Raw genomic sequence first — 55,074 nt, forward strand, 5'->3', positions numbered from 1 at the left:
CCGGCGGGCTCGGCGGTGGCCACCCTTTGCCCGGCCGGAACCTACTGCCCCGTGGCGTCGGCCGTGCCGCAGACGACGCCAGCGGGCGCCTACTCCCTGGTGGGCGCGAGCCGGCCGACTGCCTGCGCCGCCGACACCACCTCGTACGGCGGCGCCTCGGCCTGCCGTGGGTTGGTGGCGGGGGCGGGCGTCGGCCCCAGTGCGCTGATTCGCTCCGAGCTGGACTTCGGCAGCGTCGACACCGGTGCCAGTTCGACGCTGCGTTTGCAGTTGGCGAACGATGCGCAGCGCACGGCCGTGGGCGCTCAGCTGTTCGATCTGTCGGTGTTGACGCTCGCGCTGGGCGGTGCTCCGGGCTTCCAGCTGGCGTCGCCCTGGCAGCCCACGGTGCTGGGCGCCGGTCAGTCCTTGTGGCTGGACGTGGTGTACACCGGGGGCGCGACGGGTGCGCAGTTGGGCTGGCTGAGCTTGCAGACCGACCAGGGTGCGGGCTTTGGCGCCGCGGGCCAAGTGTTTCAGGTGGCCCTGAAGGCGATGACGCCGGCCGTGGCACGGGTGCCGGAACCCACTGGCTTGGTGGGGTTGGCCCTGGTGCTGGCCTGCGGGGCCTCGCTCCGGGCCCGTCGCCAGCGCCGCTGAGGCGCTGGGGCCCTTTTGCTGGGGGCGGCGTTCAGCGTCTGCCCCGGCCCTCAACGGGCCGGGTTGAGCCGGCGCGCCTGGCGCGTCACATGCTGCGGCGGTACTGCCCGCCCACCTCGAACAGCGCGCCGGTGATCTGGCCGAGCGAGCACACGCGCACCGCGTCCATCAGCACCTCGAACACGTTCTTGTTCTCGATGACCGCCTGTTGAAGCTTGGCCAGCATGGCGGGCGCCTGGGCGGCGTGGCGGGTGTGGAAGTCGGCCAGGCGGGTGAGCTGGCTTTGCTTTTCCTCGTCGGTCGAGCGGGCCAGTTCGATGTGCTCCGGCACCGGGTCGCCCTTGGGGTTGCGGAAGGTGTTGACGCCGATGATGGGGTACTCGCCGGTGTGCTTGAGCATCTCGTAGTGCATCGACTCTTCCTGGATGCGGCCGCGCTGGTAGCCGGTCTCCATGGCGCCGAGCACGCCGCCGCGCTCGCTGATGCGTTCGAACTCACGCAGCACCGCTTCTTCCACCAGCTCGGTTAGCTCGTCGATGATGAACGCGCCCTGGCTCGGGTTCTCGTTCTTGGCCAGGCCCCACTCGCGGTTGATGATGAGCTGGATGGCCATCGCGCGGCGCACGCTGTCTTCGGTGGGCGTCGTGATCGCCTCGTCGAACGCGTTGGTGTGCAGCGAGTTGCAGTTGTCGTAGATCGCGATCAGCGCCTGCAGCGTGGTGCGGATGTCGTTGAACGCGATCTCTTGCGCGTGCAGGCTGCGGCCCGAGGTCTGCACGTGGTACTTCAGCTTCTGGGAGCGCTCGTTGGCGCCGTAGCGGTCACGCATGGCCACGGCCCAGATGCGGCGGGCCACGCGGCCGAGCACGGTGTACTCCGGGTCCATGCCGTTGCTGAAGAAGAACGACAGGTTGGGCGCGAAGTCGTCGATGTGCATGCCGCGCGCCAGGTACGCCTCCACGAAGGTGAAGCCGTTGGAGAGCGTCAGCGCCAGCTGGCTGATCGGGTTGGCACCGGCTTCGGCGATGTGATAGCCGCTGATGGACACCGAGTAGAAGTTGCGCACGTTGTGGTGCACGAAGTACTCGGCGATGTCGCCCATCACCTTCAGGCTGAACTCGGTCGAAAAGATGCAGGTGTTCTGGCCCTGGTCTTCCTTCAGGATGTCCGCCTGCACGGTGCCGCGCACATTGGCCAGCACCCAGTCCTTGATCTTGGCGGCTTCGTCGGCGGTCGGCTCACGGCCGTTGTCGGCCTTGAACTTGGCCAGGTTCTGATCGATGGCCGTGTTCATGAACATGGCCAGGATGCTGGGCGCCGGGCCATTGATGGTCATCGACACGCTGGTGCTGGGGTTGCACAGGTCGAAGCCGTCGTACAGCACCTTCATGTCGTCCAGCGTGGCGATGCTCACGCCGCTGTTGCCCACCTTGCCGTAGATGTCGGGCCGCGGGGCGGGGTCGGCGCCGTAGAGCGTGACCGAGTCGAACGCGGTGGACAGGCGCTTGGCGGGCATGCCTTCGCTGACGAGCTTGAAGCGGCGGTTGGTGCGGAAGGCATCGCCTTCGCCGGCGAACATGCGGGTCGGGTCTTCACCCTCGCGCTTGAACGCGAACACGCCGGCCGCGTACGGGAAGCTGCCGGGCACGTTCTCCAGCATCAGCCACTTCAGCAGCTCGCCGTGGCATTCGTAGGTGGGCAGCACGACCTTGCGGATCTTGGTGCCCGACAGGCTTTGCGTGACCAGCGCGGTGCGGATCTCCTTGTCGCGGATCTTCACCACGTACTCGTCGCCCGCGTAGGCCTTGACCATGTCGGGCCACTGCTGCAGCAGCTGGCGGGCGTCGCCGTCGAGTTTGGCGCGGCGCTGCTCGGCCAGGTCGGCCAGCGCGGTGCGGGCGCCGTTCTTCTCGGGGTTGGCGGCCAGCAGCATGTCGCGGCTGGCTTCGAGTTGCTGGATCTCGCGGGCCAGCGCGGCCTGGCGGCGGGCACGGCCCTTGTAGCTGCGCACGGTCTCGCTGATGTCGGCCAGGTAGCGCACGCGGTTGGGCGGCACGATGGGCGTTTGGTGCGTGCTGTGGCGGGTGTCCACGCGCGGCAGGCGGCCTTCGGCCAGCGGCAGGCCCAGGGCGCCCAGGCGCACCTTCAAGGCCTGGTACAGCGCGGTCACGCCGTCGTCGTTGAAGCGGCTGGCCATGGTGCCGAACACCGGCATGGTGTCGGGCATCACGGTGAAGGCTTCGCGGTTGCGCTGCACCTGCTTGGCCACGTCGCGCAGGGCGTCGAGCGAGCCCTTGCGGTCGAACTTGTTGATGGCCACGAACTCGGCGAAGTCCAGCATGTCGATCTTCTCGAGCTGGCTGGCGGCGCCGAACTCCGGCGTCATCACGTACATGGGCACATCCACCAGCGGCACGATGGCCGCGTCGCCCTGGCCGATGCCGGAGGTCTCGACGATGACGAGGTCAAAGCCCGCCACCTTGGCGGCGGCGATGACGTCGGGCAGCGCGGGCGAAATCTCGGAGCCGAAGTCGCGCGTGGCGAGGGAGCGCATGAACACGCGGGCGCCGTTGCTCCACGGGCTGATCGCGTTCATGCGGATGCGGTCGCCCAGCAGCGCGCCACCGCTCTTGCGGCGCGACGGGTCGATGGAGATGAGCGCGACGCGGAGCTGGTCGCCCTGGTCCAGCCGCAGGCGGCGGATGAGTTCGTCGGTCAGGCTGGACTTGCCGGCGCCACCGGTGCCGGTGATGCCGAGCACGGGGGTCTTGATGTCTTTGGCTTGCGCGCGCAGCGCGTCGACGATGGCGCTGTCGGCCTTGCCGTTTTCGAGCGCGGTGAGCAGTTGAGCGAGCGAACGCCACGCGGCTTCCGTGTGGCCGGTGATGGCCGACAGCGCCTTGGGCGCGTGGACGCTGAAGTCCTGGTCGGCCTTCATGACCATCTCGCCGATCATCCCTTGCAGGCCCATGCGCTGGCCGTCCTCGGGGCTGAAGATGCGCACGCCATGTTCGGCCAGTTCGCGGATCTCGGCCGGCACGATGACGCCGCCGCCGCCGCCGAACACCTGGATGTGCTCGCCGCCCCGTTCCTTCAGCAGCTGCACCATGTACTTGAAGTACTCGACGTGCCCGCCCTGGTAGGAGCTGATGGCAATGCCTTGGGCGTCTTCTTGCAGCGCGGCCGTGACGACCTCGTCCACCGAGCGGTTGTGCCCGAGGTGAATCACCTCGGCGCCCATGTTTTGCAGGATGCGCCGCATGATGTTGATGGCGGCGTCATGCCCGTCGAACAGGCTGGCGGCGGTGACGAAACGGACCTTGTGGGTCGGGCGGTACTCGGCGAGCGCTTTGTGGTCGGCGGCGAGATCGGTCATGGTGTGTCTCCTTGCTCGGCGCGAATTCTAGGCGGCCAATTGACGTTAACGTCAATTAAACCCCGAGGCAGCCGTTCAGGGTTATCCGGCCCCGGCGGCGGCGCCTGCTGCCGCGATGATGCGCGCCTCGCCCATCCGGCGTTTGAACCCTTCCAGCATGAGCACCTCATCGCCCTCCGCCACGCCCGAACTGGGCACCGAACTGACCCTGCGCGGCATTGCGCTGGGCATCCTGATCACCTTGGTCTTCACGGCCGCCAACGTGTACTTCGGCCTCAAGGCGGGGTTGACGTTTGCGACGTCCATCCCGGCGGCCGTCATCGCCATGGCGCTGTTGCGCAAGGCGGCCGGCAACTCGATCGGCGAGACCAACATCGTGCAGACCATCGCCTCGTCGGCGGGCACGCTGTCGTCCATCATCTTTGTGCTGCCGGGCCTGGTGATGATCGGCTGGTGGACGGGTTTCCCGTACTGGATGTCGGTCACGCTGTGCGCGCTGGGCGGCGTGCTGGGCGTCATGTATTCCATCCCGCTGCGCCGTGCGCTGGTGACCAACTCGCCGCTGCCGTACCCGGAAGGCGTGGCCTGCGCCGAGGTGTTGAAGGTGGGGCACGCCAGCGACGGTGGCGAGAGCAACCGCCAGGGCATGGCTGCCATCGTGACCGGGGCGGTGGTGTCGGCGGGCTTCAGCATCGTGGTGGCCACGCAGGTGTTTGCGGCCAATCTGGCGCAGTACTTCCGGCTGCCGGGCGGCGAGAAGAGTGGCACCACGGGCTATGACCTGAACTTCAGCTTCGCATTGCTGGCCGTGGGCCACCTGGTGGGCCTGTGGGTGGGCATCGCCATCCTGGTGGGCGCCTGCATTGCGTGGCTGGGCGGCGTGCCGTGGTTGACCTCCGGTGTGGAGGGCGTGCCCGAGGCGGTGGCGCTGTTCGCCTGGAGCAAGAAGGTGCGCTTCATCGGCGCGGGCACCATCGCCGTGGCCGCACTGTGGACGCTGGTGAAGCTGGCCAAGCCGGTGGTGGCGGGCCTGCATGCGGCGGCCATGTCGTCGCGCGTGCGCAAGGCCGGCAAGGCCGACACGCTGCCGCGCAACGAGCGCGACATCCCCATCGGCACCGTCGGCCTCATCACGCTGGCCTGCATGCTGCCCATCGGCTTCATGCTCTCCCGCTTTGCCACCAGCGCCGGCCTGGGCGACCAGCTCGGCCTGCTGGTGGTGGGCGGCGTGGTTTATGTGGTGCTGATGAGCTTCTTCGTGGCCGCGGTGTGCGGCTACATGGCGGGGCTGATCGGCTCGTCCAACAGCCCGCTGTCGGGCGTGGGTATCTTGGTGGTGATCGGCGTGTCGCTGCTGCTGGCGTTGGTGGTGAAACCGCTGCTGCCGCCCACCACGGGCCAGGCGCTGGTGGCGTTCGCGCTGTTCGTCACGGCGGTGGTGTTCGCCGTGGCCACCATCTCCAACGACAACCTGCAAGACCTGAAGACCGGCCAGCTCGTGGACGCCACGCCCTGGCGTCAGCAGGTGGCGCTCATCATCGGCGTGCTGGCCGGTGCGGTGGTCATTCCGCCGGTGCTGGACCTGCTGAACCAGGCCTACGGCTTTGCCGGTGCGCCGGGCGCCGACGCCAAGACTGCGCTGGCCGCGCCGCAAGCCGCGCTGATCTCGGCGCTGGCCAAGGGCGTGATCCAGGGCGACCTGAACTGGAACCTGATCGGCATCGGCGCGGCCATCGGCGGCGCGTGCATCGTGGTGGACGAGGTGCTCAAGCGCAGCACCGGTGGCAAGGCCCACCTGGCCCCGCTGGCCGTGGGCCTGGGCATTTACTTGCCCATGAACAGCACCTTGACCATCGTGGTCGGCGCGGTGGCCGGCTGTCTGTTCGACCGTGCAGCCGAGCGCCGTCGTGACCCGGAAGCCACCAAACAGCTGGGCGTGCTGATGGCCTCGGGCCTCATCGTGGGCGAGAGCCTGCTGGGCGTGATCCTGGCGGCCGTGGTGGTGTTCTCGGGCAACGGCGCACCGCTGGCGCTGGTGGGCGAGAGCTTCATGACGGCCAGCCAGCTGCTGGGCCTGCTGGCCTTCGGCGGCATCGGCTTCGGCCTGTACCGCTGGCTGCTGCAACGCGGCCGCTGATCGGTCAGGCCCAGCCCAGCAGGGCGGCGCCGGCCTGCCAGCCCAGCGCCAGAAAGGTGGCCGAGCTGGCCAGGGCGCCAGCGGCCACGCCCACGGCGCCCAGCATCAGCACGCCGTCACGAGCCAGCAAGGCCACACCTGCCAGCATCAGCGACACCGCCGGCAGCAGGTTGCCGAACGGAATCGGCAGAAAGATCAGCACGGCCATCGCCAGGGTCAGCGGGGCCAGCCACCAGCGGGCGGTGCGGCCGGCCAGCGGCGTCCAGCGCGAACGCGTCATGGGCTGCAGGCGGTCGTAGAAACGGGCCAGCAGGTCCAGGCTGCGAGCCGCGCCCTCGCGGGGCAGGTGCACCCGCGCCAGCCGGGGCGGCAGCGCCTCGTGCGGCCACAGCCACAGCATGGCCGCCAGCAGGGCCAAGCCCAGGCTCAGCACGCTGCCCACGCCTGGGATGGGCAACAGGCACGGGGCCGACAGCAACACCAACAAGCTGGCCTGCCAGGCGCCGCCGTGCGCCTCCGCCAGCGCGGCCAGCGGCACCGGCCCCGGCGGCAGCGCCCCGGCCGCATCACGCAGCCGGTTGGCGAGGTGGTTCATGTGCATGGCCGGCGATGCGTGACGGTCGAGGCTTTGGGCTTGCTCGGGCTCAGTCGTCCGAACCCATCACACCGAACAACTGCAGCAGGCTGGTGAACAGGTTGAAGATGGACACGAACAAGCCCACGGTGGCCAGCACGTAGTTCGTCTCGCCGCCGTCCACGATCTGCTTGGTCTCAAACAGGATCAGGCCCGCCGACAGCAGCGCCACCACGGCCGAGACCGTCAGCGCCAGCGCCGGGATCTGGAAGAACACCGCCGCCAGGCCGGCCAGCACGGCCACCACCATGCCGGCGAACAGGAAGCCGCCCATCCACGACAGGTCACGCTTGGTGGTGGTGGCGTAGGCCGACAGGGCCAGGAAGATGGCGCCGGTGGCACCCAGCGCCAGCATCACGGTTTGGGCGCCCGAGGGCAGGGCCAGGGTGCGGGTTAGCAAGGGGCCCAGCGTCCAGCCCATGAAGCCGGTCAAGGCGAACACCAGCCCCACGGCGGCACCGCTGTTCTTCAGCTTGTGGATGCCGAACAGCAGGCCGAAATACACCACCAACGTCAGGATCAGGCCCGGCGCGGGCAGGCTGAACGCCACGGCAGCCGCGGCCACGGCGGCGCTGAACAGCAGCGTCAGCGACAGCAGCGCGTGGGTGTTGCGCAGCACGCGGTGCGCGGCGTCGCGGCTCAACGGGGCGTTGTGCGGCAGGGTGATCACGGTGGGATGGGTTTGCATGGCAGACCTCCAGAGAAGACAGGAACGCCGCCAGCGTAAGCAGGCGTGGCCGCATAAAAAAGCAGAGAATCGCGAACATTGGGTTCGAAATTTCTTGTGGAGTCGTCATGAGCATGAGCTTCAGTTACCGCCACCTTTACTACTTCTGGGCCGTGGCCAAGGAAGGCGGGCTCACGCGGGCGGCTGAGCGGCTGGGGCTGTCGGTGCAAACCGTGTCGGCCCAGGTGCGCGAGCTGGAGCAGACGCTGGGTGCGGCGCTGCTCAAGCCTGCCGGGCGCGGCCTGGTGCTGACCGATGCCGGCCACGCTGCGCTGGAGGTGGCCGAGCAGGTGTTTGCGCTGGGCGAGACCCTGCCCGAGCGCGTGCGCGACGCCTCCACTGCGCCCGCCGTGCGCCTGGCCGTGGGCATTTCCGACGGGCTGCCCAAGCTGGTGGTGCAGCGGTTGCTGCAGCCCATCATCGACACGCCGCACCTGCGGCTGCTGTGCCACGAAGACGAGTTCGACGACCTGCTGGGCGACCTGGCCCTGCACCGGCTGGACGTGGTGCTGGCCGACCGCCCCGCGCCGCCCAACCCCAACCTGCGGGTCTACAGCCATGCGCTGGGCAGCTCGCCCATGGCCTGGTTTGCTGCGCCGCGTTGGGCGGGGGAGGCGCGGCGCAACTTCCCGGCGTCACTGGCCGATGTGCCGCTGCTGCTGCCCACCGACCACGCCGCCGTGCGGGTGCGGCTGGACCAGTGGCTGGAGCGGCACGGCATTCGCGCCCGGGTGGCGGGGGAGTTCGAGGACAGCGCGCTGCTGGCCACCTTTGGCGCCGCGGGCATGGGCGTGTTCCCGGCGGCCGCGCTGATGACCGACAAGCTGGTGGAGCGCGACGGGCTGGTGCACGTGGGCGACTGCACGGGCGTGGAAGAAGCCTTCTACGCCGTGGGCACTGACAAGAAGATCGCCCACCCGCTGGTGCGCCGCCTGTTGCCCCAACCGGCCGACGCGAAAGGTTGAGTTGCTACAGTTGACGTTTACGTCAATTAAACCGCCCTGACGCATCCGGCCTGCCACAAGCGGCCCCCGGCGCGGGCGCACTGGAGACCTTCGACATGAACCTGCCCGGCCTCAATTTCCAGCTCGGTGAAGACATCGACGCCCTGCGCGACGCGGTGCGCGCCTTTGCGGACGAAGAGATCGCCCCCCGCGCGGCCGAGATCGACCGCAACGACCAGTTCCCCATGGACCTGTGGCGCAAGATGGGCGAGCTGGGCGTGTTGGGCATCACCGTGCCCGAGCAGTACGGCGGCGCCAACATGGGCTACCTGGCCCACATGGTGGCCATGGAGGAAATCAGTCGCGCCAGCGCCTCGGTGGGCCTCTCCTACGGCGCGCACAGCAACCTGTGCGTGAACCAGATCAAGCGCAACGGCACCGACGCCCAGCGCGCCAAGTACCTGCCCAAGCTCATCAGCGGTGAGCACGTGGGCGCGCTGGCCATGAGCGAGCCGGGCGCCGGCTCCGACGTCATCAGCATGAAGCTGCGCGCTGAAGACAAGGGCGGCTTCTACGTGCTCAACGGCAGCAAGATGTGGATCACCAACGGCCCGGACGCCGACACCCTGGTGGTGTACGCCAAGACCGAGCCCGAGCTGGGCGCGCGCGGCGTGACGGCCTTCCTCATCGAGAAGGGCATGAAGGGCTTCAGCATTGCGCAAAAGCTCGACAAGCTGGGCATGCGCGGCAGCCACACCGGCGAGCTGGTGTTCCAGAACGTGGAAGTGCCGGCCGAGAACGTGCTGGGCGGCGTGAACAACGGCGCCAAGGTGCTGATGTCGGGCCTGGACTACGAGCGCGCCGTGCTGACCGGCGGGCCGCTGGGCATCATGCAGTCGGTCATGGACAACGTCATCCCGTACATCCACGACCGCAAGCAGTTCGGCCAGAGCATCGGTGAGTTCCAGCTCATCCAGGGCAAGGTGGCGGACATGTACACCGTGCTGCAGGCCGCTCGAAGCTTTGCTTACACCGTGGCCAAGAACCTCGACCTGCTGGGCGCCGAGCACGTGCGCCAGGTGCGCAAGGACTGCGCCTCGGTCATTCTGTGGACGGCCGAGAAGGCCACCTGGATGGCAGGCGAAGGCGTGCAGATCTTCGGCGGCAACGGCTACATCAACGAGTACCCGCTGGGCCGCCTGTGGCGCGATGCCAAGCTGTACGAAATTGGCGCCGGCACCAGTGAGATCCGCCGCATGCTGATCGGCCGCGAGCTTTTTGCGGAGACGATGTAACTCCGGGCTGGAACAATCGCGGCATGACCACGTCGACACACGAGCTGCAGGACCTGCTCGATAACAACAAGCGCTGGGCCGCCGAGACCGAAGCCCAGGAGCCGGGCTTCTTCTCGCGCCTGCTTCAGCAACAGACGCCGCAGTACCTGTGGATCGGCTGCGCCGACAGCCGGGTGCCCGCCAACGAGTTGGTGGACCTGCTGCCGGGTGACCTGTTCGTGCACCGCAACGTGGCCAACGTGGTGGTGCACTCCGACCTGAACTGCCTGTCCGTCATGCAGTTCGCGGTGGACCACCTCAAGGTGCGCCACATCATCGTGGTGGGCCACAGCAACTGCGGCGGCGTGAAGGCGGCGCTGCTGGACATGCGCGTGGGCCTGGTGGAGAACTGGATTCGCCACGTGCAGGACGTGCGCCACATGCACAGCGACTGGCTCGCCACCGTGGCGGAGTCCCGCCGCGTGGACGCGCTGTGCGAGCTCAACGTGCTGGAGCAGGCCCGCAACGCCTGCCACACCACGGTGGTGCAAGACGCCTGGGCCCGCGGCCAGGAAGTGGTGGTGCACGGCTGGGTGTACGGCCTGCACAACGGCCTGCTGGAAGACCTGTCCATCACGGCCGGCAGCGCCGCCGAGGTGGACCCGGCCTACCGCCGCGCGCTGACCAAGGTCAAGACGCGCTTCGCCCCGGCCGCCTGAGCGGCCCTAGAGTCGGGGCCATGTTCCCGACCCAGCTCACTGATACCCGCGCCTTCGACATCGCCCAGGCCTTGCTGGGCGGGTTTGACCACCACTACCGCCTGTTCCGCGCCACCTCGGCCGAGGCGAAGCTGCGCTTCGAGCGTGGCGACTGGGCTGGCCAGCAGCGCGCGCAGGCCCAGCGCATCGAGTTCTACGACACCCGCGTGGCCGAATGCGTGGCGCTGCTGGAGGCGCGCTTTGCGGCGTCCAGCCTGCCCATGCCGGTGTGGCAGCAGGTCAAGCTGCACTACATCGGGCTGCTCACCAACCACCGGCAGCCGGAGCTGGCGGAGACGTTTTTCAACTCGGTGTGCACGCGCATCCTGCACCACGGGTACTTCCACAACGACTTCATCTTCGTGCGGCCGGCGCTGTCCACCGAGTACATCGAGAACGACGAGCCCGGCGCCCGCCCCACCTACCGCGCCTACTACCCCACGCCCACCACGCTGCGCGAAACCGTCTCGCGCGTGATCACCAACTTCCAGCTGCGCGGTGAGTTTGTGGACCTGCCGCGCGATGTGGACCGCGTGCTCGCCGCCGTGCAGCGCCAGCTGGGCGACATCCGCTGGCGCGCGAACTTCCAGTTCCAGGTGCTGTCCAGCCTGTTCTTCCGCAACAAGGGCGCCTACGTGGTGGGCAAGATCATCAACGGCTTCACCGAAACGCCGTTCGCCCTGCCCATCCTGCGCGACAGCCAGGGCCGCTTCTTCATCGATGCGGCCCTGTTTGGCGAAGACGACCTGGCCGTGCTGTTCAGCTTCGCCCGCGCCTACTTTCTAGTGGACATGGAGGTGCCCAGCGCCTTTGTGCAGTTCCTGCGCTCGCTCATGCCACGCAAGCCCCGCTCCGAGATCTACTCGGCGCTGGGCCTGCAAAAGCAGGGCAAGGCCCTGTTCTACCGAGACTTCCTGACCCACCTGCGCCACAGCAGCGACGCGCTGCGCATGGCGCCCGGCATTGAAGGCATGGTGATGCTGGTGTTCGACCTGCCCAGCTACCCCTTCGTCTTCAAGGTCATCAAAGACTTCTACCCCCCGGCCAAAGACACCACCCGCGAACTCGTGCAGCGCAAGTACCTGCTGGTGAAGGCGCACGACCGCGTGGGCCGCATGGCCGACACGCTGGAGTACACCCGCGTCGCCTTCCCGCGCCGCCGCTTCAGTGAGCCCCTGCTGCGCGCGCTGCGCCACTTCTGCGCCAGCCAACTGGAGGAAGACGGCGACGACCTCGTCATTCGCCACTGCTACATCGAGCGCCGCCTTGTGCCGCTCAACCTCTACCTGCAAGAAGCCACGCCCGAGCAGCGCGAACGCGCGGTCATCGAGTACGGCAATGCCATCAAAGACCTGGTGGCCGCCAACATCTTTCCCGGCGACATGCTGTGGAAGAACTTCGGCGTCACCCGCCACGGCAAAGTCGTGTTCTACGACTACGACGAGATCGAATACCTCACCGACTGTCACTTCCGACGCGTGCCCACGCCGCGCACGGAAGAGGAAGAGATGTCCGGCGAAGTGTGGTACCCCGTCGGCCCGCGCGATGTGTTCCCCGAAACGTTCGCCCCCTTCCTGCTCGGCGACCCGCGCGTGCGCGAGGTGTTCATGCGCCACCACGCTGATTTGCTGGACGCCGACTTCTGGGCCGGCCACCAGCAGCGCATCCGCGCCGGGCATGTGCACGATGTGTTTCCGTACGACCCGGCGAGGCGGTTTGGCGCGAGCTGACCTGAAACCAGCTGCAGGTCCGCGTGGCGGTCACCCTTGCCCCTGCAGCCAGTCTCGCGGCGCACGGCCGAAGCGCTGCTTGAACGCTCTGCTGAGGGACGACGCGGTCGAAAAGCCCAGGTCGGCGGCCACCAGTTTTTGCGGGTGACCGTCGCGCAGCCGGGCGCTGGCCAGCGTCAAGCGCCAGTCGGTGAGGTAGGCCGAAGGCGTGGTGCCTGTGGCGGCTTTGAAGCTTTCAGCGAACGCGCTGCGCGACATGCCGGCCACCGCTGCCATGCGGGCCAGGGGCCAGTCGTCCTGCGGGGCGTCATGCAGGGCCACCAGCGCGCGGGCCAGCCGAGGGTCGTTCAACCCCATCACGAGGCCGTGGGTGACGCCCACGGCGTGGGGGTGGTCGATCACCCAGCGCAGCAGCTGGATCAACACCACCTCGAACAACCGGTCGGCCAGCAGGCGTGAGCCGCACCGGGCCCGATCGGTCTCGGCGAACAGCAGGTCCAGCGCTGGCTGCAGGCCGGGCACCGCGTCCAGCGGCACCCGCAGCAGCGCGGGCAGGGCCGCCACGATGGGGTTGCGGTCGCCCCCGTCGAAGTGCAGCGTGGCGCAGGTGAAGTCCGACCCGTCGGTGGGCGGGTTCACGAAGGTGTGGTGCACCGCGCGCGGGTACAGCAACACGGTGGGCTCTGTCACCACCAGGCGCGCCTTCAACTCGCCGCGTGGGGTGCCGCGGCGCCCCGGGTGTTCGATCTGCAATTCGCCCCGCCGCAGCACATGCAGGAACGCGCGATCCGGCTGGGCTTCAAACACCGTGCGGCCGCACAGCGGGCCGGTGTGAAACAGCGAGGCCCGCACGTGAAAGTGGTCCAACAGCGTGGAGAGCCGGTCCACCGGCGCGGCCGGTTCTGCGAGCGCTGGCGTGGGTGTCAGTGCCGAGGTTTTGGACGATGCGTCATTTTTGGTGGACTTCATGGCACCCATCATCCAGTGGTGCGGGTCAAGATGCAAGGCATCGGACGGTCACCCCCCAGCACCATCAGGCGGTGTGGCCTGAGCCGGTGTTTTTTCTCCCCCTGTTTTGAAAGACGAACCATGAGCCACGTTGCCCTGATCGACCCCGCCCACACCACCCCCGACCGTGCCGAACTGCTTTCGCAGGTGCACCAGGCTTTCGGCGCCGTGCCGCACATGTTCCGCGCCGTGGCGAATTCGCCCGCAGCGCTGCGCAGCATGTGGGGCTCCTTCGGCGCGCTGGGTGGCGGCACGTTGCCGGCCAAGCTGGGCGAGCAGATCGCCGTGGCCGTGGCCGATCGCAACGGCTGCGACTACTGTCTGGCCGCACACACGGCGCTGGGCCGCAAGGCCGGCGCCACGGCCGAAGAGATGGCGGCGGCGCAAGGCGGCCACGCGGCCGACGAGCCCACGGCCGCGGTGCTGGCGTTTGCGCTGGCCCTGGTGGAGCAGCGCGGGCATGTGGACGTGGCGCAAGTGCAGCGCCTGCGCGCGGCCGGCTTCGGTGATGAAGGCCTGGTCGAGATCGTCGCGCACGTGGCCTTGAACCTGTTCACCAACTACGTGAACGTGGCGCTGGACGTGCCGGTCGACTTCCCGAAGGTGGCCCTGCGCGCCCGCGCGGCCTGATGCCATGCGCAGCCCCTTGCTGAATCTGGACCCCGCGCACCGGGCGCCGCTGCCCGAATGGGATGTGGACGGGTGGCTGAACACGCGGCAGCCGCTCACGCTTGCCGCGTTGCGGGGGCGTGTCGTGCTGCTCCACGCTTTTCAGATGCTGTGCCCGGGTTGCGTCAGCCAGGGGCTGCCTCAGGCCGAACGCGTGCGGCAGGCGTTCCCGGTGGCGGAGCTGGCCGTGGTGGGCTTGCACACGGTGTTTGAGCACCACGCCGCCATGTCGCCGGACGCGCTGCGCGCCTTCGTGCACGAGTACCGGTGGTCGTTTCCGATCGGGGTTGACCGGCCCGATGGGCGCGGTGGCCCGTCGCGCACCATGACGCGCTACGGTCTGCGCGGCACGCCCTCGTGCGTGGTGCTGGACCGCCAGGGGCGCGTGTGCCTGCAGCACTTCGGCGCGCTGGATGACCTGTTGCTGGGCGCCGTGCTGGGGCAATTGATTGCCGAGCCGGCGCCGGGCACTGCTGCCGTCACCGCAGCGGCGTTGCGGCCGGCAGCCGGCACCCCGCCGCAGCCCGTGCCCGCATCCTGCAGCGACGGAGCCTGCACGTGGGAGCCCCAGCCATGAGAACCGTCTGGGCCTTGCGCCATCTCGCGTTTGAAGACCTTGGCCTGCTTCAGCCGTGGTTCACCCGCCGCGGTTGGCAAGTGCAGACCTGGGATGCAGCGCTGGACGACTTGCAGGCACTGGACCCGCTGGCGCCCGACCTGCTGGTGGTGCTCGGCGGTCCCATTGGGGCGGGTGACGACGACCGCTACCCGTGGCTGCTGGACGAGCTGGCGCTGATTCGGCGGCGGCTCGCCGCACAGCGGCCTGTTCTGGGCATCTGCCTGGGCGCGCAGCTCATGGCCCGGGCGGCGGGTGCAGCCGTGGCCCCGATGCGTACCCCGGAAATCGGCTTCAGCCCGCTGACCCTCACGCCCGCCGGGCTGCGCAGCCCACTCGCGCCGCTGGCCGGCCAGCCGGTGCTGCACTGGCATGGCGACCAGTTCGCGCTGCCCGCAGGCAGCCCCGCGTTGGCCACCACCACACACTGCCCGCACCAGGCCTTCATGGTGGGCGCGTACGCGATGGCCTGGCAGTTCCATCTGGAGGTGGACGCAGCACGCCTGGAAGCCTGGCTGGTGGGGCACGCCGGGGAACTCCGGCAGGCGGGCATCGACCTGCCCACGCTGCGCCGCGACGCGGCCCGTCACGGTGCCGGCTTGGCCCAGGCCCTGGATGCGGTGATGACCGGCTGGTTGGCGCAGTTGGGGTGGGCATGAGCGCCGGGTTGGCTCCAGCGCACGGAAGGGTGCGTGCCGTGTTGCGCGGCCCTGTGCAAGCTCTGCCGGGGCGCGCCGGGCTGGTGATGAGCGCCATTGACAAGCGCCCGGTGGTCGGGCCCGTGAAGGTTCACGCACTCGGCCTGGAGGGCGACGCCCAGGCTGACCCTCGTGTCCACGGCGGCGAGCACAAGGCCCTGCACTGCTACCCCTGGGCCCACCACACGCTGTGGCAGCAGGAACTGCCCGACCACCCCTTGCTGCGCGAGCCCGGCGCCTTTGGCGAGAACCTGAGCCTGGAGGGGCTGACGGAAGCCGACGTGTGCCTGGGTGACGTGTGGCAGGTGGGAGGCTGCGTGGCCGAGGTGTCTCAGGGGCGCCAACCCTGCTTCAAGCTGAACCTGCGCTTCGGCGTGCAGGACATGGCGGCCCGGATGCAGCGCACGGGGCGCACCGGCTGGTACTTGCGTGTGGTGCAGCCGGGTGAGGTGGCCGCGGGAGATCGCGTCACGCTGCAACACTGCCCGCACCCGGCGTGGTCCATCGCACGGCTGCTGGCATTGATTCATGACGGCTGCACCGATCCGCAGGTGCTGCGGGCCGTGTTGCAGCAGCCCTTGCCGCCGAGCTGGCAGCGCTTGTTCGAGAGGCGCCTGCAGTTCGGCGCCGTGGAAGATGCCTCACCCCGCCTGCACGGGCCGGGGTGAGGCGGCCAGCCGGGCGAACGCGCCGCCCGGCGCGGCCCGGCACGGGATCAAGGCTTCACAACCTTGAACTCGCCAAACGCCTTCAGCTGCTCGCCGATCTTCTCGGCGTCGCCCACCACCACCCAGCTTTGCTCGTCGGGGTTGAAGTAGGCCTTGGACACGGCCATCACCTGCTCGGGCGTCACCTTCTGCAGCGTGGGCACGAACTTGCCCAGGAAGTCGGCCGGCAGGCCGATCAGCCAGTTGCCGGCCAGTTGGCGGGCCACGGCGCCTTGCAGTTGGTTGGTGACGAGGTAGGTGCCGGCCATGTAGCGCTTGTTCATGGCCAGTTCTTCGGCGGGCACGGGCTCGGTGCCGATGCGGCGGTACTCCTTGATGTACTCCGTCATGGCGGCACCCGCCACGTCGTTGCGCACATCGGCGCCGCCGGTGATGGCGCCGCCCACGCGAGACGACTGGCTGCCGGCGCGGGCGCCGTAGGTGTAGCCCTTTTCCTCACGCAGGTTGATGTTCACGCGGCTGGAGAAGCCCGTGCCCAGGATGGTGCTGGCCAGGCGCAGGGCCACCTGGTCGCTGCCGTTGGCGGGCATGCCGGGGCGGCCCAGGCGCAGCGTGGCTTGCACGCTGCCCGGGCGCTCCAGCAGCAGGCGCTGCACGGGCATTTGCGCGGGCGGCGCGCTCAGCTCGGGCAGGGGCTCGCCGGTGGATTTCCAGTCGCCAAAGGCGTCGCGGGCCAGCTTCATGGCGTCGGCGGCCGAGATCTTGCCGGTCACCACCAGCAGCGCACGGTCCGGGCGGAAGCGGCGGGCGTGGTCGGCGCGCAGGGCCTCGGCGGTCAGGGCGTTGATGGCGGCTTCGGTTTCCTGCGTGCGGCCGTAGGCGTGGTCGCCGTAGATGGCTTCGTTCAGGGCCTTGCCGGCGCGAAAGCCCGGCTGGCCGCTGGCCACCTTCAGGCCTTGCAGCGCGTTGGCCTTGGCCAGTTGCACTTCCGCGTCCGGGAAGGAGGGCTGGCGGGCGATTTCGGCCAGCAGCTTGGCCATGCCGCTGGCTTGCGAGGCCAGGGCGTTGGCGGTGACGGTGATGCCGTCGTTGCTGGCGCCGGCGCCCACGCCACCGCCCATGGCCTGGGCGGCCTCGGCGATCTGCTTGGAGCTGCGCTGTGCGGTGCCCTCGGTCAGCAGGTTGGCCAGCAGCTTGGCGCGGCCGGGGGCATCGGCCGCGTCAGCGCCAAAGCCCGCACCGCGCAGCGCGAGCACGAAGTCCACGCGCGGAATGCCCTGGCGCGGCACCACCCACACCTGCAGCCCGTTGGGCAGCGTTTGCTGGGTGATTTGCGGCACGGCCAGCGGCTTGTCGGCACCAAAGGGCGGCAGCTCGGCCGGCAGCTTGGCCGGGGCGGCTTGGGCCACGGCGGCAGCAGCCAGGGCGGCGCTCAGCAGGCCCAGGCGGAAGAGGGAAGTCGGGTTCATCGTCTTCATGGGTTGCGTCCTCGGCATCAGGGCTTAGAGGCGGCCGCGGCCGGGGCGGCGGGTGCGGCCAGCATGGCGGCGGGCTTGCGGTCGATGACCGAGCGGTTGCCGGTGGTGAGGTAGGTGGCGGCCACGCGTTGCACGTCGGCCGAGGTCACGGCTTCAATCCAGCCGGGCACCTTGTTCACCACGTTGGCATCGCCCCACAGGGCTTGCAGCTTGGCCAGGCGGTCGGCGCGGCTCAGGAACATCTCCAGCTCGTTGTACCAACTGCTCAGCAGCGCGGTCTTGAGGCTCTTGAGTTCGGCGTCGCTCACGCCGTCTTTCACGATGCGGGCCACTTCTTCGTCCATGGCGGCCAGCAGCGCGTCGGCGGTGGTGGTGGGCTTGTACAGCGCGAACACGGTGAACAGGCTCGGGCCGTCGTATTCCCACACGCTGGTCAGGCCGTAGAGCGAGTCCAGGTTCAGCGCCAGCTCGCGGCCCTTGACCAGGCCTTGGTACAGGCGCGAAGCATCGCCGCCAGCCAGCAGGCGGCCCAGCACCGCGAACGGGGCCTGGTCCTTGCTGCCGCGCGTGGGCAGCTTCCAGGCGGCGGCAATGGCGGGCACCTGGGCCAGCTTGTCGGGCTGGGTCAGGCGGCGCTCTTTGGTGTTGAGGCCTTCGGTGAAGTCACCGGGCTTGGGCGTGGGGCGGGCCGGAATCTTGCCGAAGTACTTCTCGGCCAGCGCAAAGCCCTGGGCGGGCGTCACATCACCGGCAATGGACAGCACCGCGTTGTTGGGGCCGTAGAAGTCGCGGTGGAAGGCGCGCACGTCGTCCAGGTTGGCGTTTTCCAGGTCCACGAAGCTGCCGTAGCCGTCGTGGTTGTTCTCCCATTTGTCGAAGGCCAGGTAGCCGATGTCCAGCCACATGAAGCCGCCGTAGGGCTGGTTCTGCACGTTGACGCGGATCTCTTCCTTCACCACGTCCTGCTGGTTCTTCAGCGTGGCGGGGTTGAAGTCCAGCGTGGTCATGCGGTCGGCTTCCAGCCACAGCATGGTTTCCAGCGACGAGGACGGCGCGGTCTCGATGTAGTTGGTGAAGTCGGGCCGGGTGGAGCCGTTGTTGTTGCCGCCGCCGGAGGTGATGACGGTGTCGAACACGCCCTTGGGCGCCTTGGGCGTGCCCTGGAACATCAGGTGCTCGAACAGGTGCGCGAAGCCGGTGCGGTTCTTGGGTTCCAGCCGCATGCCCACCTTGTAGACCACGCTGATGCCCACGGTGGGGCTGCTCGCATCGGGCGAGATCACGACCGTCAGGCCGTTGGCGAGGGTCTTGGTGTGCACCGGAATTTGCCAGCGGTCGGCAGCGGGCGCAGCGGCGGGCGCGGCCAGCACCGGGGCGCCCAGCATCACGAGAGAAGCCGCGCTGATCAGCCGAATGGCGGCGCGGCGGGTGGTCTTGAGCATGAATCCTCCAGGTTGGAAAACCAGGGGCGCAGTGTGCAGCAGCCGCACCCCCCTGACCGAAGCCATGCAGTCCCGCCTGACGGTGACAATGCCGGCTTTGATTTTTCATCGCACCACCCCATGACCGACTCCCGCCCCGAACTGCCCGATCACCTCAGCGTGGACCCGCGCAGCCCGCACTACAACGCCGCCGTGTTCGAGCACGACATCGGCATCCGCTTCAACGGCAAGGAGCGCCACGACGTCGAGGAGTACTGCATCAGCGAAGGCTGGGTGAAGGTGCCCGCCGGCAAGACGGTGGACCGCAAGGGCCGCCCGCTGTGCATCAAGCTCAAGGGTGCGGTGGAAGCCTTCTACCGCTGACCCCGGACTGCTGGCCGTTCATGTCGGGCATGCGTGGCGTTCTCAGGCGCGGAGCGGTGTCGGGTCTGGCCGCCGCGCTGTTGGTGGCGGTGGCCACCCAGGCGGTGCAGGCCGCCCCGGCGGGCGACCGCACCCGCTGGGTCAAGGCCACCAGCCTGATGCTGCGGGCCGAGCCGTCGGCCACCGGCCGCATCCTCGACCGCCTGCCCCAGGGCCACGCCCTGCAGCTCGACAAACTCCCCGCCCCGGGCGACGAGTGGTGCGCCGTGATGGCGGCGGGCCGCATGATCTACACCGCCTACGTGGCCTGCCGCTACCTCAGCGACACGGCCGTGGCGCCGCAGCGCGCGGGCGAAGGCGGCGTGCCGGCGGATCGCCGCTGGGTCACCGGCAGCCGGCTGCAACTGCGCGCCGAGCCCCGGCCCGACGCCCCGGCGCTGGCCACGCTGGCGCTGAACACGCCCGTCAAACTGACCGGCCCCGACGCCGGCCAGGGCTACTGCCCGGTGCAGCTGGTGGAGGGTCCGCCGCTGGCCGGCTACACCGCCTGCCGCTACCTGGAGCCCTCGCCCCTGAACGTGGCCAACCTCACCACGCCTTGGACGCCCAACGGCACCGACAACCCCGACTTCGACCCCGCGCGCGCGTTCTGGATCGAGCCCAGCTGGGAGCTGATGGCCTTCTACGCCCGCCGGGTGGAGTCGCAGCGCGCCGCGCTGGGCGACCGCGCGCCCAAGGGGCCGGACGCGCAACTGGAGCGCATGAAGGCGCGGCTGTCGGGCGAGATCGTGCCCGCCTCGGCGCAAACGCCGCGCGTGCCGGCGGTGTGGGCCGACTTGCTCGCGTCGCCCACGGCCGGGCTGGCGGGCACCCTGGGCCTGTACGGCCCCGAGGCCGACGCGCAGGTGCGCGCCCTCGCCAAAAGCCTGCCGGCCTTGCCGGCCTTGCCGGCCGTGGGCCTCTCGTGGTGGCGCCAAGCCGCCGACCTGGCCGGCCCGGGCGAGCCGGTGGACGGCTTGGCCCAGCAGTTCGGCGCGCAGGTGCAGTGGCTCCATGAATCGCTGCAGCCTGGCTCGCCCCAGCGCGGCGAGGTCGCGCCGGGCACGCGCATCGAGCGCATGACGCGGCCGCTGCGCCGCGTCAGCCTGATGTCCAACCAAAGCCTGCGCGAAGAGCGCCTCACGCCCGAGCGCAGCGCCCGCGACTGGGACCCCACCGTGGATGTGAATTGCGACGGCTGGACCGGCGCGTTCTTGCACGGCGAGCCCGACCGCGGCACCGCGCAGCGCAACGGCTACAGCGCGCCCGCCGCGAATGCGCCCTACACGCTGTTCCGGCTGTGGACCGCCCAGCCCCTGCCCAGCGGCCCGGCGCACTGGACGCGCCAGACCTTCAAGCTCGACCGCGCCGCCACCGGCTTCGTCAGCGGCGAGTGGCGCACCGTGGACCTGGACCGCGACGGCACGCCCGACCTGGCCTGGCTGCAGCTCACTGGCCGCGGCCCCGGGCACCTGGACGGCCCCATGCCCTACGACGATCCCTGGCTGCGCGTGCTGCTGGCCAACGTGGCCGGCCGCTGGCTGCTGCTGGAGGTGGACACCTTCAGCTACGGCTGCGGCTGCTGAGCCTGCGGCTTTTTACCGGGAGTGCGGCTTCGCAGCCCGGCGGGTGCTGCCGGGCGTGCCGCTGGGCGGGTTGACCCGCTAAATTGAACCCATGGGCATGAAGTGGTGGGTGGTGGCGTTGGTGGGATGGCTGGGCAGTCTGGTGGCTTGCGCCGCGCCGGTGTGCCCCGACCCCGTCCGCATCGGCTACCTGAACGTGCACGCGCCGCCCATGCTGCTGGGCCAAGGCCAGGAGTTCACCGACCCGCCGGGTTGGCAGGTGCTGGCCATGCGGGAGGCCGCCCGCAAGCTGGGTTGCCGCGTGCGTGAAACGCGCCTGCCCGGGCTGCGGCTGGATGCCATGCTGAACCAGGGCGACGTGGATTTCAGCCTGTTCTTTGGCGTGACCGAGGAGCGACTGCAATGGCTGCGGTTTCCGCTGGACGCCGCCGGCCAGCCCGACCGGGCCTGGGCGCCCCTGATGGGCAGCCTGGTTCTCTACGCCCCGGCGGGCAGCCCGCAGGCGCAGCCCGGCGTGGCCTGGGATGGCCACCGCCTGGCACCCGGGGTGCGGGTGGGGGTGGTGAGCCGCACCGTGCAGGAAAAGTGGGCGCGACAGCACAGCTGGCCGCTGGAGCGCACGCTCACCATCGACAACGCGATGCAGATGCTGCGCGCCCAGCGGTTTGACCTGCTGCTGACCACGCGCGAGACCATGCGGCCGGAATGGGTGCAGGGGGGCGCCCTGCTGGTGGAGCTGTCGCCCGCGGTCGACCATTTGCCGTTCTTCGTGGTGGCCAGCCGCCGCATGTGGGAGCAAGACGCCGCGTTCACCCAGGCGTTTTGGCAGGAGGCGTGCCGCGCGGTGCGCCAGCTGGCCCCAGACGCCCGCCCGGCGGAGTGCGGGGTTCGGGTGGGGCCGGCCGTCAAGCACTGACCGGGTGTGCACCCGGCCGGGCCGTCAGGCGCAGCCGCAGCCCGCCCTCGGGCCGCAGCGTGACAGCCATGCGCGGCTTGGGCGGCGTGGCGCTGGCGGGTGCGAGCGTGAAGCGCTGCAGCACCAGCGCGGCCATCAGCGTCATCTCCAGCACCGCAAAGTGCTGGCCCAGGCACACCCGCGGGCCCAGGCCGAAGGGGATGTAGGCGCCGCGCGGGATGTCGTGTGCGGCGTCCGGCAGAAAGCGCTCAGGCCGGAAGGCCTCGGCCTCGGGCCAGGAGCGCGGGTCGCGGTGCAGCAGCCAGGGCGTCACGCGCACCAGCGTGCGGGCCGGGAGCCGGGTGCCGGCGACCGTGATCTCGCGGGTCAGCCGCCGGGTCATGAAGGCCGCCACCGGCGGGTACAGGCGCATGGCCTCTTTCAGCGTGGCGCTCAGGTAGGGCAGGGCGCTGGCGTCGTCGGCCGTGGGCACGCGGCCGGCCAGCACGGCATCCACCTCGGCTTGCGCGCGGGCCTGGGCGTCGGGGTGGGCGGCCAGCAGCCAGCTCCACCACAGCAGGGCCGTGGCGCTGGTTTCGTGGCCGGCCTGGAAGCTCACCATGCACTGGTCATACACCTCCTGGGCTGACAGCGCCTCGCCGGTGGCCTCGTCGCGCAGCGCCATCAGGCGGCCCAGCAGGTCGGTCTCTCCGGCATCGCCCTGCCGCCTGCGGGCCTGGATGTGCTGCCCCAGCAGGCCGTGCAGCAGGCGGCTGGCGCGGCGCTTGGCCGCCTTGCCCGGCAGGGGCAGCCAGTCGGGCAGCGTGACGGGCCAGAACATTTCGGCCAGCGCGGTTTCGCTCAGCACTTGAACGGCCTCGGCCGCGGCGGCGGTGTCCTCGCCGATCGGGCGGCTGAACAGCGTGCGTGAGATCACGTCCATGGTCAGGTGGCTGTAGAGCGCGTCCATCGCCACCTCGCCCGGGCGCACGCGGTCCAGCCCGGCCTCGGCGGCCTCGGTCATCAGCGCGGCGTAGCCGGCCACCCGCTTGGGCGTGAAGGCCGGCATCAACATGCGGCGCTGGCGCTGCCAGGTGGCGCCTTCGGTCACCAGCACCGACTGGCCCATGAGGTCGGCAAACACCTCCGGCCCGCGCGCCCAGCGCACCAGGGCGTCGGCGTGGTCCACCATCACGGTGCGCACCAGCTCGGGGTCGAACACGTCCACCGCCCGCTCGCCCAGGATGCGCTGGGCCACCAGGCCACCCAGCGGGCGCTGCGCCTCGATCACGGCCAGGTAGTCGCGGCGCATGGCCGCCAGGGTGGGCAGGCCCCACCAGCGGGTGGGGTGGGTGGGCAGGTCGTTCCAGGTGGCAGCAGTCATGGCCGCCATGGTGCGCCGGGGGCGCCGGTGGGGTCTTGAACGAATGCGACACTGACCGGCATGGACGTTGCGACCCACCTCTGGCTGCCCCCGCTGGCCCTGGCCGGCTGTGTGCGCGGGGTGATGCTGCGCGACACCCGCGGCCGCGCGCTGGACGCGGTGCAGCGCGAAAACTTCTTCCCGGCCACGCCGCTGGTGAGCTTGTTCTGGTGGATCGAAGGCCAGAGCGACTGGCTGGAACGCCCGGGCTTTTCCGTGCCGCCGCCGGACCGCGTGCACGCGCCGGTCATGTTCGGCGGCCCGTTCACCTTGCCCACGCACACCCGCAACCCGGGCGAGATGGCGGCCTTCAAGTTGCTGATGCTGCCGGACGCGTTCACCGCGCTGACCGGTGTGTCGCTGGACGCGTGGGTCAACCGCGTGGTGGACGCATACCGCGTGCTGCCGCCCGAGTGGCTCGACTGGACGGCCCACATGGCCGCCGCGCCGGACGACGCCGAACGGCTGCAGCGGCTGGAGGCGTTTCTGGTGCCGCGCTGGCAGGCGCTGGGCGGGCAGCGCCCGGGCCACCGCTACGCCGCCTGGACGGAAGCGCTGGCGGTGCGTGCCGCCACCAGCGCGGCCGGCCGCAGCCTGCGCCAGCTGGAGCGGCGCATCAAGGCCTGGGCCGGGTTGCCCATGCGCGAGCTGCGTGCAGTGTCACGGGCCGAGTCGGCCTTCTACGCGGTGGCCGCGGCCGAGCAGGGCGCGGGCCCGGTCAACTGGGCCGACATCGCCGCCGACAACGACTACGCCGACCAAAGCCACCTGTGCCGCGAAACCCGCCGCCTCACCGGCTTCAGCCCCGAAGACCTGCGCCGCCGCATCCAGACGGAAGAGGCGTTCTGGGCCTACCGGCTCTGGCGCTGAAGTGACGCACTGAAGCGACCCGCCGAAGCCGCCCGGCATGCGGGCAGTCCCTGAGGCAAAACCGCCGGAACGAGCCGGGTACGCCCCCTAAACTCAATCGCAATGAGGGGCATGCGTGGGTGGTGGATGACCGTGGGGCTTTGGGTGGCCGGTGGCGTTGCGGCCGCGGCCCCTGACAAGCTGCCGTGCCCGTCTCCGTTGCGCATCGCGTTCAACGACGTGGCCTCGCCGCCCGTCCTCAACGGTCAGGGCGCGGCGTTTGCCGATCCGCCCGGCTGGCAGGTGGAGGCCACCCGCGACGCGTTGCGTCGACTGGGCTGCACGGCGGACCTGCAACGCCTGCCCAGCCGGCGCATGAGTGCCAGCCTGCGGGCGGGGCAGGTGGATTTCGCGCTGCTGTATGGCGTGACGCCGGAGCGCCTGAAGAGCTACGTCTTTCCGATGGACGCCCAAAACCGGCCCGACGCCGCCTGGGCGCCGGCGTTCGCCCGGCTGGTGCTGTTTGCACGCACCAGCGTGAGCCGGCCCGCGACCTGGGACGGCCGCACGCTGCCGGCGGGCTGGACGGTCGGCGCCGTGGCCGGTTCGGTGCATGAAGACCTGGTGCGCGAGCGCGGTTGGCCCTTGGACGCACTGCCGTCGGTGGACCACGGTGCGCAGATGCTGCTGCACGGTCGCTTCCAGTTGCTGCTGGCCAGCCGCGAGTCGCTGAGCGCAGAAATGCGCGAGCAAGTGGTGGAGTGGGGCGTGGCGTCGCGCCAGCCCTTCTTTGCACCGGCGTCGCCCGCGTTCGCCGCCCAGTACCCGGAGTGGACTCGGGCCTTCTGGCAGGAGCTGTGCCGGGCCACGCGCCGGCAGGAGCCCGAGGCCCGGCCGGTGGATTGCGGCGTGGTGCCGCCGCCGTTGGCCGTGGGCCGCTGAAGCCTGCTCCGGCACCGGTCGTGCGGCGGTCTTGCACCGTCAGGGTGCGGCCGGGCCACAATCTCTGTTTCGAGTTACCAACGGAGTACAGACCATGTCCGACCCTATCGTCATCGTCTCTGCCGCCCGCACGCCCATCGGGGGCCTGCTGGGTGATTTCGCCGGCCTGGCCGGCTGGGAACTGGGCGCCGTCGCCATCAAGGCGGCCGTCGAGCGCGCCGGGGTGCCGGGCGATGCCGTGGATGAAGTGCTGATGGGCAACTGCCTGATGGCCGGCCAGGGCCAGGCGCCCGCCCGCCAGGCGCTGCGCAAGGCCGGCCTGCCGGATTCGGCCGGTGCCGTCACCATGAGCAAGATGTGCGGCTCGGGCATGCGCACCATGATGTTTGCGCACGACATGCTGGCCGCCGGCTCGGCCGACGTGATGGTGGCCGGTGGCATGGAAAGCATGACCAACGCCCCGCACCTGATGTTCGCGCGCAAGGGCATCAAGTACGGCGCCAGCGCCGTGTACGACCACATGGCCCTGGACGGCCTGGAAGACGCCTACGAGCGCGGCAAGGCCATGGGCGTGTTTGCCGAGCAGTGCGTGGCCAAGTACGCCTTCACCCGCGAGGCCATGGACCAGTACGCCATCACCTCCACCCAGCGCGCCAAGGCCGCCAACGAAAGCGGCGCCTTTGACTGGGAAATGGCGCCGGTGACGCTGTCGGGCCCCAAGGGCGAGACGGTCATCAAGTTCGACGAGCAGCCCTTCAAGGCCAAGCTGGACAAGATCCCCACCCTCAAGCCCGCGTTCAAGAAAGACGGCGCCATCACCGCCGCCACCTCGTCCAGCATCTCCGACGGCGCCGCTGCCCTGGTGCTGATGCGCGAGAGCACCGCCAAGGCCCGCGGCCTCACGCCGGTGGCCCGCATCGTCAGCCACGCCGTGCACGCCCAGGCGCCGGACTGGTTCACCACCGCCCCGGTGGGCGCCATCCAGAAGGCGCTGGCCAAGGCCGGCTGGCAAGCCGGTGATGTAGACCTGTGGGAAGTGAACGAAGCCTTCGCCGCCGTGACCATGGCCGCGATGGCCGAGTTCAAGCTGCCGCACGAGATCGTGAACGTGAACGGCGGTGCGGTGGCCCTGGGTCACCCCATCGGCGCCAGCGGTGCGCGCATCGTCGTCACGCTGCTGGGCGCCTTGAAGGCCCGTGGCCTGAAGAAGGGCATGGCCGCGCTGTGCATCGGCGGCGGTGAAGCCACGGCCCTGGCCGTGGAGATGATCTAAGGCTGGATCACAGGCCGAGCAGGGCCCGCACGCGCACCTGCTCGTCGGGCTTGAACTGCTGGTGCAGGTGCTCGGCCATCGCGGCGTCGCGCTGCGAGGCGGAGAGTTCCACCGCCTGCTGCAGCGCCTTCCAGCGCGCCTGAGCGGCGTTCAACCGGCGTTGCCAGTCCTGCCACGCGGCGTCCAGCGCGGCTTCGCGCTGGGCGGCATCGGGCAACACGGGCGGGGGCGTGGGATCGGGCGGTGCCCGACCTTCCAACGCAGCCTGCAGTTCCGCGTCTTCCTCGGCATAGAACGCCTCGGCCCACGCGGCACCCAGGCGCTGGCGGCGCAGCAACTGCCGCTCGGCCAGCGCAGCCGCCCAGGTGTGCGGCGCCCTCGGGTCCACCTGCACCCGCCAGGGGTGCCGCCCCAGGCCCACGTACACATCGAACCGGTCCAGCACCGCGGCCTGTGCGGCGGCGGACAGCGCGCTGCCGGCCACCAAGGCTTGCAGCTGCGCGCGGATCTCTTCCAGCGTTCGCTCGCCCAACTGTGTGAGCAGGTGGTCGAAGCGCCGCCGCAGCTGCACGCTCGGGCGCGGCAGGCCGGTGGTGGGGGCGAGCGCCCAGTCGCCGTCGAGCTCGCTGCCCGCCAATGACGCTGCCAGCCGCGGCGCGGCCGGGCTGGCGGCTGATGCAGCGCTGGCCGCTGGCGCTTCAGCGGGCGGGGCTGGCGGCGTGTCCGCCGCGGGCGCCGATGCCGCCACCCCCACCGGCGCTTCTTGAGCCCCGGCGGTGCTGCGGGTGGCGTCCAGCAGCCAGGCGCTGGCCAGCAGCGCGCCGGCCGCAACCGCTGCCCAGCTGGCGCGGCGTGCGGGGGTCACAGGCCGGCGAGCTTGAGCCGGTTGGCGTGCGCGCGGTACACCGCGATCGGGTCGGACGAGAACAGTCCGCGCAGGCCAAACACGTGGTTGATTTCGTCGATGTGGTTCCACGCGTAATCGTCGCGCAAGACCTGGCCCCAGTGGTTGGAGCAGCGGCTCACCAGCCCGTCGTTCGCCTCGAAGCCGAAGAACAGGCTGCCCGCGCCCAGCAGCGCGTCGCCGGCATCCAGCACATTGGTCAGCACGGCGGTGCCGCCCATGGAGTAGTAGCGCACGCCGTTCACCAGGCTCGGCCCGCTGCCGCAGGCCTGCGTGGGCGCGCCCTGCGGGAAGCGGCGGTTGAAGTCCTGTGCGCCGGCGGTGGACAGCGATTGCAGCGAGGCCAGCGCGTTCTGCGGGTTGCCCGCGCTGCCCGAGAGCGTGGCGATCAGGCTGGACAGCCCGTTCACCAATGCGGCCGCCGCGCCCGTGGTGCCAGTGGCCATGGTGAGGCCCTGGATTCCATCGGCCACCTTGCTGCCCTGGTGGGGCGTGCCCATGGTGGTGACGCTGGCCACCAGTTGGGGCGCCACCGCCGCCACGTAGCGCGCGGTGTTGCCGCCGTGGCTGTGGCCGATCAGGTTGAACTTCTGGTAGCCGTAGCGGGCCTGCAGGCCTTGCAGCTCGCGCAGCAGCTGTTCGCCGCGCACCTCGGTGCTGTTGGACTGCGACACGCTGGCGGTGAACACGGTGGCACCGCCGTCGCGCAGGGTGCGAGGCACGCCATAGAAGTACTGCACGGGGCCCAGGGCATCAAAGCCCAGCAGGCCGTGCACCAGCACCACGGGGTGGCGGGTCTGGGTGTAGGTGTCGGCCTGGGCTAGGCTCGGGGTCGCCAGGGCCACGGCCAGGGTGGTCAGGCCGGCGAGGTGGCGCAGCCAGGCAAGCGGTTTGAGGCTCATCGGTCACTCCTTCGATTCAGAAACCAAGGGTGCCGGCCGCGGTCACAGGGGCAGCAGCCGCGGGGCTGCCGTGGACTGCCAGGGAGGGTGAAACGGGCCGGCGGGACGCAGGCCCCGTACCGCCGGGCCAGGTCGCGGATACTGCCGGCGTACATCCCGTTACCGCACAGTGAAAACACGTTCTTGCGCCGTGCCGTAACTCTGAGGTAACCGCCGCTGCCCGAAGGACGCCCATGCTTGGCACGCACGACCTGGCCCTGTTCGCCGCCACCGTCTTTGTTTTGAACGCCACGCCCGGCGTGGACATGGCCTACACCGTGGCCAGCACGCTGCGCGGCGGTTGGCGCCAGGGCGCCGCGGCCGCGGTGGGCATCGTGTCGGGCTGTGTGGTGCACACGCTGGCTGCGGCCTTCGGGTTGGCGGCGCTGCTGGCCACCTCGGCCGAGGCGTTCACGTCGGTCAAGCTCATCGGTGCGGGCTACCTGCTGTACGTGGCGTGGGGCATGGCCCGTGCGGGCTTGAAGCCGGCGGCCGCCGCGGCCGAAGTCAGCGCGCCGCTGTCGCTGGGGCGCACGGTGCGGCAGGGCTTCTTCACGAATGCGCTCAACCCCAAGGTGGCGCTGTTCTTCCTGGCGCTGCTGCCGCAGTTCATTGACGCTGACGCCCCCCACAAAACCCTTGCCTTCCTGTTCCTCGGGGCGTGGTTCATCGTGCAGGGCCTGCTGTTCCTGCTGGTGTTGGTGGCGGCTGTAGCGCCGCTGCGGCGCCGCCAGCCGCGCCCCTGGGTGGGCCGCAGCCTGAACCTGGGCGGCGCGGGTCTCTTCACCTTGCTTGCGGCCAAGCTGGCCCTGACCAAACCATGAATGTCTTGATCGTTGGCGCCTCGCGTGGGCTGGGGCTGGAGTTCGTGCGGCAGTACCGCGCCGCCGGGGCGCGCGTCACCGCCACGGCCCGCAGCGACGACGGCCTGGCCGCGCTGCACGCCCTGGGTGCCAAGGCCCTGCGGCTGGATGTGGCGCAGGCGGCCAGCGTGTCGGGCCTGGCCTGGCAGGTGGACGGTGAGGCCTTTGACGTGGTGGTGATCAACGCCGGCGTGTTCGGCCCGCGCAGCCAGGGGCTGGAGCCGCCCACGCAGGACGACTTTGACCTCGTGATGCGCACCAACGTGCTGGGCCCCATGCGCCTGCTGCCGCAGGTGGCCGAGGCGCTGGCGCCGGGCGCGCGGCTGGCCATCGTGTCCTCGCGCATGGGGGCCATTGGCGCGCGCACCAGCGCCAGCGGCTGGCTGTACCGCGCGTCCAAGGCGGCGGTGAACTCCGTCATGAAAGACGCAGCCCTGGTGCTGGCCGGCAAGGCCACCGTCATCAGCTTCCACCCGGGCTGGGTGCGCACCGACATGGGCGGCGCGGGGGCCGACATCGACGCCCCCACCAGCATCGCCGGCATGCGCACCGTGCTGGCCAGCGTGAAGCCGGGCGACACCGGCAGCTTCTTCAACTACGACGGGCAGCGCCTGGACTGGTGACGATTCCCGTCGGGCCCGCCGCTGCGGCCGTCTAGCATCCGCCGCCAGGAGGATGCCTGCATGGCAATGACGATCAAGCGATGGGCACGCACCGCGGCGCTGGCCCTGCTGATGCTGCTGGTGGCTTGGGTGGCCTGCAACGGCCCCTGGGCCGACGATTCGCCACAGCCCGTGCCGCCGGCCCTGCGGTTGAGCCCGCCCGGGGTGCCGCCGGAGCTCAACGCCTTTGTGGGCTTGCAAGGCCTGCTGGCCCCGGATGGTGCCGACCTGCAGGCCGCCGGGTTGGCCGCGTTGCGGGGTGATGCCGCTCCGAGCGCCGGCCCCCGTTTGCGCTGGCCGGAGGGCCCGCTGTGGCAGTGCCAGGCCCGCCGCGACGATTGCGTGGCGCGCTGGCGCGCCCAGCCCGAGGCCGCGCGCGCACTGCTGGCCGACACCCAGCTGCTGGGTGCGCGGTGCGAGCGCTTGGCGCAGGCGCAGGCGTGGGAAGAGCTGCTGCCCGAGCGGCAAACCGAGGGGCCGCGGGCGGGCGTGCCGTTTGCGGCGCTGCCCGTGCCGCAATTCGTCGACCTCACCGCCTGTGTGCGTCGCTTCGGGCTGAAGGCGGTGATGGCCCCGTCTGCCGCAGCGGCCGAGGCCGAGCTGGTTCAGGCCGACCGGCTGGCCCGCCTGGCGCTGGCGGGGTCGCGCAGCTTGATCGGCACCATGGTCACCCTCTCGGTGGTGCAGTCCAACTGGCTGCTGGCAGCCGACTTGAAGGCCGCGGGAGGTTTGGACCGTGGCGGCTTGATGCGCTTGCTCACGCCCCTGCCCGCGGTGGCCCTCAGCCCCCGGGCCTGGGCTCCGCACGAGGCGCGATTCGCCCGCGAGGTGACGCGCGATTTGATGGACGAGGCCCGGGACTGCGGCGCCGCGGATGCATTGATGGGCGCGTCGGCCACTGGCCTGCTGGACCGCCTGGTGTGCACGCTCCGGCTCGGTGTGCTGCCCGAGGCCACGATTCAGCACAACGAGGCCCAGTGGCTGGCGCGCCTGGCCACGGTGCCCGAGGCTGGGCCGGCAGCCTGCGAGGTGCTGGAGGCCGAGCCGTGGCGCGAGCGCGAGTCGCGCGGCTTCGCCTGGCGCAACACCGTGGGCCGCTGGCTGCTGGACACGTCGGGTGCGGGCTGGAGCCCCTATGCCGCCCGGCAACTCGACCTGGAATTGCTGCGCCTGACGCTCGGGGCCCAACTGCTTGGACAATCGCCCCCGGCCGGCGTGTCGCTCACCCGCGAGTCCGCCGGCCAGCGATTCGCCGCCTGCCGCGCCAGGCTGCACCCGGGCGATGCCGAAGCGACCCTGAGGCTGCCCCTGCTTTGAGGCTCAAGACCATGTTGCTGACCGAAGACCACCTCGCCGTGCAAGACGCCATCCGCGCCTACGTGCAGGCCGAGATTGCCCCCCACGCCGCTGCGTGGGACAAGAACCACCACTTCCCGGCCGAACAGCTGAAGGGCCTGGCGGCCCTGGGCTGCTACGGCGTGGCCGTGCCCACCGAGTGGGACGGCGCGGGCCTGGACTACCTGGCCCTGGCCGTGATCCTGGAAGAGATTGCCGCCGGCGATGGCGGCACCAGCACCGTGGTCAGCGTCAACAACTGCCCGGTGTGTTCCATCCTGATGGCCTTCGGCAACGGCGACCAGAAGGAGCGCTTCCTCAAGCCCCTGGCGCGCGGCGACATGCTCGGCGCCTTCTGCCTGACCGAGCCGCATGTGGGCTCGGAAGCCGGCGGCCTGCGCACCACCGCCACCCGCGACGGCGACCACTACGTGCTCAATGGCGTCAAGCAGTTCATCACCAGCGGCAAGCACGGCGACGTGGCCATCGTGATGGCGGTGACTGACAAGGCGGCTGGCAAGAAGGGCATCAGCGCCTTCCTCGTGCCCACCACCACGCCCGGCTACACGGTGGCCCGCATCGAAGAAAAGATGGGCCAGCACAGCAGCGACACCGCGCAAATCCTGTTCGAGAACTGCCGCGTGCCGGTCGCCAACCGGCTGGGTGATGAAGGCCAGGGCTTGAAGATTGCGCTGTCGGGCCTGGAGGGCGGGCGCATCGGCATCGCGTCGCAAAGCGTGGGCATGGCCCGCGCGGCGTTCGAGGCGGCGCTGCGCTACAGCAAGGACCGCGTCACCTTCGGCCAGCCCATCTTTGAGCACCAGGCCGTGCAGTTCAAGCTGGCCGACATGGCCACCCGCATCGAAGCCGCCCGCCAGCTGATCTGGCACGCCGCCAGCCTCAAGGACGCCGGCAAGCCCTGCCTGAAGGAAGCGGCCATGGCCAAGCTGTTCGCCAGCGAGATGGCCGAGCGCGTGTGCTCTGACGCCATCCAGATCCACGGCGGCTACGGCTACCTCAGCGACTTCCCCGTGGAGCGCATCTACCGCGATGTGCGCGTGTGCCAGATCTACGAAGGCACGAGCGAAGTGCAGAAGATCCTGATCGGGCGCGCGCTGGCCACGGGCTGAGCCCCGGCCCGCGCGGCGGGTCAGGGCACGTAGGCGTCGTCGGTGATCGCCCGGGCAGCCGGTTTGGCGGCCCCGGCGGCGTCGAACAACAGCGGCCGGTTGCCGCGGTTGATGGGGAAGCCGGTCAGCCAGGTGTGGTTGTCGGCAATGCCCCAGGTCGTCACGCTCTGCAGGCTGGGGTGCTGCAGGAACACGTTGAACAGCGCACGGTACTGCAGCGCCTGCTTCTTCAGCGCGGCCGCCAGCGCCACCGGGTCGCCGGTCAGGTCGGCCAGGCAACCGGCCTTGCTGGCAAAGCAGGAGCCCGGGTCGTCGTACAGCGACACGTCCAGCTCGGTGACGTGGTTGATGAGGCCCTTGGCCGCCACGCCGCGCAGGGCGTTGTCGACATTGGCCGGCGTGGGCGTGCCCGTGCTGACGTGCAACTGGTGGCCGATGCCGTCCAGCGGCACGCCGCGGGCCTGCAGCTCGCTCACGAGGGTCATCAGCCGGGCGAACTTCGCCGGGTCTTCGGTGCTGTAGTCGTTGATGAACAGCTTGACGTTGGGGTCGGCCGCGCGGGCTGCGCGCAGCGCGATCTCGATGTACTGCGGCCCGAGGGTTTGGTACCAGCGGGAGTTGCGGTACACGGCGCTGCCGTCGTCGCTGGTGCATTCGTTGACGACGTCCCAGCAGGTCAGCTTGCCCTTGAAGTGCGTCACCACATCGGTGATGTAGGCCTCCAGCCGGGCGCGGATGTCGGCCGCCGTGCCGTTGAAAAACCAGTCGGGCGTCTGCTGGTGCCAGACCAGCGTGTGGCCGCGCACCACCAGGTTGTTGGCGGTGGCGAAGGCCACCAGCGCATCGGCCGTGGCCCAGTTGTAGACGCCGGGCGCCGTGGCCAGGCTGGCCGGCTTGAAGGCGTTCTCGGCGGTGATGGAGTTGGCGTGCTTCAGGATCAGCGGCTGGGCGATCGGGTCCTGATAGCCGCTGGGGTCGGCCGCCATGCCGATGCGGAACTTGCCGGCGAAGTGGGTCTTGAGGGCCGGCACCTCCGCTGCGGTGGGGGCGGGCGCTGGCGTGGGTGCGGGGCTGGCCATGGCGCTGCTGCCGCCGCCGCACGCGCTCAGCCAGGGCAGGCTCAAGCCGCCCAGCAGGAGGCGGCGGCGCTGGGACGACGGGATCGAGGGTGTCTTCATGGGGCTGAGGGCGGTGAATGGGTCTCCAGCGCCGCGGTCGGTTCATGCCTTGCGCGTGGCGCCATCCAGGGCCGGTTCGTTGACGCACGGAGGCCGGCGCCAAAATGATAGCGCTACATATTCTTGTTTCCCAATTGGAATTCGGCAGGGATTTCCCGATCGACCGCACCTGCAAATTCCGATTGGTAGCGCTACATCGAAGCTTTGTTGCTGGGCGCGACCGGCAGGCCCGCCGCCCCGGAATGACGTCGGCGCACGAAGGCGCCGGTGCAGTGCGAAAGGTCCGGATTGCGTTCGCGGGCGTCCCCGCCGGACGTTTGGGCAGGCCCAGGGGCTGGGCTACATTGGGCTGAACGCCCCACAGAGGGCGCCCCTTGCCGCACCCCTGTTCACACCGCCGCCGGAGACACCCGCATGTTTGCCAACTTGTCCATCGCCCAGCGCGTTGCGCTGTACCTCGGCCTCACGGTCGCCCTGCAAGTGCATGTGATCGCCGGGGTGCTGATGGGCATGTCGGCAGGTTGGTTGATCGGCGGCAGCCTGGTGCTGGGCGGGCTGATCGCGCTGATCTACATCGACGGCGCCAAGAGCACCGGCGACTTCCTGCGCGACCTGATGGGCGGCGCCTCCAGCATGAGCGAGGGCGACCTGCGCGACGACATCGTGCTGCGCGGCAACGCGTCGGCGCGGGCCGGCATGTCCATGATGCTCAAGCTGCAAACCACGCTGCGCAGCATGATGGGCACGCTGCGCGACGGTGCCGAGCAGGTGAACACCGCCGCCACCGAAATCGCCGCCGGCAACCTGGACCTCTCGCAGCGCACCGAGCAGGGCAGCGCCGACCTGCAGCAAGCCGCCAGCTCCATGCGCCAGATGACCGAGGCCGCGCGCCACAGCAGCGAGGCCATGGTCGAGGCCAGCCAACTGGCGCAGAACACCTCCACCCAGGCGCGCCAAAGCGGTGAGGTGGTGCTGCACGCGGTGGAAGCGATGAACGGCGTGAGCCAGAGCAGCCGCAAGATCGCCGACATCATTGGCGTGATCGACGGCATCGCCTTCCAGACCAACATCCTTGCGCTGAACGCTGCCGTGGAAGCTGCGCGTGCGGGCGAGCAGGGCCGGGGCTTTGCGGTGGTGGCGTCCGAAGTGCGGTCGCTCGCGCAGCGCTCGGCCGGCGCGGCCAAGGAAATCAAGACGCTGATCAACGCCAGCGTGGAGCAGGTGGACGCCGGCTCGCGCCTGGTGAACGACGCCGGCACGCAGATGCAGGACGTGGTGGCCAGCGTGGAGCGTGTGGCCTCGCTGATCAAGGACGCCACCGAACTGGCCCGCACCCAGAGCGCCGGCCTGCGCGACATCGCCGACTCGGTGGACCGGCTGGATCAGTCCATGCAGCAGAACGCTGCGCTGGTGGAAGAGGGCGCGGCCGCGGCCGAGAGCCTGAAGTCGCAGGCCCAGCGGCTCAACGAGCTGGTGGGCCGCTTCCGCACCTGATGTGCCGGGGGCGGGCCCGATCAGCCCGCCAGGCTGCCGAAGGCGCGGTCCAGCAGGTCGCTGGACGCCACGAGTGCGGCCCGCTCGGCCCGGTCCATGGCCGGTGCAGTGGCCTCCAGCGCGCCAGCGGCGCCCACCAGGGCCGGCAGTGACAGCGCCACGCCGTTGTCCTGCACGCGGCTGACGGGCAACAGGCGGCGTTCGTCGTTGACGATGCAGCCGATCAGCTCGGCCGTGACCAGGCCGATGGCGTGGTTGGTGGCCCCCTTTCGCTGGATGACCTCGTAGGCCGCGCGGCGCACCTGTTGCGTGAGCGCCGCCTCGTCCTCGGCCTGCCAGCCGGGCCAATCGCGCAGCGCCGTGCCGCCCACCCGCGCGCCGGACCACAGCGGCACGGACGAGTCGCCGTGCTCGCCCACCACCTGTGCATGCACCGACTGCGTGGCCACGCCCAAGCGCACCGCCAGCCGCTCGCGCAGTCGGGCGGTGTCCAGCAGCGTGCCGGTGCCCATCACCCGCTCGGGCGGCAGGCCGCTGGCGGCTTGCACCACGCGGGTCAGCACATCCACGGGGTTGGTGACGACGATGACGATGCCCGCAAAGCCCTTGAGCGCCACCCCCATGCCCGCGGCAATGCGGGCGTTGTCGCGCAGCAGGTCGAGCCGGCTTTCGTCGGGCCGGCCGTTGCGGCCTGCGGCCAGCACCACCACATCGGCGTCGCGCATCTGCGCCAGCGGCACCGCGCGCACCTCGCACGGCGGGTAGAACGCGGCGCCGTCGGTCAGGTCCAGGGCCTCGCCTTCGGCCACCGCGGCACGCGTGTCGTGCAACCAGAGTTCCCGGCCGTGGCCGGCCAGCAGGGTGGAGAACGCGACGCTGGTGCCAACCCAGCCGGTGCCGATGATGCCGATGCGAGCTTTCATGGCCACAGTATGGCCGCCGGCGCGCCCGGTTGGCGCCGGGGTGGCGGCGATTCGCGCCCCGGGCTTGCCGTTCGTCGCAGCCGGCTGCACCCGATGCGGCGGCTTGCCTAGCATGCGGCGCATTCCTTCAGGAGAACACGGCATGACGGACGAGGTGTTGGTGGCCCGGGGCCTGCGCAAGGCCTATGGCGCGCGGGTGGCGGTGCAGGACGTGAGCCTCACGCTGCGCCGGGGCGAGGTGCTGGGGCTGCTGGGCCCCAACGGGGCGGGCAAGTCCACCACCGTGGGCATGCTTTGCGGCCTGACCCGGCCCGACGCCGGTGAGGTGACGCTGTCCGGCGGGGTGACGCTGGCCGCCGACGAGGCCGCGTACAAGCGCCGCATCGGCCTCGTGCCGCAAGACATTGCGCTGTACGAGGACCTCCCCGCCCGCATGAACCTGAGTCTGTGCGGTGCGTTGTACGGTCTGCCGGCCGAGGTCATCCGCCGCCGCGCCGAGACGGTGCTCGCCGCCGTGGGTCTGGCCGACCGCGCCGGCGACAAGCCCGCCACCTTCTCCGGCGGCATGAAGCGGCGGCTGAACATCGCCTGCGCGCTCATGCACGACCCCGACGTGCTGCTGCTGGACGAGCCCACCGCCGGTGTGGACCCACAAAGCCGCAACGCCATCTTCGACACGCTGGAAGCCCTGAAGGCCCAGGGCAAGGCGCTGGTCTACACCACGCACTACATGGAAGAGGCCGAACGCCTGGCCGACCACCTCACCATCGTGGACCACGGTCGCGTGGTGGCCAGCGGCACGCAGGCCCAGCTGTTCGCGCAGTTGCCGGCGGCGCAAACCCTGCGGGTGGAACTGGACGGCGAGGTGGCCGACGCCGCGCTCGCCGGCCTGCCCGGCGTCACGCGTACGGGTCAGCGGCTGGACGTGCAACTCGCTGATGTGGGCCGCGACACGGCCGCGCTGCTGGCGGCCCTGGCCACGCGGGGCGTGAAGGTGCGGGGCCTCGCCTCGGCCCGCGCCACGCTCGAAGACGTGTTCCTGCAACTCACCGGCCGCGCGCTGCGGGACTGAACCCGCCGCACCGAAACCCACCCGCTGACGCCCTCGGAGGTTCCCTCATGAATGCCGTACTGGCCCTCGTTCGTGCAGAGCTGTTGCTGCACTTCTCCAACCGCCGCGCGGTGCTGATGAGCATCGTGGCGCCGATTCTGATTGCCGCGTTCTTCGGCAGCCTGTTCGGCGGCAGCAGCAAGCCCTCCACCATTCCCATCGCCGTGGTCGACCGGGACGACAGCCCGCTGTCACGCCAGGTGGTGGCGGCGCTGCAGGCCGATGCGCTGCTCAAGACCCAGCTGCTGCCCGAGGCCGACGCCTTGGCCGCGGTGCGTGCCGGCACGTTGCGGGCCGTGGCTGTGCTGCCGGCCGGCCTGGGCCAGCAGGCCGGGGCGGCGCTGTTCGGCGCCGGCACCAAGCCGGAGATTCAGCTGCATTACGACCCCTCCCAGGCCAGTGCGCTGGCCGTGGTGCGTGGGTTGCTCGCGCAGACGGTGATGCAGGAGGTCAGCCGCAGCACCTTCAGCGCGCACAGCCCCATGCTGGGCCAGATGAAGCAGCAGGTGGTGCAGGCGCACGACCTGGACCCCACGCGCCGGGCGGAACTCGTGCGCATGTTCGACAGCATCCAGGCGGTGCAGCAGCGCGAGGCCGCCGATGCCGCTGCCGCTGCCGCTGCGTCCGCTGCGGGTGCCAAGGGTGCCGCAGGCGGCGCTTCGGCACCGGCCGGGGGCCTGTCCATGCCCTACACCACCCGTGAAATCGAGGCCGTGCAAACTTCCGCGAATGCCGCGCCGGCGGCCTACAACAGCTACGCCCATTCGTTCGCTGGCATGGGCGTGCAGTTCATCCTGATGAGCGGTGTGGAGCTGGGGTTGGGCCTGCTGCTGATGCGCCGCCTGGGCTTGTGGAAGCGCTTGCGGGCTGCACCGCTGTCGCGCACGCAGCTGCTGGGCAGCCGCATCCTGGCGGGCGCTGCGATTGCACTGGTGGTGTTCACGGTCATCTACGCCGTGGCGATGGCCGCCTTCGGCGTGCGGGTGCGGGGCAGTGCGGCGGGCCTGGCCCTGGTGCTCGTGTGCTTTTCGCTGCTGACGGCGAGCTTTGGCCTGCTGATTGCGGCACTCGGCCGCACGCCCGAGGCCACCCGCGGCCTGGCCATCCTGGCCACGCTGCTGATGGTGATGCTGGGCGGCGCCTGGGTGCCGTCCTTCATCTTCCCGGAGTGGCTGCAAACCGTGTCGCTCGCCGTGCCCACCCGCTGGGCTGTGGACGCGCTGGACGCCATGACCTGGCGCGGCCAGCCGTTCTCGGCGGCGGTGCTGCCCAGCGCGGTGATGCTCGGGTTCACCGCCGCGTTCGGTGCGGTCGCGGTGTGGCGGTTTCGGTGGGAGGAGTGAGGCTCGTGCGGTCAGCGCGACGCCGTTCGTGACGGACTGCACGGTTCAGGCCTGGGCGTGTCGGCGTCGCCCCGCGACCGTGGGGGCTCGCCGGCACGGCGGGCCGGGGACAGCTTCTGAGAATGCGCGGCGGCCACGAGGGTGGGGCCCGTGTGCCATGGAGGCGCCCGGGTGCGGAGGCCGTCACTTGGAGCACAACATGAACATGAAGAAAACGATGCTGGCCTGCGCTGCCGGTCTGGCACTGAGCTTGGGTCTTGGCGCTGCGCACGCCGCGCCGGTGGTGTGGGACTGGAGCCCGGCCGCCACCGGTGGCGCGGTCACCAACGACGGCTGGAGCAATGGCTACAGCGGCCAGCATTTCTATGAGAAGGTGAGCTTCGCGGCAGACACGCTGGTGTCGGGCATCGACATCTTCAACGGCAAGAGTTGGGGCGCCCTGGGCAACAGCGCCATGGTCAGCATTCGCGCAGGTGGTGCGGCTGCGCCCGGCGCCGAACTGGCCGCCTACGGCACCACGATTTCGGCTGTCGACAGCAACGGCACCTCCTCGTCCAACCAGCATCGCCTGCACGCCGATTTCACGGCGTTCCTGATGCAAGCGGGCGTGGACTACTGGATCGGCATGTCCGGCTTTGGTGTGGACTTCTTCACCCAGACCGGCCTGAACGGCGTGGCCGGTGGTGACGGACGCATGGCGCAATTCAACGGCGTGAACTACTCGCATGCCGCCCCGATCGGCGACATGGCCTTCCGCCTGTACGGCGCGGCCGCCAACACCGTGCCCGAGCCGGCCTCGCTGGCCCTGGTGGGCCTGGGCCTGGTGGGCGTCGCTGCCGCTCGCCGCCGCCGCCAAGCCTGATCCAACGGATCGCCCTGAACGGGCTGAAGCCCCCGCCGAGTGTTCGGCGGGGGCTTTTTGCTTTCTGCGGTGCGCCTCAGCGAATGGCGGTGAGCCAGCGGTCCAGACGCGGCGCCATCCGCCAGCCGTCCTCGCCCAGCCAGTCGGCGGCTACCAGCACGTGGTGCGCCCGGCCGATGAGTTTTTCGCGCGGCACGGTGCCGATGAAGCGGGAGTCCTCGCTGTTGTCGCGGTTGTCGCCCAGCACGAAGTACTCGCCGGCGGGCACCACGCGTTCGGGCACATCGCGCCGGGCCGACACGCCGGGCAGGAACTGCACGGTGTGGGCGCGGGGGCCGAGTTGCTCGGTGGCCCGCACGGCATCCACCGGCCAGCCCGGGGCCAGCCGCTCGCCCACGGTGTGCACATCGGCGTACTGCAGTGGCGCGCCGTTGATCCACACCGTGCCGTTGTGCATCGCCACCCGGTCACCCGGCAGGCCCACGATGCGCTTGATCAGCCGCGTGCCGCCGGCGGGGGAGCTCAGCGTCACCACATCGCCGCGCTGCGGTTCGCCCAGGGGCAGCAGCACCACGTCGGTCAGCGGCACCTTGAGGTCGTAGGCCAGCCGGTTCACCAGCACCACGTCACCTTCCAGCAGGGTGGGGCGCATGGAGCCGGAGGGGATGGGGTTCCAGTCGGCCACCGCGGTGCGGAACAGCGCGAAGCTGAGCAGGAACAGGAGGAAGCCGCGGTTCTCGCGGAGGGGGTGGCGCAGGTTCATGGCCGCCATGCTGGCGCGCTGCCGGAGCCGGCGGTGGCGTGGGCGGGCGAATGGCGGGTTCGGCGACATGGATGGCGGCCGGCGCGGGCCGCTGGTCTGTCGCACCGTCGATTGGCGCCCCGGGCTGGCGACCGGTCGCGCCGGGCTGGCCGCGCCTGTTCGGCAGGGCCAGGATGTACCCATTCCCACTCCCGCCCCTCCAGAGGTTTGCCATGTTCCACAACGCTTCCCGCCGCTCTGTCATCGCCCGCCTGGGCGCCGCCGCGCTGATGGCCGCGAGCCTCCTGCCCGCCCTGCCGGCCGCGGCCCAGGTGGGCCTGCAGCGCAGCGCCTGGGCGGGTGCCGACGTCGGGGTGCCCGAAGGCGTGATCTGGTACCCCAGCCCCGCGCCGGCCACGCCGCAGCGGTTCGGCCCGTTTGAAGTGGCGGTCACGCCCGGGGCGCCGGTCACGCCGGGCGTGCGGCCGCTGGTGCTGATCTCACACGGCACCGGGGGCCACGAGCTGGGCCATGCCTGGCTGGCGCGGCAACTGGCCGCCGAGGGCTTCCTGGTGTTGAGCGTTCGCCACCCGGGCGACCATTTCCAGGACCGCAGCGGCGTGACCCGCCCCGACTACCTCGCCGAGCGCCCGCGCCAGCTCAGCCGCGCGCTCGACGCGCTGTTGGCCGACCCGCAGTGGGGGCCACAGGTGGACACCCGGCGCATTGCCGCCGTGGGTCACTCGGCAGGTGGCCACACCGTGCTGGCGCTGGCCGGCGGCCAACCCGACCGCGTGCGGCTGGTCAACCATTGCAGCGCAGCCGGCGCGGGCCTGCAGGGCGACGCCGCCATGTGCCGGCTCGGGGGCTTCAGCCCCGACAAGCCGGCGCCCGTGCTGCCCGCCGGCTCGGCCGCGCTGCCGTCGGTGAAGGACGCGCGCATCCGCGCGGTGGTGGCCATGTCGCCGCTCGGCCAGGGGCTGGACCTGGACACCCTGGCGGCGCGCGTGGACGTGCCGGTGCTGATCCAGGCCAGCCGGCGCGACGAGGTGCTGGCCCACGCCTTCCACGGCGGCGCGCTGTGCGCAGCGCTGCCTCGGGCGCAGTGCGTGACGGGCGACCAGGCCGGGCACTTCGCGTTTTTCCAGGCCGCCACCGGCCCGATGGGCGCCCCCGGCCTGGACCCGGCCTGGGACCCGGCAGGCTTCGACCGCGCCGCCTGGCAGGCCGAAACCAGCGCGCGCGTGCTGACCTTCCTGAAGACGGCGTTGCGTTGAGCGAAGCGGTGTTCAGCGGGCCGGCGGGGCGTCCTGCGCGGTCCAGCGCAGCACGGCATCCAGCACGCCGCGCGCGGCTTGCGCCTGCGGGTGGTTCACCACGGCCACCATCACCCAGCGTTTGCCGGACGGGGCGTGCACGATGCCGGCCAGCGCCACCACGTCGCGCAACGAGCCGGTCTTGAGGTGGGCGCGGCCCGTCGCGCCGCCGAAGCGGCCGGGCTGGCGGGTCAGCGTGCCGTCCAGCCCCGCCACCGGCAGCGAGGCCAGCCATTCGGGCATCCAGGGCTGGTCCCAGCCCCAGCGCAGCAGGGCCGCCAACTGGCCGGGGCTGATGCGGGTTTCGCGCGCCAGCCCCGAGCCGTTGACGACGCGCGTGGCCGGGGTGCGGCCCGCGTGGGCGTCCAGCCAGGTTTGCAGCCAGGCGGCTGCGGTGTCGGGCGAGGGGGCCGTCACGCCGGCGGCGCGGGCGGCGCTGAGCAGCACCTGCTGCGCCATCAGGTTGCTGCTGACCTTGTTCATGTCGCGCAACGCTTCGGCCAGCGTCGGGCCGGGCCAGGTCAGTGTGGGCGCGGTGGAGGGGGCCGGCGCGTCCAGCACCGCGTCGTGCCGCCAGGCGATGCCGGCCTCGCGCAGCAGGACGGTCAGCAGCCGGGCGGGGTAGCTGGCGGGGTCGGGGTCGGCCAGGGTCCAGGCTTGCTCGCCGCACGCGGCCGGATAGCTGCCGGCAAAGCGCGGGCGCTGGCCAGCCGCCCATTGCAGTTTGAGCGCGCCCCGCCAGTCGCCGCAGGCGCCGGCGGTGGTGGGCACGGTTTGCGCGGCGTCCAGCGGCGGGTCGGCGGTGATGCGGGCCGTGCTGCCGTCCACCCGCACGGTGTAGGTCACGGCCTTGGCGTTCAGCAGCAGGGCTTCGGGTTGGGCGTTGCCCACGCGCCAGGGTTCGCCGTCGAAGTCGCCCGGCTCGGCCGTGCCCGGCGTGAAGGCGCTGCGATCCAGCCGCAGCGGGCCGCGCAGTTCCGTCAGGTTCAGCCGCCGCAGGCCGGCCCAGAGCCGCTCCAGGCTCAGGCGCGGGTCGCCGCTGCCTTGCACTGCCAGGCCGCCGTCGTCGGTCAGCCAGACCGGGGTCTGCCATTGCCAGGCGGGGCCGAGGGTGTCGAGCGCCGCCAGGCTGGTGACCAGCTTGGTCAACGACGCGGGGTTCATCGGCAGCGCGGCCTGCCAGGCCAGCCGGGGCTGGGCTTCGTCCAGCGCCTGCACCACCACGCCCAGCGCCGAGGCGGGCACCTGGGCCTGCTTCAGTGCGACCTGAACCGCCAGCGGCAGCGCCGATTCCGGGGTGGCGGGGGCCGCCCACAAGCCGAAGGTCCACCCCCCCAACACCCATGCCAGAACCTGTTTGCGCATGACCCGAAAGTTACACTGCCCCGATGCCCGTGATCCTGGCCATCGACAGCTCCACCGAGACCCTGGCTCTGGCCCTTGTGACGCCGGACGGCGTGCAGGCGGCCGAGCTGGATGGCGGCGCCCAGGCCTCGTCGCAGGCCCTGCCGCAGGCCCAAGCCCTGGTGGCGAAAGCCGGGTTGCGGCTGGCCGATCTGGACGCCATCGCCTACGGCCAGGGGCCGGGCGCCTTCACCGGCCTGCGCACCGCCTGTGCCGTGGCGCAGGGGCTGGCCTTCGGGCTGGACAAGCCGGTGCTGGCGGTGGACAGCCTGATGCTGGTGGCGCAAGACGCCCACCGCCAAGGCGCGGGCGACGACCTCTGGGTGGCCATGGACGCGCGCATCGGTGAAATCTATGCCGCGCACTACCGCCTGACGCCCCAGGGCTGGACCGTGCTGGACGCCCCGGCCCTGTACGCCCCGGCCGCGCTGCGGGCGCACTGGGGCCAGCCGGCGGCGGTGGCCGGCACGGCATTGACGGCCTATGCCGAGGCGCTCGGTCCGGTGGCGTCGCCCTGGCCGCAGGCCCACTCGCGCGCGCAGGCTCTGGGCACGCTGGCCCTGGCTGCCTGGGCCCGGGGCGACTTGCGCGACGCCGCTGAAGCCTTGCCGGTGTACGTGCGCGACAAGGTGGCCCTGACCACCGCCGAGCGGGAGCAGCGCGCGTGAACGCGATGGTCGACCGCCCACTGCCGCCCTTCGAGGCCGCCGCCATGCGCGTGCCGGACCTCACCGAGGTGATGGCGGTCGAGCGCCACGCCTACCCCGTGCCCTGGACGCATGGCAACTTTGTGGACTCCCTCGCGGCCGACTACCCCGCTGAAGTGCTGCGTGGCCCGCGCGCCGAGTTGATGGGCTACTGGGTCGCCATGCCCGGCGTGGACGAAATGCACCTGCTCAACATCACCGTGGCGCCGGCCTGGCAAGGGCGCGGGCTGGCGGTGCAGATGCTGGACCGCCTGGTGGAGGTGTGCCGCACCCGCCAACTGACGCAGCTGTGGCTGGAGGTGCGGGTCAGCAACCTGCGTGCGCAGGCGGTGTATGCCCGCTACGGATTCACCGAGGTGGGCCGCCGACGGGCCTACTACCCGGTGGTGTCGGGCCCGCGCGAAGACGCGCTGCTGATGAGCTTGGCGGTCGCATGAGCTGGGACGCACGACAACGGGCCATGCTGGCCGAGATGGGCTATCGCCTGCCGCCTGCTGCGCAGGAGGGCGACACCGCCGTGCTGGACGACGTTACGGACGCCGCTGCGGCGACGGCCCTGCACGACGCCGCCCCGGCCCACCGTTCAGCACCGGCCGTGGAGCGCCCGCGGCCGGCGGCCCCCGCGCCCGCTCCCGCCCCGCGCGCACCGGCCGTGGCGTCAGCCGCGCCCCGTGACGAGCGAGCCGACCTGCCGACCGATGTGTCTGCTGCGGCCTCGGCCCGCCCCGCCGTGTCGGCCGCCTCCGCCGTGGCGGGCCTGGTGCCGGCCACGCGCACCGACTTGGCGGGCCTGGATTGGCCGGCCCTGGAGCAGGCGGTGGCCGGGTGCCGCGCTTGTGGCCTGTGCGAGCAGCGCCGCCAGCCGGTGTTCGGCGCCGGTGCGGTGGACGCGGTGCGGTGGCTGGTGGTGACCGACCCGCCCGACGAGGCCGATGACGGCGCCGGTCAACCCCTGGTGGGTGACGCCGGCCGTTTGCTGGACCGCATGCTCGCCGCCGCCGGGCAGCGCCGCGTGCCCGGGGCGCAGGGCGAGGCCCCCACGGCCTTTGTGACGCCGGTGGTGAAGTGCCGCCCGCCGCGTGGCCGGGCGCCGCAACCTGCCGAGTTGGCCGCTTGTGAAGCCGTGCTGGCGCAGCAAGTGGCCCTGCTGCGGCCCACGCTGGTGTTGGCCCTCGGGCTGCAGGCGGCGCGTCGGCTCACCGGCTTGAACGAGCCGCTGGGCCGGCTGCGCGGGCAGGTGCACCGCTGGCATGGGCTGCCGGTGGTGGTGTCCTTCCCGCCGGCCTACCTGTTGCGCGCCCCGGCGGACAAGGCCGGCGCCTGGGACGACCTGCGCCTGGCCCTGCAGACGGTGGCGGGTCGGTGAGCTATCTCGACGAAGCCGACCTGCGACGCCAGGCACTGGACGCCGCGCGGTTTCGCATGTTGGCCGACCACGTGCCCGCGTGGATCGCGCTGTACGGCGCGTCGGACCACCGCTGCCTGTTCGCCAACCGCGGCTACGCCCAGGCCTTCGGGCTGACGCAGCAGTCCATCGTGGGCCTGCACTTCAGCGAGATCGTGGGCGCCGAAGCCTATGCCCAGGTGCGTGGGCCGGTAGAAGAGCTGGTGCGCACGCGCGAGCCCATCGTTTACGAGCGCTCGCTGACCCGGCCGGATGGCGGCGAGACCTGCCTGGAAGTGCACCTGCTGCCGCAGTTCGACGACCAGGGCACGCTGCTGGGCAGCTGGGTGCTGGTGTACGACATCACGCGCCACCGCCAGGCCGAACGGCGCCTGCGCGAGAGCGAGCTGCGGCTGGACAAGTTCATGCAGGCCACGGTGGAGGGCATCCTGTTCCACCGCAATGGTGTGATGACGGACGTGAACCAGCCGCTGATCGAGCTGACCGGCTGGTCGCGTGAAGCGCTTGTGGGCCAGCATGTGCTGAGCTTCGTGCCCGAGGACGAACTGCCCAAGGTGCGTGAGGTGATGCAGCGCGGCGAGGAGTTGCGCTACGAGACGGTGATCCTGCACCGCGACGGCTCGCACATTCCGGTGGAGCTGATCATGCGCACGCTGGTGCGCGACGGCGAGCAACTGCGCATGGCCGTGGTGCGCGACATCCGCGACCGGCTGGCCCACGAGGCCCGCATCCAGCACCTGGCCCACCACGACGGCCTCACCGGGCTGCTCAACCGCACCGCCTTCATGGAGCGCATGGCGCAGCAGATGCAGCGGGCCGAGCGCCGCGGCGAGATGCTGGCGCTGCTGTTCATCGACCTGGACAACTTCAAACGCGTCAACGACTCCCTCGGTCACCTGGAAGGCGACCAGGTGTTGGTGACCGTGTCCGAGCGCCTGGTGGGCGCGCTGCGCAGCAGCGACCTCGTGGGCCGTTTTGGTGGCGATGAATTCGTGGTGCTGCTCAGCGACCTGGAGAGCCGCGACGACATCGTGGTGGTGTTGGAGGCGTTGCTGTCGGTGGTGGAGGTGCCCGTGAAGGCCGACGGCCGCGCGCTGTCAGTGACGCCGTCCATCGGCGTGGCGGTGTACCCGGACGACGGCCGCCACCCGAACGAGCTTATCCAGCACGCCGACACCGCCATGTACCGCGCCAAGGCCCGCGGGCGGGCCACGTACCAGTTCTTCGAGCCGGCGCTGGCCGAGACGGCCTACGCCGACCTGGTGCTGGAGGCGGAGCTGGCGCAGGGGCTCACCCGCAACGAGTTCGAGCTGTTCTTCCAGCCCCAGGTGGACGCCGCCACCGGCCAGCTGACCGGGGCCGAAGCCCTGCTGCGCTGGCGCCACCCCAAGCGCGGCCTGCTGAGCCCGGACGCCTTCATCTTCGTGGCCGAGCGGCACCGCCTGATGCTCCCGCTGGGCGAGTGGGTGCTGCGCGAGGCCGCCGCCACTGCGCGGCGCTGGCGCGAACGCGGCCTGACGCAGGGCCACGGCGCCATGCGCATTGCCGTCAACCTCTCCAGCATCCAGTTCCACCTGGACGGCTTTGTGGACACCGTGCAGCGCGTGCTGGCCGAGGCCGGCGCGCAAGGCCAGTGGCTGGAGCTGGAACTGACCGAGCGCATGCTGGTGGACGACATTCAAGACGCGCCGGCCACGCTGGCCCAACTGCGGGCGCTGGGCCTGACCGTGTCGGTGGACGACTTCGGCACCGGCTACACCTCGCTGGCCCACTTGACCGAGCTGCCGCTGGACAAGCTCAAGATCGACCAGGGCTTCGTCGCCCGCCTGCCGGATGACGTCGGCGCACAGGCCATCACCCGGGCCATCGTGCAGATGGCTGTGGGTCTGGGGCTGAGCGTCACTGCCGAAGGCGTGCGCACGGCGGCCCAGTGGCAACTGCTTGCCAGCTGGGGCTGCCAGCACTTCCAGGGCGAGTTGGTGGGCGCCCCCATGTCGGCCGCGGACTTCGAAACCTGGGCCCGCACCCGTTGAACCTTGTCATGACCCTTCTCGATCTGATCCGCCAGGACATCGCCGCTGCCGGTGGCTGGCTGCCGTTTGACCGCTTCATGAGCCAGGCCCTGTACGCGCCGGGCCTGGGCTACTACGCCGGTGGGCGCCGCAAGTTCGGGCAGATGCCATCGGAGGGCTCGGACTTCGTCACCGCGCCGGAGATGTCGCCGCTGTTTGGCCGGGCGCTGGCGCGCCAGATCGCCCAGGCCATGGAGGCCACCGGCTGCCGCGAGGTGGTGGAGTTCGGTGCCGGCTCCGGGGCGCTGGCTGCGCAACTCATTGCGGAGCTGGATGCGCTGGGCGCGGGGCTGACGGCCTACCGCATCGTGGAGCTGTCGGGCGAACTGCAAGGCCGCCAGCGGGAGCGGCTGCAGCACTGGGCCGACCGGGTGGAATGGCTCGATGCCTTGCCCGCGACGCTGGAAGCGGTGGTGGTGGGCAACGAGGTGCTGGATGCGATGCCCGTGCAGCTGCTGGCGTTCGACGGGCAGGCTTGGCGCGAGCGGGGCGTGGTGGCCACGGCCGAGGGCCTGGCGTTTGACGACCGCAGCACCATGCTGCGCCCGCCGCTGGAGACCGGTTTCGTGCCCGGCACCGTGACCGAAGTCCACCCGCAGGCCGAAGCCTTCACCCGCACGCTGGCGCGCACGCTCAAGCGCGGCGCGGCCTTCTTCATCGACTACGGCTTCCCCGAGGCCGAGTACTACCACCCGCAGCGCCGCGGCGGCACGCTGATGTGCCACCAGGCCCACCAGGCAGACCCCGACCCGCTGGTGGCCGTGGGCGACAAGGACATCACCGCCCACGTCAACTTCACCGGCATCGCGCTGGCCGGGCAGGACGCCGGGCTGGTGGTGCTGGGGTACACCAGCCAGGCCAATTTCCTGCTCAACTGCGGCATCGCCGACCTGCTGCAAGGCGCGTCGCTGGCGGAGCGGGCCATGGCCCACCGCCTGCTGGCCGAGCACGAGATGGGCGAGCTGTTCAAGGTGATCGGGTTCGCCCCGCTGAGCGCGCCGTTCGACGCGCTGGGCTTCGAGCGTGGAGACCGTTCGCACCGACTCTGACCGGGAGTGCGTTCATGAAAGCTGTGGGCTGGTGGTGGGGGCTGGCGTTGTGCGCTTCAGGCGCGGCGTTCGCCCAAGACCTGGCGCCTGGAAATCAGGCCCGCAGCCTGGCCGCCACCTGCGCCACCTGCCATGGCACCGAAGGGCGCGCCCGCGGTGAAGTCCTGCCGCCCCTGGCCGGCATGAAGGCCGAAGTGATGCTGCAGGCGCTGGCCGATTACCGCAGCGGCGCCCAGCGCGGCACCGTGATGCCGCAGATCGTGAAGGGCTACACCGAGGCGCAGTTGCGTCTGGTGGCGCAGTACTTCGCCGCCCAGGCCCGGCCATGATCACGCGACGACAGGCCCTGGCCGCCGCCGCCACGCCGCTGGGGCTGAGCGCGTGCGCGGTGTCGCCGCGCAGCCCGGCTGCGCGGGTGCTGGTGGTGGGCGGCGGCTTCGGCGGTGCCACGGCGGCGCACTACCTGAAGCGCTGGGGCGGCGACGCGGTCGATGTGACGCTGGTGGAGCGGGAGGCGCAGTTCGTGTCCTGCCCCATGTCCAACCGCGTGATTGCCGGGCTGGCCGACGTCGCTTCGCTGCAGCACTCGTACGCCGGGCTGGAGGCTTTGGGCGTGCGGCGTGTGCAGGCCGAGGTGCTGGGCCTGGACCCGGTGGCCCGGCGGCTGGACCTGCAAGGCCGTGCGCCCTTGACCTGGGACCGCCTGGTGCTGGCGCCGGGCATCGGCTTCATGACCGACACCGTGCCGGGGCTGCAGGCGGCGTTCGACCGCGGCCAGGCCGTGCATGCCTGGCGCGCCGGCCCGCAGACGCTGGCCCTGCGCCGGCAGCTGCAGGCCCTGCCCGACGGCGGCGTGGTGCTGATGAGCATTCCCAAAGCGCCCTACCGCTGCCCGCCCGGCCCGTACGAGCGGGCCTGCCTGGTGGCGGACTACCTGCGCCGGGCCAAGCCGCGCGCCAAGTTGCTGGTGCTGGATGCCAACCCGGAAATCCAGAGCAAGAAGGCCCTGTTCGAGCGTGCCTTCGCCCAGCACCATACCGGCGTGCTGGAGTACCGGCCGAATGCCGAGCTGCTGGAGTTGCGGCCCGATGGCACGGCCCGCTTCGAGTTCGAGGACGTGAAGGCCGATGTGCTCAACCTCATCCCACCGCAGCGCGCCGGCGACCTGGCGCTGCCGTTGGCGAACATGAACCGCCGCTGGGTGGGGGTGGACTGGCTGACGCTGGAGGCGCAGGCCGCACCCGGCGTGCATGTGGTGGGCGACGCGCTGTTCGCCGCGCCGGGCATGCCCAAATCGGCCCACCTCGCCAACCAGCAGGCCAAGGTGGCCGCAGCCGCCGTGTTGGCGCTGCTGACCGGCGAGCCGGTGAACCCGGCCCCGGTGGTGATGAACACCTGCTACAGCTTCGTCACGGCCGACCTGGCCGCCCACGTGGCCTCGGTGCACCAGTACGACCCGCCAGGGCGCACGCTGCGGGCGGTGCCCGGCGCTGGCGGCGTGTCAGCAGCTGCGAGTGCGGCCGAGGCCGACATCGCGCGGGGCTGGGCCGAGAACATCTGGGCTGACACCCTGGCCCTGCGCTGACTCGGGGCTGGTCTTACCAGCTGCCGACGTTGGGCATGGACGCCCAGGGCTCGGCCGGCGGCAGCGCCGGGCCGGCTTGCAGCAGCTCGATGGAGATGCCGTCGGGCGAGCGGACGAAGGCCATGCGGCCGTCGCGCGGCGGGCGGTTGATGGTCACGCCATGGTCCACAAAGCGCTGGCAGGCGGCGTAGATGTCGGGCACTGCGTACGCCAGGTGGCCGAAGTTGCGGCCGCCGGTGTAGACCTCGGCGTTGCCGTTGGCGTCGGGCCAGTTGTAGGTCAGCTCGACCTGGGCGTCTTCATCGCCCGGCGCGGCCAGGTACACCAGCGTGAAGCGGCCGGCTTCGTACTCTGAGCGCTTCACTTCCACGAGGCCCAGGGCGTCGCGGTAGAACTTCATCGAGGCGTCCAGGTCATGGACGCGAACCATGGTGTGCAGGTATTTCATGCCGGCATTGTCAGCCGCAGGGCGGTGCCCTGGCATGCGCGGGGCCTTGGCCTGAGCGCCGGCGGGCTCGGTGGCCGGACGGACAAGACGTAAGCAAATCATTGCTAGGGGCGTGACGCGGGCGTGAGTGCTGGCGCGGCCTGGCGGGGGTTACCGGGAGTTTCTCGGTCACAAGGACTTACGGATGGCGGCGCTTGCTTACGCGCCGTGTGCGGTGACTCTCGACGATGGAACCGGTTCCTTACGGCATTGCTGCCGCCACCCATCGCGCCGCCCGGGCGCAGGAGACCTTCCCTTGTCTGACCATCGACGCTTTCACCCGCGCCGGTCCGTGCTGCTGAGCGCCTTGCTCGCTGCCGGCGCCGCGGGCCAGGCCGCCGCCGCCACGCAGGTGTGCGTGTACGAGCACATCAACTACGCCGGCAAAAGCCAGTGCTACACCGCCAGCACCGCCTGGGTGGGCAGCACCTGGAACGACCAGGTGTCGTCCGTCAAGGTGCCGGCCGGCGTGACCGTGCGCCTGTACGAGCACAGCAACTACGGCGGCGCGGTGCTCACGCTCACCGGCGACACGCCCAACCTCGTGAGCCGCGGGTTCAACGACCGCGCGTCGTCGCTGCAGATCGACGTGCCGCCTCCTCCCCCGCCGCCGCCTCCGCCTCCGCCGGCAGCGACCATCGCCGGCGTGCAACTCGCCCAGTCCATGCTGTACGACAGCGGCGACAACGCGCTGGTGCTGGTGAGCGGCAAGCCGGCCGTGGTGAAGGTGAACGCCATCACCACCGACCCCAATGCCGCCAAGCCCACCGGCACGCTGCGCGCCGAGAACACCGTGGACGGCACCTCACGCGACCTGCTGCTCACCGTGCCCACCGCGCCGCTGCCGCGCAGCGTGCCGGCCGTGCCCAGCTTGGCAGACAGCTACAGCGTGACCCTGCCCGCCGAGGTGGTGAAGCCGGGGCTGCGCCTGAGCGTGCGCCTGGGCAACGGCACCGCCACCACGGTGTCGCCGCGCGTGGGCGGCGGCGTCAGCATGCGCTTCGTGCCCATCGCGGTGCGCATTGCCGACACCACCGGCCAGCTGCCGAAAGACCAGACCGCCCACATCCAGGCGCTGTTTCCGGTCAACAAGGTCACGTTGAAGGCGCATCCCGTCTACACCTCCACCCGCGTCACCGCCATGCCGACCACGGACGATGGCTGGAGCGATGCCTTCGGCAAGGTGCTGGGCGAACTGGCGGACCTGCGCACCGTGGAAGGCGCCCCTGACGGCGACTACTACTTCGGCTACATCCCCAAGCGCACCTGGGGCCTGGCCGGCCTGGGCTACATGCCGGGCCGCGCCGCCGTGGGCTTTGACATGCCCTCCGCGCCCGACTCGGTGCGTGACGTGACGGCCCACGAGCTGGGCCACAACTTCTCGCTGCCCCACGCGGCCTGCGGTGGCGCCGGCTCGCCCGACCCCAACTACCCGTATCCCGACGCCAACCTCGGCAAGCCCGGCCGCTACGTGTGGGCCTACCTGGCCGACACCAACAGCTTCTACGACCCGCGGCCCACCGACCGTCACGACATCATGAGCTACTGCGGTGGCTTCGTGTTCTCGGACTACAACTACCGCAAGATGCAGACCTTCCTGACGCCGGCCGACAAGCTGGTGCTGGCGCAGGCGAGCGACGGCGGCCTGACGGTGGCGGCCGGCCCGCGCGAGGTGCTGCTGGTCAGCGGCGAGGTGCATGACGACGGGCGCGTGACGCTGAACCCGGTCAAGTCCTTCGTGGGCAAGGTGGCGGTGCCCGCCAGCGGCGCCTACACCTTGCGGGTGCAGGCGGCCAGCGGCGGCACGGTGGACTTCCCGATCGCCCCGCAGGCGCTGGACCACCACGTGAAGCTGCGGCACTTCAGCCTGGTCATCCCGAACGACGGCGCGCTGCAGGGCCTGGCCGTGCTGCAAGCCGGCAAGGTGCTGACGCAGGTGGGCACCGTGGGGGCTGCTGCGGCGGCAGACGGCCGCCGCACGACGCTGGCCACGCCTGAGCCCGCCACGCTGCGCGTGCAGGACGGCCAGGTGCAACTGGGCTGGAACGCCGCCCGGCACCCCTATGCCAGCCTGGTGTGGGTGGGGGCCGACGGCCAGCGCCTGGTGCTGGCGCAAGACCTGAAGACCGGGCAGGCCACCGTGCCAGCTGCGGGTGTGCCGGCGGGCGGGCGGTTCGAGCTCATCCTGTCGGACGGCTTGAACGCCACGCGTCAGCAGTTCGCGCGCTGAACCTTGCCACGCTGAACGACCCAGCGCTGAAGTTGAGCGCTGCAGAAGGCCCGGGCCACCGATGTGCGGCACGGGCCTTTTTCATGCCGGGCTCAGTAGTCCAGCCACTCCATCGGGGCCACCAGCGGCTCGCCGCGGATGCGCTCCAGCGTGCCGGTGAGCACCTCGATGTTGTTGTCGAAGCTGCCGTGGGTGGCGGGCATCTGCGCGCCGGTGCGGGTGGTGCGCACGGTGGGACTGCTCACGCGCTGCAGCAACGCCCCCGCCGGCCAGCGCTGCAGCCAGGCCGTCACATCGGCGTTGGGTGGGGCGTCCCACTGGTCGCCCACCCAGGCTGGGTCGGGCGGCACCAGGGCGCGCTCCATGCCCAGCAGCGGCTGCTTGCGCACGTCGTCCAGCGCGCGTGACACGAGGTACAGCAGCGACTTGCCGTAGATGGGCACCTGCGGCGTGGGCAGGCCGTCGCCGCGCTCGTTGGTGTCGGTCAGCACGTGCAGGCGCAGCTGGCTCAGGTCCAGCACGCCGGCGTCGTGGGCCGCGGCGTAGTGCTGCGCCGCAAAGCCGCTGGAGCAGGCGGCGGCGTAGAGCTCGCAGCTGTGCACCGGCACGGGGTCGGGCCCGCCCAGGCGGTCCAGCAGATGGCCCAGCAGGATGGAGCCGGCCGAGTGGCCGATGAGGTGCAGCTCCAGCGCCTGGCCCCGTTCGGCCAGGGCGCTGCGCAGTTCGCGCAGGCCTTGCGCGGCGCGGTCAAGCACGTGATCCGGGTCGGCGCCACCGGCCGCGTTGGCGCGCATTTCGCTCCACACCCCGCGAACGAACACGCGGGCCGCAGCCTCAAGCGCGCGGTCCTTGGACTCCAGCGCGGCGTCGCGCAGCTGATCCAGCCACCCCTCGCTTCGTGTGCCCGGCACCACGCGCTTGAGCAGGTCCTCCAGCATGTCGCTCACGGTCTCGCCCGGACCGGTCTTCCAGGTGAAGAACAGCGGATAGATGCCGTTGGCCAGGAAGTAGGGCGCCAGCACCCGGATGCGCTGCACCGATTCGCTCTCGGCGTTCAGCCCGCCGTGCGCGTACAGCGCGAGCTTGAGCGTGCCCACCTTCTGGCTGCGTGCCCAGGCCAGCGGCCGCTCCACCACGATCTCGTGCGCCAGGCCTTCGCGGTCGCTGCGGGCGCGGGTGAAGTCGGTGGCCATCATCTGGCCGTCGTTGCCAGAGACCAGGGTGTGGGTGTAGGCCTCGCTGGTGCGCAGCGGCTGGTAGGCGCGGTACAGGAAGCTGTGGTTCACCGGCCAAGGGTCGTCGCGAGGGTTGTCGGGCACGCGAAGCGTGGCGCCCACGTCCGACAGGCTGAGCCCCGGCTGGGCCCGGAACCCGCTGGCCGGCTTGGCGCTGCGGGCCGCCTTGCCGGCCTTGGTGCTGGGGGGCAGTGTGCGGCGTTGCAGGTCGGACAGGTCTTGCGGCACGCCCAGGGCCACGGCCCAGGCGTCGGTGCCGTTGGTGATCCAGTCTTCATAGCTCAGGATGGCGAAGCCGCTTGCACCCCAGTCGGTGCCCCAGCTGTTCTGCACCACGAAGCCGTGCTCGTTGAAGCCCACCAGCGCGAAGGCGTGGCCGCCGGTTTTCTCGGTCTGCGTGGCAATGCGCGGCAACTCGCCGTGGTGCGAAGGCAGGGGGCTGGCATCCAGCGTCCAGCCCGCATGCACGTCCGACGACACGTACACCGCACCGATCTCCAGGATGGCGGCCTGCATGTCCACCACGCTGCGCTTGTCGACACGGTAGTACACGCCCAGCGAGCGCGTCGGGGCGTCTTCGTCCCAGCCGGGCAGCGGGCGCTGGAACACGCCGTTGCCGTCTTTGTCGAGCGGGTAGGGCCACAGCGCGGCCGAGCACACGCCGTGCTTGTGCCAACCCTTGAGCGCGCCGCGGCAGGACGAGCCTTCGTAGTCCTGCCCCGGCCACTCGTCGTACAGCTTGGCCAGTTCGTAGAACATGCGCGGGCTCACCAGCTCGGGCAGCGTCTTGCTGCGCGGTGCGGCCAGGTGGCGCAGCCAGTACAGGTAGTTGGTGACGCAGGCCAGGCCGAAGCCGGTGCAGGCGCCTTCGTTGCCCTGGTTGAGGATGCGGCCGGCCTTCACGTAGGCGGGCAGCAGCTTCTTCAGGTCGGCGTCCAGCGGCCAGCGCGGGGGCAGGGAGCGCAGCGGCGCGCGGTAGGGCAGATCGCGCAGGTCCAGGCGGTCGGGGCGCGCGTCCAGCGTGGGCGTGGGCGCGGCGTTGGTGGCGCGCTTCTTGGGCTTGGTGGCCATGGGGGTCTCCGGCGGTAGGCCGCGATGATGGCTGCGGGCCATCGGCCGGGACAAGCCCACGGCTGACGGCGAATCCTCAGCCGTGAGGACAGGCCGTTCAGTACGGCAGCGTGGGCGCGTAGCGGCGCCAGACCTTGAGCAACTCGCCCGACTTCATGGACTGCGCGTAGGCGGCGTTCAGCGCGGGCATTTCGGCGGCGGCGGGGCTGCCCAGGCGCGCGGCCAGGTGCAGTGACGGGCGTGGCACATCAGGCACCGGGCCGTGGGCCAGGCCGGGTGTTTCCAGCAGGCGCTGGCGGCCGTGGTCCAGGCGCTCGATCACTTCCAGTTCTTCCACGAAGTAGTCGCAGCGGCCCACCATCAGTTTCTCGATCAGCGTGCGGTAGCTGCGGGCGCCTTGGTCCAGGTCGCCGGGGTTCAGGCCGTAGTGGGCGTAGCTGGAGCCGTTCATGCCGCAGCCGCGCCATTGGCGCAGGTCGGCGCGGGCCTGGATGTGCAGCGGATGGTCCTGCCGGAAGAACACTTGCGGCGTCAGCGTGCGCAGGGGCTCGGAAAACGCGAGCTCACGGGCGCGCTCTTCGTCACGGTAGGCGCCGAGCACAAAGTCCACCTCGCCCGCGGCCACGGCGCGCAGGCAGCGTTTGAAGGGCAGGTCGCCGCGGAGGGTGAGGCTGTGGCCCTGGGCCTGGAACAGCACCGGCCAGAAGTCGGCCGTGAAGCTGGCCAGGCCGTTCGCGCGGCTGGCGTCACGGTACAGCCAGGGCGGGCCGTCCGCGGGCTCGGCGCAGGCGGTGAAGCTGGCTGCCTGCGCCGCCATGCACAGGGTGCTGGCCAGGCCGGCCAGGGGGAGGGTGAGG

At 70.8% G+C, this 55,074-nt stretch carries 49 protein-coding genes (2 of these 49 running past the window's edge); 33 read left to right on the top strand and 16 right to left on the bottom strand.

What is annotated here, in order from left to right:
* Positions 1-639 carry the 3' end of a PEP-CTERM sorting domain-containing protein gene (locus ACG01O_RS13770; RefSeq protein ID WP_394385499.1) on the top strand. 1,170 nt of this gene lie to the left of the window's left edge, so the window shows 639 of its 1,809 coding nt (coding positions 1,171-1,809); its start codon lies off the left edge, out of view; the stop codon is at positions 637-639.
* An 85-nt stretch (positions 640-724) separates the two neighbouring features.
* On the opposite strand, the gene icmF is transcribed toward ACG01O_RS13770, so the two are convergent.
* Positions 725-4,015 carry a fused isobutyryl-CoA mutase/GTPase IcmF gene (gene icmF, locus ACG01O_RS13775; RefSeq protein WP_394385501.1) on the bottom strand — a complete coding sequence of 1,097 codons (3,291 nt, stop codon included), beginning with the start codon at positions 4,013-4,015 and terminating at the stop codon, positions 725-727.
* A gap of 157 nt (positions 4,016-4,172) precedes the next feature.
* Here icmF and ACG01O_RS13780 point away from each other — a divergent pair, with 157 nt between their 5' ends.
* Entirely contained in the window at positions 4,173-6,152 is a 1,980-nt protein-coding gene (locus ACG01O_RS13780) for an OPT family oligopeptide transporter (protein ID WP_394385503.1), read from the top strand.
* 4 nt (positions 6,153-6,156) lie between these two features.
* Here ACG01O_RS13780 and ACG01O_RS13785 read toward each other — a convergent pair whose 3' ends face one another.
* On the bottom strand, positions 6,157-6,753 hold the full coding sequence (locus ACG01O_RS13785; protein ID WP_394385505.1) for an exopolysaccharide biosynthesis protein: 597 nt from the start codon (positions 6,751-6,753) through the stop codon (positions 6,157-6,159).
* A 43-nt stretch (positions 6,754-6,796) separates the two neighbouring features.
* Positions 6,797-7,474, bottom strand: coding sequence for a Bax inhibitor-1/YccA family protein (locus ACG01O_RS13790; RefSeq protein WP_394385507.1), 678 nt, complete (start codon positions 7,472-7,474; stop codon positions 6,797-6,799).
* 107 nt (positions 7,475-7,581) lie between these two features.
* On the opposite strand from ACG01O_RS13790, the gene ACG01O_RS13795 reads away from it, so the two are divergent.
* From ACG01O_RS13795 to aceK, 4 genes are all read left to right on the top strand, one after another.
* Positions 7,582-8,478, top strand: a complete 897-nt coding sequence (locus ACG01O_RS13795) for a LysR family transcriptional regulator (protein ID WP_394385509.1) — start codon at positions 7,582-7,584, stop codon at positions 8,476-8,478.
* 95 nt (positions 8,479-8,573) lie between these two features.
* A complete protein-coding gene (locus tag ACG01O_RS13800; RefSeq protein ID WP_394385511.1) occupies positions 8,574-9,752 on the top strand; it encodes an isovaleryl-CoA dehydrogenase in 1,179 nt (392 codons plus the stop codon).
* Positions 9,753-9,775: 23 nt separating this feature from the next.
* Complete coding sequence (can, locus tag ACG01O_RS13805; RefSeq protein WP_394385513.1) at positions 9,776-10,450, top strand: carbonate dehydratase; 675 nt, start codon at positions 9,776-9,778, stop codon at positions 10,448-10,450.
* A gap of 20 nt (positions 10,451-10,470) precedes the next feature.
* Positions 10,471-12,219, top strand: coding sequence for a bifunctional isocitrate dehydrogenase kinase/phosphatase (gene aceK / locus ACG01O_RS13810; RefSeq protein ID WP_394385515.1), 1,749 nt, complete (start codon positions 10,471-10,473; stop codon positions 12,217-12,219).
* Positions 12,220-12,249: 30 nt separating this feature from the next.
* On the opposite strand, the gene ACG01O_RS13815 is transcribed toward aceK, so the two are convergent.
* Positions 12,250-13,107, bottom strand: coding sequence for an AraC family transcriptional regulator (locus ACG01O_RS13815; protein ID WP_394385652.1), 858 nt, complete (start codon positions 13,105-13,107; stop codon positions 12,250-12,252).
* 201 nt (positions 13,108-13,308) lie between these two features.
* On the opposite strand from ACG01O_RS13815, the gene ACG01O_RS13820 reads away from it, so the two are divergent.
* From ACG01O_RS13820 to ACG01O_RS13835, 4 genes are all read left to right on the top strand, one after another.
* Positions 13,309-13,857, top strand: coding sequence for a carboxymuconolactone decarboxylase family protein (locus ACG01O_RS13820; RefSeq protein ID WP_394385517.1), 549 nt, complete (start codon positions 13,309-13,311; stop codon positions 13,855-13,857).
* A gap of 4 nt (positions 13,858-13,861) precedes the next feature.
* Complete coding sequence (locus tag ACG01O_RS13825; RefSeq protein WP_394385519.1) at positions 13,862-14,473, top strand: peroxiredoxin family protein; 612 nt, start codon at positions 13,862-13,864, stop codon at positions 14,471-14,473.
* On the top strand, positions 14,470-15,171 hold the full coding sequence (locus tag ACG01O_RS13830; RefSeq protein ID WP_394385521.1) for a glutamine amidotransferase: 702 nt from the start codon (positions 14,470-14,472) through the stop codon (positions 15,169-15,171). The genes ACG01O_RS13825 and ACG01O_RS13830 overlap by 4 nt, the downstream gene beginning before the upstream one ends.
* 86 nt (positions 15,172-15,257) lie before the next feature.
* Complete coding sequence (locus ACG01O_RS13835; protein WP_394385523.1) at positions 15,258-15,878, top strand: MOSC domain-containing protein; 621 nt, start codon at positions 15,258-15,260, stop codon at positions 15,876-15,878.
* 47 nt (positions 15,879-15,925) lie between these two features.
* Here ACG01O_RS13835 and ACG01O_RS13840 read toward each other — a convergent pair whose 3' ends face one another.
* Positions 15,926-17,356, bottom strand: a complete 1,431-nt coding sequence (locus ACG01O_RS13840) for a M16 family metallopeptidase (protein ID WP_394385525.1) — start codon at positions 17,354-17,356, stop codon at positions 15,926-15,928.
* A 17-nt stretch (positions 17,357-17,373) separates the two neighbouring features.
* Positions 17,374-18,798, bottom strand: coding sequence for a M16 family metallopeptidase (locus tag ACG01O_RS13845; RefSeq protein ID WP_394385527.1), 1,425 nt, complete (start codon positions 18,796-18,798; stop codon positions 17,374-17,376).
* 120 nt (positions 18,799-18,918) lie between these two features.
* Here ACG01O_RS13845 and ACG01O_RS13850 point away from each other — a divergent pair, with 120 nt between their 5' ends.
* The 3 genes from ACG01O_RS13850 to ACG01O_RS13860 all read left to right on the top strand — a co-directional run bounded on the left by ACG01O_RS13850 (position 18,919) and on the right by ACG01O_RS13860 (position 21,702).
* Positions 18,919-19,161, top strand: coding sequence for a DUF3297 family protein (locus ACG01O_RS13850; protein ID WP_394385530.1), 243 nt, complete (start codon positions 18,919-18,921; stop codon positions 19,159-19,161).
* Positions 19,162-19,217: 56 nt separating this feature from the next.
* A complete protein-coding gene (locus tag ACG01O_RS13855) occupies positions 19,218-20,786 on the top strand; it encodes a hypothetical protein (protein WP_394385532.1) in 1,569 nt (522 codons plus the stop codon).
* A 91-nt stretch (positions 20,787-20,877) separates the two neighbouring features.
* Positions 20,878-21,702 carry a hypothetical protein gene (locus tag ACG01O_RS13860; RefSeq protein ID WP_394385534.1) on the top strand — a complete coding sequence of 275 codons (825 nt, stop codon included), beginning with the start codon at positions 20,878-20,880 and terminating at the stop codon, positions 21,700-21,702.
* Here ACG01O_RS13860 and ACG01O_RS13865 read toward each other — a convergent pair.
* Entirely contained in the window at positions 21,692-23,065 is a 1,374-nt protein-coding gene (locus tag ACG01O_RS13865; RefSeq protein ID WP_394385536.1) for a cytochrome P450, read from the bottom strand. The genes ACG01O_RS13860 and ACG01O_RS13865 overlap by 11 nt on opposite strands.
* Before the next feature lie 60 nt (positions 23,066-23,125).
* Here ACG01O_RS13865 and ACG01O_RS13870 point away from each other — a divergent pair, with 60 nt between their 5' ends.
* The 3 genes from ACG01O_RS13870 (at position 23,126) to ACG01O_RS13880 (ending at position 26,168) form a co-directional block, all read left to right on the top strand.
* Entirely contained in the window at positions 23,126-23,974 is an 849-nt protein-coding gene (locus ACG01O_RS13870) for an AraC family transcriptional regulator (protein WP_394385539.1), read from the top strand.
* A gap of 102 nt (positions 23,975-24,076) precedes the next feature.
* Positions 24,077-24,895, top strand: coding sequence for a substrate-binding periplasmic protein (locus ACG01O_RS13875; RefSeq protein ID WP_394385541.1), 819 nt, complete (start codon positions 24,077-24,079; stop codon positions 24,893-24,895).
* A 94-nt stretch (positions 24,896-24,989) separates the two neighbouring features.
* Positions 24,990-26,168 carry an acetyl-CoA C-acyltransferase gene (locus tag ACG01O_RS13880; RefSeq protein WP_394385543.1) on the top strand — a complete coding sequence of 393 codons (1,179 nt, stop codon included), beginning with the start codon at positions 24,990-24,992 and terminating at the stop codon, positions 26,166-26,168.
* Between the two features lie 7 nt (positions 26,169-26,175).
* Here ACG01O_RS13880 and ACG01O_RS13885 read toward each other — a convergent pair whose 3' ends face one another.
* Positions 26,176-27,033, bottom strand: coding sequence for a hypothetical protein (locus ACG01O_RS13885; RefSeq protein WP_394385545.1), 858 nt, complete (start codon positions 27,031-27,033; stop codon positions 26,176-26,178).
* Complete coding sequence (locus ACG01O_RS13890; protein ID WP_394385547.1) at positions 27,030-27,974, bottom strand: lipase family alpha/beta hydrolase; 945 nt, start codon at positions 27,972-27,974, stop codon at positions 27,030-27,032. Before ACG01O_RS13890 ends, ACG01O_RS13885 begins: the two co-directional genes overlap by 4 nt.
* A 233-nt stretch (positions 27,975-28,207) precedes the next feature.
* Between ACG01O_RS13890 and ACG01O_RS13895 the strand changes: the two genes are divergently transcribed.
* The 4 genes from ACG01O_RS13895 to ACG01O_RS13910 are packed head-to-tail and all read left to right on the top strand — an operon-like array spanning position 28,208 to position 32,003.
* On the top strand, positions 28,208-28,837 hold the full coding sequence (locus tag ACG01O_RS13895; protein ID WP_394385549.1) for a LysE family translocator: 630 nt from the start codon (positions 28,208-28,210) through the stop codon (positions 28,835-28,837).
* Positions 28,834-29,499 carry an SDR family oxidoreductase gene (locus ACG01O_RS13900; protein WP_394385551.1) on the top strand — a complete coding sequence of 222 codons (666 nt, stop codon included), beginning with the start codon at positions 28,834-28,836 and terminating at the stop codon, positions 29,497-29,499. Before ACG01O_RS13895 ends, ACG01O_RS13900 begins: the two co-directional genes overlap by 4 nt.
* Positions 29,500-29,559: 60 nt before the next feature.
* On the top strand, positions 29,560-30,855 hold the full coding sequence (locus ACG01O_RS13905) for a serine/threonine-protein kinase (protein WP_394385553.1): 1,296 nt from the start codon (positions 29,560-29,562) through the stop codon (positions 30,853-30,855).
* Between the two features lie 11 nt (positions 30,856-30,866).
* Positions 30,867-32,003, top strand: coding sequence for an acyl-CoA dehydrogenase family protein (locus tag ACG01O_RS13910; RefSeq protein WP_394385555.1), 1,137 nt, complete (start codon positions 30,867-30,869; stop codon positions 32,001-32,003).
* A gap of 20 nt (positions 32,004-32,023) precedes the next feature.
* Here ACG01O_RS13910 and ACG01O_RS13915 read toward each other — a convergent pair whose 3' ends face one another.
* The gene (locus tag ACG01O_RS13915; RefSeq protein WP_394385557.1) at positions 32,024-33,181 is read right to left on the bottom strand and encodes an endo-1,4-beta-xylanase; all 1,158 of its coding nucleotides are present in this window, start codon (positions 33,179-33,181) and stop codon (positions 32,024-32,026) included.
* A 414-nt stretch (positions 33,182-33,595) separates the two neighbouring features.
* Here ACG01O_RS13915 and ACG01O_RS13920 point away from each other — a divergent pair, with 414 nt between their 5' ends.
* Positions 33,596-34,675: a methyl-accepting chemotaxis protein gene (locus tag ACG01O_RS13920; protein ID WP_394385559.1), complete on the top strand. Its 1,080-nt coding sequence runs from the start codon at positions 33,596-33,598 to the stop codon at positions 34,673-34,675.
* Positions 34,676-34,695: 20 nt separating this feature from the next.
* On the opposite strand, the gene ACG01O_RS13925 is transcribed toward ACG01O_RS13920, so the two are convergent.
* Entirely contained in the window at positions 34,696-35,598 is a 903-nt protein-coding gene (locus ACG01O_RS13925) for a lactate/malate family dehydrogenase (protein ID WP_394385561.1), read from the bottom strand.
* Positions 35,599-35,740: 142 nt separating this feature from the next.
* Between ACG01O_RS13925 and ACG01O_RS13930 the strand changes: the two genes are divergently transcribed.
* The 3 genes from ACG01O_RS13930 to ACG01O_RS13940 all read left to right on the top strand — a co-directional run bounded on the left by ACG01O_RS13930 (position 35,741) and on the right by ACG01O_RS13940 (position 38,914).
* Positions 35,741-36,670, top strand: a complete 930-nt coding sequence (locus tag ACG01O_RS13930; RefSeq protein WP_394385563.1) for an ABC transporter ATP-binding protein — start codon at positions 35,741-35,743, stop codon at positions 36,668-36,670.
* A gap of 47 nt (positions 36,671-36,717) precedes the next feature.
* Positions 36,718-38,052 carry an ABC transporter permease gene (locus ACG01O_RS13935; RefSeq protein ID WP_394385565.1) on the top strand — a complete coding sequence of 445 codons (1,335 nt, stop codon included), beginning with the start codon at positions 36,718-36,720 and terminating at the stop codon, positions 38,050-38,052.
* Between the two features lie 199 nt (positions 38,053-38,251).
* Positions 38,252-38,914: a PEP-CTERM sorting domain-containing protein gene (locus tag ACG01O_RS13940; protein ID WP_394385567.1), complete on the top strand. Its 663-nt coding sequence runs from the start codon at positions 38,252-38,254 to the stop codon at positions 38,912-38,914.
* 76 nt (positions 38,915-38,990) lie between these two features.
* Here the strand turns inward: ACG01O_RS13940 and lepB are convergent, their stop codons facing one another.
* Positions 38,991-39,677 carry a signal peptidase I gene (gene lepB / locus ACG01O_RS13945; RefSeq protein WP_394385569.1) on the bottom strand — a complete coding sequence of 229 codons (687 nt, stop codon included), beginning with the start codon at positions 39,675-39,677 and terminating at the stop codon, positions 38,991-38,993.
* 212 nt (positions 39,678-39,889) lie between these two features.
* On the opposite strand from lepB, the gene ACG01O_RS13950 reads away from it, so the two are divergent.
* Positions 39,890-40,933, top strand: a complete 1,044-nt coding sequence (locus ACG01O_RS13950; RefSeq protein WP_394385571.1) for an alpha/beta hydrolase family protein — start codon at positions 39,890-39,892, stop codon at positions 40,931-40,933.
* A gap of 12 nt (positions 40,934-40,945) precedes the next feature.
* Here the strand turns inward: ACG01O_RS13950 and dacB are convergent, their stop codons facing one another.
* The gene (gene dacB / locus ACG01O_RS13955) at positions 40,946-42,337 is read right to left on the bottom strand and encodes a D-alanyl-D-alanine carboxypeptidase/D-alanyl-D-alanine endopeptidase (protein WP_394385573.1); all 1,392 of its coding nucleotides are present in this window, start codon (positions 42,335-42,337) and stop codon (positions 40,946-40,948) included.
* Between the two features lie 23 nt (positions 42,338-42,360).
* On the opposite strand from dacB, the gene tsaB reads away from it, so the two are divergent.
* The 7 genes from tsaB to ACG01O_RS13990 are packed head-to-tail and all read left to right on the top strand — an operon-like array spanning position 42,361 to position 49,194.
* Positions 42,361-43,044: a tRNA (adenosine(37)-N6)-threonylcarbamoyltransferase complex dimerization subunit type 1 TsaB gene (gene tsaB, locus ACG01O_RS13960; protein WP_394385575.1), complete on the top strand. Its 684-nt coding sequence runs from the start codon at positions 42,361-42,363 to the stop codon at positions 43,042-43,044.
* Positions 43,045-43,049: 5 nt separating this feature from the next.
* Positions 43,050-43,520, top strand: a complete 471-nt coding sequence (rimI, locus tag ACG01O_RS13965; protein ID WP_394385653.1) for a ribosomal protein S18-alanine N-acetyltransferase — start codon at positions 43,050-43,052, stop codon at positions 43,518-43,520.
* Complete coding sequence (locus tag ACG01O_RS13970) at positions 43,517-44,449, top strand: uracil-DNA glycosylase (RefSeq protein WP_394385577.1); 933 nt, start codon at positions 43,517-43,519, stop codon at positions 44,447-44,449. Before rimI ends, ACG01O_RS13970 begins: the two co-directional genes overlap by 4 nt.
* Entirely contained in the window at positions 44,446-46,521 is a 2,076-nt protein-coding gene (locus ACG01O_RS13975) for a putative bifunctional diguanylate cyclase/phosphodiesterase (RefSeq protein WP_394385579.1), read from the top strand. The genes ACG01O_RS13970 and ACG01O_RS13975 overlap by 4 nt, the downstream gene beginning before the upstream one ends.
* 8 nt (positions 46,522-46,529) lie before the next feature.
* Positions 46,530-47,609, top strand: coding sequence for a class I SAM-dependent methyltransferase (locus ACG01O_RS13980; RefSeq protein WP_394385581.1), 1,080 nt, complete (start codon positions 46,530-46,532; stop codon positions 47,607-47,609).
* 14 nt (positions 47,610-47,623) lie between these two features.
* Complete coding sequence (locus ACG01O_RS13985; protein ID WP_394385583.1) at positions 47,624-47,938, top strand: c-type cytochrome; 315 nt, start codon at positions 47,624-47,626, stop codon at positions 47,936-47,938.
* On the top strand, positions 47,935-49,194 hold the full coding sequence (locus tag ACG01O_RS13990) for an FCSD flavin-binding domain-containing protein (RefSeq protein WP_394385585.1): 1,260 nt from the start codon (positions 47,935-47,937) through the stop codon (positions 49,192-49,194). Before ACG01O_RS13985 ends, ACG01O_RS13990 begins: the two co-directional genes overlap by 4 nt.
* Positions 49,195-49,207: 13 nt before the next feature.
* Here the strand turns inward: ACG01O_RS13990 and ACG01O_RS13995 are convergent, their stop codons facing one another.
* A complete protein-coding gene (locus tag ACG01O_RS13995; protein ID WP_394385587.1) occupies positions 49,208-49,642 on the bottom strand; it encodes a VOC family protein in 435 nt (144 codons plus the stop codon).
* Between the two features lie 295 nt (positions 49,643-49,937).
* On the opposite strand from ACG01O_RS13995, the gene ACG01O_RS14000 reads away from it, so the two are divergent.
* Positions 49,938-51,911 carry a peptidase inhibitor family I36 protein gene (locus tag ACG01O_RS14000; protein ID WP_394385589.1) on the top strand — a complete coding sequence of 658 codons (1,974 nt, stop codon included), beginning with the start codon at positions 49,938-49,940 and terminating at the stop codon, positions 51,909-51,911.
* A gap of 92 nt (positions 51,912-52,003) precedes the next feature.
* Here ACG01O_RS14000 and ACG01O_RS14005 read toward each other — a convergent pair whose 3' ends face one another.
* Both ACG01O_RS14005 and ACG01O_RS14010 read right to left on the bottom strand, forming a co-directional pair.
* Complete coding sequence (locus ACG01O_RS14005; RefSeq protein ID WP_394385591.1) at positions 52,004-54,217, bottom strand: C1 family peptidase; 2,214 nt, start codon at positions 54,215-54,217, stop codon at positions 52,004-52,006.
* Positions 54,218-54,314: 97 nt separating this feature from the next.
* Positions 54,315-55,074, bottom strand: the 3' portion of a protein-coding gene (locus ACG01O_RS14010; protein WP_394385593.1) for a substrate-binding periplasmic protein. The gene runs 17 nt beyond the window's last position; the window shows 760 of its 777 coding nt (coding positions 18-777); its start codon lies off the right edge, out of view; its stop codon occupies positions 54,315-54,317.

This window comes from Pelomonas baiyunensis (genome assembly GCF_043555935.1).
Lineage (GTDB): Bacteria > Pseudomonadota > Gammaproteobacteria > Burkholderiales > Burkholderiaceae_C > Pelomonas > Pelomonas baiyunensis.

Coding starts and splice junctions, on each gene's coding strand:
- icmF (WP_394385501.1), bottom strand. CDS start 4,015: ATGACCGATCTCGCCGCCGACCACAAAGCGCTCGCCGAGTACCGCCCG.
- ACG01O_RS13780 (WP_394385503.1), top strand. CDS start 4,173: ATGAGCACCTCATCGCCCTCCGCCACGCCCGAACTGGGCACCGAACTG.
- ACG01O_RS13785 (WP_394385505.1), bottom strand. CDS start 6,753: ATGCACATGAACCACCTCGCCAACCGGCTGCGTGATGCGGCCGGGGCG.
- ACG01O_RS13790 (WP_394385507.1), bottom strand. CDS start 7,474: ATGCAAACCCATCCCACCGTGATCACCCTGCCGCACAACGCCCCGTTG.
- ACG01O_RS13795 (WP_394385509.1), top strand. CDS start 7,582: ATGAGCATGAGCTTCAGTTACCGCCACCTTTACTACTTCTGGGCCGTG.
- ACG01O_RS13800 (WP_394385511.1), top strand. CDS start 8,574: ATGAACCTGCCCGGCCTCAATTTCCAGCTCGGTGAAGACATCGACGCC.
- can (WP_394385513.1), top strand. CDS start 9,776: ATGACCACGTCGACACACGAGCTGCAGGACCTGCTCGATAACAACAAG.
- aceK (WP_394385515.1), top strand. CDS start 10,471: ATGTTCCCGACCCAGCTCACTGATACCCGCGCCTTCGACATCGCCCAG.
- ACG01O_RS13820 (WP_394385517.1), top strand. CDS start 13,309: ATGAGCCACGTTGCCCTGATCGACCCCGCCCACACCACCCCCGACCGT.
- ACG01O_RS13825 (WP_394385519.1), top strand. CDS start 13,862: ATGCGCAGCCCCTTGCTGAATCTGGACCCCGCGCACCGGGCGCCGCTG.
- ACG01O_RS13830 (WP_394385521.1), top strand. CDS start 14,470: ATGAGAACCGTCTGGGCCTTGCGCCATCTCGCGTTTGAAGACCTTGGC.
- ACG01O_RS13835 (WP_394385523.1), top strand. CDS start 15,258: ATGAGCGCCATTGACAAGCGCCCGGTGGTCGGGCCCGTGAAGGTTCAC.
- ACG01O_RS13840 (WP_394385525.1), bottom strand. CDS start 17,356: ATGAAGACGATGAACCCGACTTCCCTCTTCCGCCTGGGCCTGCTGAGC.
- ACG01O_RS13845 (WP_394385527.1), bottom strand. CDS start 18,798: ATGCTCAAGACCACCCGCCGCGCCGCCATTCGGCTGATCAGCGCGGCT.
- ACG01O_RS13850 (WP_394385530.1), top strand. CDS start 18,919: ATGACCGACTCCCGCCCCGAACTGCCCGATCACCTCAGCGTGGACCCG.
- ACG01O_RS13860 (WP_394385534.1), top strand. CDS start 20,878: ATGGGCATGAAGTGGTGGGTGGTGGCGTTGGTGGGATGGCTGGGCAGT.
- ACG01O_RS13865 (WP_394385536.1), bottom strand. CDS start 23,065: ATGACTGCTGCCACCTGGAACGACCTGCCCACCCACCCCACCCGCTGG.
- ACG01O_RS13870 (WP_394385539.1), top strand. CDS start 23,126: ATGGACGTTGCGACCCACCTCTGGCTGCCCCCGCTGGCCCTGGCCGGC.
- ACG01O_RS13875 (WP_394385541.1), top strand. CDS start 24,077: ATGAGGGGCATGCGTGGGTGGTGGATGACCGTGGGGCTTTGGGTGGCC.
- ACG01O_RS13880 (WP_394385543.1), top strand. CDS start 24,990: ATGTCCGACCCTATCGTCATCGTCTCTGCCGCCCGCACGCCCATCGGG.
- ACG01O_RS13890 (WP_394385547.1), bottom strand. CDS start 27,974: ATGAGCCTCAAACCGCTTGCCTGGCTGCGCCACCTCGCCGGCCTGACC.
- ACG01O_RS13895 (WP_394385549.1), top strand. CDS start 28,208: ATGCTTGGCACGCACGACCTGGCCCTGTTCGCCGCCACCGTCTTTGTT.
- ACG01O_RS13900 (WP_394385551.1), top strand. CDS start 28,834: ATGAATGTCTTGATCGTTGGCGCCTCGCGTGGGCTGGGGCTGGAGTTC.
- ACG01O_RS13905 (WP_394385553.1), top strand. CDS start 29,560: ATGGCAATGACGATCAAGCGATGGGCACGCACCGCGGCGCTGGCCCTG.
- ACG01O_RS13910 (WP_394385555.1), top strand. CDS start 30,867: ATGTTGCTGACCGAAGACCACCTCGCCGTGCAAGACGCCATCCGCGCC.
- ACG01O_RS13915 (WP_394385557.1), bottom strand. CDS start 33,181: ATGAAGACACCCTCGATCCCGTCGTCCCAGCGCCGCCGCCTCCTGCTG.
- ACG01O_RS13920 (WP_394385559.1), top strand. CDS start 33,596: ATGTTTGCCAACTTGTCCATCGCCCAGCGCGTTGCGCTGTACCTCGGC.
- ACG01O_RS13925 (WP_394385561.1), bottom strand. CDS start 35,598: ATGAAAGCTCGCATCGGCATCATCGGCACCGGCTGGGTTGGCACCAGC.
- ACG01O_RS13930 (WP_394385563.1), top strand. CDS start 35,741: ATGACGGACGAGGTGTTGGTGGCCCGGGGCCTGCGCAAGGCCTATGGC.
- ACG01O_RS13935 (WP_394385565.1), top strand. CDS start 36,718: ATGAATGCCGTACTGGCCCTCGTTCGTGCAGAGCTGTTGCTGCACTTC.
- ACG01O_RS13940 (WP_394385567.1), top strand. CDS start 38,252: ATGAACATGAAGAAAACGATGCTGGCCTGCGCTGCCGGTCTGGCACTG.
- lepB (WP_394385569.1), bottom strand. CDS start 39,677: ATGAACCTGCGCCACCCCCTCCGCGAGAACCGCGGCTTCCTCCTGTTC.
- ACG01O_RS13950 (WP_394385571.1), top strand. CDS start 39,890: ATGTTCCACAACGCTTCCCGCCGCTCTGTCATCGCCCGCCTGGGCGCC.
- dacB (WP_394385573.1), bottom strand. CDS start 42,337: ATGCGCAAACAGGTTCTGGCATGGGTGTTGGGGGGGTGGACCTTCGGC.
- tsaB (WP_394385575.1), top strand. CDS start 42,361: ATGCCCGTGATCCTGGCCATCGACAGCTCCACCGAGACCCTGGCTCTG.
- rimI (WP_394385653.1), top strand. CDS start 43,050: ATGGTCGACCGCCCACTGCCGCCCTTCGAGGCCGCCGCCATGCGCGTG.
- ACG01O_RS13970 (WP_394385577.1), top strand. CDS start 43,517: ATGAGCTGGGACGCACGACAACGGGCCATGCTGGCCGAGATGGGCTAT.
- ACG01O_RS13980 (WP_394385581.1), top strand. CDS start 46,530: ATGACCCTTCTCGATCTGATCCGCCAGGACATCGCCGCTGCCGGTGGC.
- ACG01O_RS13985 (WP_394385583.1), top strand. CDS start 47,624: ATGAAAGCTGTGGGCTGGTGGTGGGGGCTGGCGTTGTGCGCTTCAGGC.
- ACG01O_RS13990 (WP_394385585.1), top strand. CDS start 47,935: ATGATCACGCGACGACAGGCCCTGGCCGCCGCCGCCACGCCGCTGGGG.
- ACG01O_RS13995 (WP_394385587.1), bottom strand. CDS start 49,642: ATGAAATACCTGCACACCATGGTTCGCGTCCATGACCTGGACGCCTCG.
- ACG01O_RS14005 (WP_394385591.1), bottom strand. CDS start 54,217: ATGGCCACCAAGCCCAAGAAGCGCGCCACCAACGCCGCGCCCACGCCC.